Source organism: Mesorhizobium sp. M0816, assembly GCF_040320005.1.
Classification (GTDB): domain Bacteria; phylum Pseudomonadota; class Alphaproteobacteria; order Rhizobiales; family Rhizobiaceae; genus Mesorhizobium.
Genome location: NZ_JAMYOT010000026.1, coordinates 1 through 56730, shown reverse-complemented (window position 1 = coordinate 56730; position 56730 = coordinate 1). Strand labels below are relative to the sequence as shown.

Here is a 56730-nt window from a genome sequence, read left to right as displayed (position 1 = left end):
GCCGGGCACCGCGACAATGCTGCTCGGCTATTCGCCGAAGTCGAAGATCATCGCCGACAAGGCCGTTCGCGATGCCGTCTATGCATCGGTCGACCGGGCGGCGATCGCCAAGGTCCTGTTCGAGGGCTTTGCCGACCCGGCCGCCGATCTGTTCCCGGCGAACGTGCCGTCGTCGGGCAAGCGGCATGACGTGCCGGTGCATGACGTGGCGGCGGCCAAGAAGATACTTGCCGACGGGGGCTGGGCAGAGAGCGGCGGCGCCTGGACCAAGGCTGGCTCTCCTCTGACCATCGACTTTCTGGTTTCCGAAGAGTCCCTGCCGGGATCGCGGCGCATCGCCGAAATGATCCAGGGTCAATTGTCCGAGGTCGGTTTCCAGGTCCAAGTCTCCTCGGTCGACAATGCCACCATGCATGAACGGCGCCCCGCCTTCGACTATGATCTCGCTTTCTTCACCACCTATGGCGCTCCCTATGACCCTCACGGGACCCTTGGCAATGCCTTCGTCTCGACGGCAGACAGCGGGCCTGACGGCAAGATTTATGTCTCGGACGCGCTCGATGGCGTGGTCAAGGCTGCGCTTGACGCGAGTGGCGCCGAACGCGACCTGAAGATGCAGGCCCTCTACGATTGGCTGCACGACAACACCGCCATCTGTCCGCTTGTCGTCAGCCAGCGGCTGTGGGCTCACAATCCGCGCGCAGAGAACTTCTCGCTTCCGGCGACCGACTACGACTTGCCGTTCAAGGCGATCACCCTAAAGGCTTGAAGACTTCGAGTCCGAGTGAGGCCTGACGATGAAACGCACGATCCTGCGACGGATGCTGCTTGCCTGCCTTTTGATCCTGGCGGCATCCGCGCTGACATTCGCCCTGGTTGCGGCGGCTCCGGGCAATGTTGCGGCGCTGATTGCCGAGCGCGCGGCAGGTCCCGGCGCGGACGCCCAAATGATCGCCAAGATCGGCAACGAGCTCGGGCTCTACGACCCGTTGCCGATCCGCTACGGACGCTGGCTTTCCGGCGCGTTGGCCGGCGATTTCGGCATCTCACTACGAACGGGAAAGCCGATCTCGTCGGAGTTTGCCGCCCGCATCCCGATGACGGCGGCTCTGCTTGCCGGCGGCGGCGTTCTCGCCTTCATTTTGTCGATCACGCTTGGCATTGCCGGGGCCGTCAGCAATGGCGGCTTCATGGACAGGTTTCTGCACGCATTTTCGCTGATCGGCGCATCGACCCCCAACTTCTTCGTGGCGGCGCTGCTGGTGATCGTGTTTTCGGTCATGCTCGGCTGGGTGCCCACCTTCGGCACGAGCGGCTTCACCTCATGGCTTCTGCCATGGGTGACGATCGCGCTGTTCCCAGCCTCCGTTCTCAGCCGTGTCGTTCGGGTCAACCTCCAGGAAGCGATGTCGCGGCCGTTTGCGACCACTGGCTTCGCAAAAGGCTATACCAGAACGCAGGTGCTGCTGCGCGAGGCGCTGCCCAACATCGCCGTTCCGTTCCTGACGACATTCGGGGCGCAATTCACGCTGATGATCATCGGATCGATCGTGGTCGAGACGGTATTTGCATTGCGCGGCGTCGGTGCCTTTTTCATCGAGGCGATACGCTTTCGCGACTTCATCGGCATGCAGTCGGTGCTGCTGCTGTTTGTCGTCTTCTTCGTCATGGTCAATTTCATCGTCGACATGATCTGCATCGTCGCGGATCCGCGAATGCGCCGGGCGCGGGGAGCATGAGGCAATGAACATTTCTGCTATCAGGGACATCAAGGACTGGCCGTGGCTGGTGCTGCTCCCCGTAATCGGCTTTGTGCTGATCGGCATCTTCGCTCCTGCGGTCATGCCTTACGATCCGAGTGCGCAGGACTATTCGGCGACACTGGAGGGCATGAGCTGGAGCCACTGGCTCGGCACCGACTATCTCGGCCGAGACGTCTTCAGCCGCATCGTTGGTGGCGCCCGCATTTCCCTGGTGGCGATGGTCATCGTGCTTGTCGCCGCTCTGGCGATCGGCGTGACGATCGGCTCCTTCGCCGGCTATGTCGGCGGCCGTGTCGAACTCGTGCTGATCAGCATCATCGACATCGCGCTGGCGCTTCCGAGCCTGGTGATCGCGCTGGCGCTGATCGGCATTCTGGGCACCGGCTACTGGTCGATGATCACGGCGCTCACCCTGGCGTGGTGGGCGAACTATGCCCGCATGAGCCGCGCCGTCGTCACCGCCGAGCTGCAGCAGCCCTATATCGAGGCGGCCCGCGTGATGGGCGCCGGTCATCTCTGGATTTTTGCCCGCCATATCCTGCCGCATGTGCTTGCTCTCGTCGTCGTCTACGCAAGCGCCGACGCCGGCGCGCTTGTGCTGGCCATCGCGACGCTCAGCTTTCTCGGACTTGGCGTCGCGCCGCCGACACCGGAATGGGGCCAGATGCTGGTCGACGGCATGAGCTACATCGAGGAGGTGCCGCGCCTCGTCGTGCTGCCCGGCCTGGCACTGACGCTGGTCGTGGTCAGCTTCAACCTTCTGGGCGAAGCCTTCGCATTGCAAAAGGTGCCGCGGCCGGTTCGCGGCGCGACATTGCGCAAGCGCCGTAACGCGCGTGCTCGCGAAGAAGCGGAGCGCAACGCCGTCGAAACGGGAACGACTTCAGCATGAGCGACGGTCAGCCGATCTATTCGATCGAAGATTTGGTCATCGACCTCTACGCCACCACCGTTTCGGTGCGGGCGGTGGACGGGGTGTCGTTCAACGTCCGTCCCGGAGAAACGGTCGCGGTCGTCGGCGAAAGCGGTTCGGGAAAGACCGTAATGACGCTCGGTCCGCTCGGCCTGCTGCCCGAGGGCGTGACCGTGGACATGAAGGGATCGGCGCGAGCCGACGGAAGCGAACTGCTCAGCATCGGTTCCCGGCAATTGTCGGACCTGCGCGGGCGCTATTTCGGCGTGATTTTCCAGGACCCGATGAGCGCGTTGAACCCGATGCTGAAAATCGGCCCGCAGCTGGCCCGCCAGGCGCGCCGCTTCGCCGGCCTGTCGCATGAGGCCGCGCGCAAGGAAGCGGTCTCGCTTCTGGCACGCTCCGGCATTCCGGACCCTGAGGATCGCTACAACCGCTATCCGCACGAAATGTCGGGCGGCATGCTGCAGCGGGCGATGATCGCGCTGGCGCTGGCGGCCCGGCCGCGCGTGCTGATCGCAGACGAGCCGACCACGGCGCTGGACGCCACCGTCCAGGCGCAAATCCTGGAGCTCATCCGTCAGATCCAGCGCGAGGATGGCATCGCGGTCGTGCTGATCACGCACGATATCGGCGTGGTCGCTTCCGTCGCCGACCGCGTCATCGTGCTTTACGCCGGCCAAGTGGCGGAGGAGGGGACGGCGATGGATGTGCTGACCCGGCCGGTCCATCCCTATACGCGCGGGCTGCTCGCATCGGTGCCGGATTTTCGCGCCGACGAACGCGCGGCGACCCGCGAGATACCGGGCCTGCCGCCAAACCAGATCCGGCTGGAACCGGGTTGCCGGTTTGCCGAGCGCTGCGAACTGGTCGAAGCCGGTTGCCGGCAGCACCGGCCGCCGTTGCAGACGATATCCGCGTCGACGAGCCCGCACCGTGTGGCTTGCCCGGTCGTGCTGAAACGAGAGGGGATCGCCGTCCATGTCTGATGTCGCGGCGATCGAGGTCAGGGGACTAAAGGTCCATTTCGCCAACCGTTCGGGTGTCGGCGCGGTGCGGGCGGTCGATGGCATAAACCTGACGGTCGCGCGCGGCGCGTTCCACGGCATCGTCGGCGAGTCCGGCTGCGGCAAGACTACGCTGGCGCGCACCATCGTCGGTTTGCAGAAGGAGAGCGAAGGCACCGTCCTGATTGGGGGAAGGGATCGCACCGAATGGCTGAAATCGGACAGGAAGTCGTTCAGCCGCGAAGTCCAGTTCGTCTTCCAGGATCCGTTGGGGTCGATGAGCCGCCGCCAGTCCGTCTACCAGACACTGGAGGAGCCGCTGCAGATTCATCGCTTCGGTTCATCAGTCGAGCGCCGGCGCCGCATCGCCGAGCTTCTGGAACTGGTTGCGCTGCCTGAGACGGTGCTCGATCGGCTTCCACGCTCGCTTTCCGGCGGCCAGCGCCAGCGCGTTTCGATTGCGCGCGCGCTCGCGCTGAAGCCGTCCATACTGGTCTGCGATGAGCCACTTAGCGCGCTCGACGTTTCGATCCGGGCGCAGATCGTCAACCTGTTCACGTCGTTGCAGAAACAGCTTGGCCTGACCATTGTCATTGTCGCGCATGATCTGGCGATCGTGCGCGAGGTCTGCTCGAACGTGACGGTGATGTATCTCGGCCGCATCTCGGAAGCCGGCCTGACCCGCCCGCTGTTTCGCGAGCCGGCCCATCCCTACAGCCAAGCGCTGCTGTCGGCTGTTCCTTCTCCCGATCCTCGCATCGAAGCCGGGCGCCGCCGGATCATTCTCGCCGGCGATCCGCCAAGTCCCAGCGCGCCGCCTCCGGGGTGCCGGTTCAACACGCGCTGTCCGGTGGCGATCGATGTCTGCCGGGTCGAGGAACCGATGCTGCGATCGGTGCCGCATGGCGGCGTGGCAGCCTGTCATCTGGCCGATAGCGGCCGCCGCCCGGTTATCTGAAAGATGGCGTTTCTGCCCCCAACGCGTTTCGCGAGGCTGACTGTCATTGCCGGTGTCCTGCGCGAGCTTTTTTGCTGGTCACTGCCGCCAAGGTCGGCCGTTATCTTGTTCTTGCCGCTGTGACGCTGAGCGTGATCTGACCTCGCGAACCTTTTCGAAGCTGAGCTGGTTAGATCGGCTGGTTCGAAGGAACCAGCCGAAGAGGCCCGTCCGATATAGACGTTTGGGAAGCCTAGCTCTTTTTGACGGCGACCTTGTCGAGGGCTGCGCGCAGGCCTTTTGCCAGCCTCTGCGCGTCGCGGGACCGGCCAACCAAGCTACGGTACAGCGCGCGAAGGGCTCCAGCCAACATCGACATTGTTAAGACATTCCTGTGGCCGCGCGCCAGGCCTGCACAACCAAGCTGTGCTGGTTCCAGATCATCAGCGCTCCACTGACAGCCATGAGCGCGACCACAAGGCCGCGGAACTGTCTTCCACTCAGGCGTTCGAGCCAGGGCTTGGCCAGCAGATTGGCAAGCGCGGCGCCCAAACCCGCGGCTGCGCCGTATATGGCCGCCTGACCACCGAGCGTCCCGAGTCCGGTGAATACCGCGACCTTGACGACATCGGTCACAAACGAGTTCACCGATTTCGTGGCGACCAACGTCTCCTTCTCCGAACCGTAGTTCAGATAGAGCGAATTCAAGACGGGTCCAACCGTACCCATCAGCGCCGACAACAGCGCGACGATCAGGCCGGCCGGGAGGAACCACCAGCGGCGGGCTCGGTAGCTCCGCTCGCGCGCGCCGCCGCGAAATTCCCAGACTGCACTGATCAGATAGATCCCTATGAGTATCTGGAGCCATTCCGCCCGACTGTTGGCGAAGAGCCAGGAGCCCGCAGCGGCACCGGCGATGGCGCCGGGCAGGTACCAACGGACCAGGCTCCAATCGATGTCGCGCCGGAAGGCCAGGGCGCGGATGGGATTGCCGATGAGCTCGGTCAAGGTGATGACCGGCGCAACCGCCGCGCTCCCTGTGATGAAAGTCACGGCGGGGATCAGCAATAGACCTCCGCCTCCGGCCGAGAGGGTGTTCAGTGTCCAGGTGAGGAACCCCGCCAACGCCAGGAGGCCTAGTCTAATCCAGTCCATCCGATCAGAACGAAGCGGACCTTTGATCGTTCCGAACGCGTCGGTTCGCAAAAGCCCGCCCGCCCCTTGAGTCTCGTGTGCGATGGAAATAATCACCCGTTACCGGGCCAAACGCGGGCGCCCGGAAGACCGGACTCCGGCGCACCGTACTAGCTTTGAAAGCTGGTTGAAAGCGTACCGCCTAACCAGCCGGAGTTACGGTGAAGTCATCAAAATACACGTGACTGTCGGCCTTCGACCACAAGCCAACACGCCCGGTCACCGGCTCAGGCAGCGTGTCCTGCAGGTAGAGCTTGCCGTCGACATAGCCTTCGACCTTGGTGCCGGCGATGCGCACCTTCAGGTCGTGCCATTCATGGGTTGAGGTTGGGGTGTTCTTGACCCAGGTCACCGACGAGCGTTTCCCCTTTTCGAACTTCCACAACACAAGGTTGTTCTCCAGAGGGTTGGCGCGAATCGTGAGATAGTCGCCATTGGGCTTAAGGTTGAACAATATCCCTGCACCCTGGTCGATGCGGCCGCTGATGCCCTCGAAACGGACGGCGATCTCTCCATCGCGGAAATCCGGCACGCCCTCAAGAACAGCATAGGGGAAGTATGCATAGGCCTGGACGCGGTCGAGGAACTCGGCGTACCGCTCCCCATAGAGGGCCCGCGCCTTGTCTGCGAGACCAGCGGAAGTCTGTCCCTCCTTCCATTGGCGCCCGTCGACGGCCAACACCTTGTTGTCGCCTTCCGTTTCGATCCGCCAAATGCCTACCACGCCGGGCATCGCCTTCGAATCTGTGCCAACTTCCTCGTCCGAAAAATTGACGATGTCCGGCGAGCCCGCCGAAGCGGGCAGCAGCAAGGCCACCAAGCCGACACCTGCCGCGGCAATTGTCTTGAGGCTATGTAAGATGTTCACGGCTGATCTCCTTCTGGCTTGAAGTGTATTTGATGGCCGGTGCGCGGCGGCTCCGCCACCAAGCAACCCAGACGAGCAGCGGCAGGCCGCCGACGAACCAGGGAAGCGCGATCCACGGAGCCGCGACGAGCGGATAGCCGGGATAATCGCCGGCCCCGGTCGCCGGCACGGGCAGGGGTACATTTGCGAGCCCATAAAGGAGCGGCAGTACCTCCTCGGTGCCGGTCGATCGACTGACGGCCGACCGGCCGCCATAGCTGTACTCGACTTCGCCATACGACTCATCGCTTGCGCTGCCGACAACACTCTGCTGGTCGCCTGCAAAACGGATGACAATCCGTGGAATGACCCGCTCGAGCTTCGATAGGACGCTTGTTCGCAAATCGGCGTACCGGGGGTCTTCGGGCGCCAGGTGAACGGTGACGGTCAACTGATCGCTGAGTTGCGCCAGGGCCTGTTGGTCGGCAAGCGAGAAAGAGTTCCGTCGGTCCTCGGTCGCATCGGCCGACCATCTGATCTGGGTAGCCGCGACCATCACAAGACAGGTCGCCACGAGGCAGATGAGCGAACGGACAAGCTTGATGCGCACGGTAGCACCCATGGGAAGCCAGATGGCAGCGAGTGCGGCAAATCCAAGAATCGCCGCAAGCACCCCGACGACCAGACTGAGCGACAACAATCCGAGCTCAAAGGTGTGCAGCGTTTGCGTGAGCGACAGCCGCGACGACCAGCCAAGGAGGTCGGGTTGGCTGGCCGCCGCGAAGTCGATGACCCACGATCCGAGTGTGAAGCCGAGTGTGACAATCGCCGCGGTTGCCGCGCTCTCGGTAAGCGCAGCCGCGAATAACGCGATGGCGCCGACCAACAGGCCGTAGAGGAGATGTCCGAGAACAAGATTCAGGGTCTCGGCGACGAACAGATGTCCGCCCATGAACTCCCAAATCTCGAGCGCAGAGAGCGCAGGGATACTGGCAATGAGCCAAGCTGCGAAGACGGCGACCAGCTTGGCGCCAATCAAAGTCGGCGGTCGATAGGGCAGCTGGATCAGGAGCCGCAAGGCGCCGGACTCCTTTTCGTTGCCGAGCACGCGTATGGCAACAAAGGGAAACAGCAGCGTAACGGCGACGTAGAAGCCGCCGAACGTCGGAACCAGTACGCCGTCCAGCGGGGATAGTGCGCTCGCGAGCCCAGGCGAGGTGAGGGCAGTAGCGCTCGTTTCGCCGTAGAGCGACACGGCCTGAAAGAAGCTGAAGCCGACGAGAGGGCAGAGCATCAGCAGCATTGTCCAGAGCGGCCGGCCGCTCGCCATTTCCCGCAGCTCCTTGGCCAGCAAGGGGCCGAAGGGAGCGTCGAGCGGTACCGCTGCCTCAGGTGAGCGCAAGGAAAACCTCCTCCAACCCACCGGAGAGGATCCCCGCACGCTCCCGCAAGTCGCCCAAGGTCCCGACGCCGCGCACGTGGCCTTCTGCGAGCAAGACGAAACGGTCGCATATGCGGTCGGCATCGAGCAGCTGGTGTATGGCGAGGACGAGGCTGCGCCCCTGCGCCGCAACCTTGCGCAGCACGTCCATGATCTCGCGGGTCTGTCGCAAGTCGAAGCCGTCGAAGGGCTCGTCCATCAGCAGCAGTGGATGCGGCGTAATCAGGGCAAGCGCCAACATCAGTCGACGGGCATACCCTTTGGACAATGCAAGCACCCGCTTGTTCAGCACCGGTGCAAGTCCGACCGCCCTAACTGTGTCCGCGACGTCGAGGTCCGATGTCCGGTAAACACCGGCGAAGAACGCGAGCACCCGTTCGACATACTGGTCGCGCCACGGCCGGAGGCCGTCGGGGAGGTAGAAGATCGATCTCCGGCGCAATGCGGGTGGCAGAGGGGCGCCGTGCCAGAAAATCGTCCCCGAGTCGGCGGGAAGAACGCCGGCAACTGCTTCGAGCAACGTGGTTTTGCCGGCTCCGTTCGGTCCGATGAGACCGAGAACTTCGCCGGCTTCGACCGTGAAGGCAACGTCCGCCAACGCTGTTTGCGGGCCGTAGCGCTTTGTCAAGGCGTCGACCCGAAGGGCGACTCCGCTCGCTGGCGGTGTTGCGATTTGCGCCTTGTCAGGCATCCGGCTTCGCATCAACATCGGCTGATTCCCTCCCGGCGTGCGATTGGGCATTGCCCGGCCGAACTCCGCCGTTGGACGCGCGCGCGGACGCCCAATCTAGCTCTTTTTGACGGCGACCTTGTCGAGGGCTGCGCGCAGGCCTTTCGCCAGCTTCTGCACATCGTCGTTCGCCCAGAAATGCATGAAGAAGAGCCGCGGCTGCTCATCGAGCATGTGGCTATGCAATGCCGTGATATCGATGCCGTTGCCTTGCAACGCCCTGATAACCGGATTGACCTCCTTGGCAGTCAGCACAAAGTCACCTGTGATCGCCGTTTTGCCGCCGCCAGTCGACTGGAAGTTGATCGCTATGGCGGAGCCCAGGGCGGCCGGCACATCCATGCCATTTTCTTCGACCGGTTCTGCGCGCGGTATAGTGAACTGGTAGACCGCGCCGTTGGCCTTGCCTTTGTAGCCAATAGCTTGGTCGACACCCGCCGTGTCGAACTCGATCTTCGAAGCGGCCGCCGCCTGCGAACCGGCGGATGCAGCCATCGGCGTCTTCGTCAGAGCCAAGCCGGCATGAAGCGCTGTGGCGAGTGCTACGGGATCACCTTGGCCGAAGAGGTGCATGTAGAGCGTCATCGGCTGCGCGCGCAGCAGGTGGTTGTGCACCGCGGTGATCTCGATGCCGCCTTCTTCAAGCTTCTTCATGACCGGGTTCACCTCGTCCTGCGTCAGAACGATGTCGCCCATGACCATTGCCTGATTTCCCATGGGATCGAAGGCGATCCAGCCTCCGAGCGCAAAGCCTGGCTTCAGGGATATGCCGTCGAGCGATACCTTCAGGTCGGTTCGTGGCAAGCCAACTCTATAAACGCCGCCAGGCATTTCCGATCCGGATTTGCCAAGTGTCTGCGCGACAGTTTGCCAATCGGGTGCCGCTGACGCCGGTTGGAGAAGCGCCGACATCGCTATCAGCATTGCGCCGGTGATGAGTTTTGCACGCATGGATTTCTCCTTGTGGTCTGCCCCAATATGCCCAATGACTTTCAATCCGAGACGCTAGTCGCGTGCAGAGGGCTTCTGCAGCACGCCCTCCAGGAAGAACGTCCCATCCGGGTCACGAAGCTGTACTGCGGTATCTGAGATCCATACCTGATAGCAGGTCTCTTCGCCTTCAACGGAAATGCAGAGCTGCCCCTTCTCGACGCGCCACTTGCCGGCGTTCTTCTTGCCCATGTCGTAGCGCACGATCCGTCCGTCGCGGCCGAACGCATCCGCCCAATGAACGTCGTCCGTGAAATCCATGCCGGCGAACTTGGCCTTGATCTCCTTGCCCTTGAGGTGCCGGAACGTGTCCGCCGCGTCCGCGGCATTCACAGCAATCAGGCTGAAGCCAAAGGCGATGGCGGCCATCAGCCGCCGACCAACCGTAGCAGTTCCCGGGCTGTTTCTTTCGAGGGTAATCATCTTTCAGGCCGCCGCCGTAGGCTTCATGGCCGGCGGCCAGCTGTGCGTCTCCGCTTTGCGGCGCGAGGCCCAGGCATAAAGGGCATCGTAGATGACGAAGCCGTGCCTCAGCACCTCATGGTCGTCCGGCGTGACGTCCCGGAGCCCCATGGAGATCGCAAGCAGTCCCGCCGACTGTGGCATGAGATCGTGCCGATCGGTGTCGGCGCCGCGCACGATCGAGGCGATCGTCACGATCGCCGGATCGCGCTCGAGGCCGTATTTCGAGACGAAGGTATCGAAGCTGCAGCCGTCACCCACATGCGTGAACTCGACACCGGGCACGTCATAGGGTGTAGCGCCCGTCTCCTGGGCAACTGGGATCACCCGATCCGGCGGCACGAACAGGAATTCTGGCTCCGTGTCGATGAAGCGGGCGATCAGCCAGGGACAAGCAATACGGTCGATCACCGGACGTTCGCGGGTAACCCATTTCATGGCCTTGTCTCCCTTTTGGTTGGCGCCACTCAGCGCGGCCTACTGCTGCGAGACCGCCAACGCTACGCCTGGTTAAAGAATGATACAAGTGTTACATTTATCTTACCCGTGATACGGTTCACTTATGAGTGAATGGAACAGCCTTGGCTGCTCCTTATCCATCAGCTGCCGAGCAAGCCGGCCTCTCCGGGTGAAGATCTGATGGCGCGCACCGAAATCTTGCGGGCCAAGACGGGACACGTTCTGGACATCGGCGCAGCGCTGGCGGTTATCCTGCTCGGCGTTTGGCCGCTGATCCGGAGATAGGTTTTCGATCTTGGCCCACCCCGCCGCACATCCATGTTTGGGGTCCGCCGTGACATCGACCTGGATCGATGCCAACGGCTGTCCCGAAGAGATGTGCCGTTCGGCCCTGCCAGCATCGACGAATATGGCAACTTCGACGGAACCGCCACCCAGGCCGACCTTCCCACCGCCGTCGCGCCGCCAACCCGAGCGCGCTGCGCCGAAGTTCTTGGCTTTCGATACATTTCCGCTGCCATTATATCGCGAGCGCGCGGCGGTCGCATGACTCCTGTGGCGACAGCGACAGACTATTGCTGCGTGTTGAGCGCCCGCCTCAAGCTCTGCGCCAACGCCTGAGCATTGCCGATGCCCCAGTAGTGCAAGAAGATGATCCGCGGGTCTTCAAAGAACATGTGATTGTGCACCGCCATTACTCCAATCGCTCCAGCTTGCAGTTCACGGATGACCGAACGGACTTCATTTTCCAGCATCGCAAAGTCGCCGCAGACCGCGGCGCGCTCGTCCGTGCCCTGAAAGGCTGCCCATGTGTTGTAGCCCATTGCGGCATCAATATTGAGCTCACCACAGCGTGTGCAGACGACGGGCACGGATGGGCGCGCCAGGACAAACTTGAGCACGCCGTCCTTGCTCTCGCCCTTGTGCTCGACAATCGCCTCAAGCGGCGGCGCGTCCAAGCTACTATTCACTTTCTTGATGGCGGGTTCGACAGGATGCTTCTGGCGCACGATCTTTATTGCTTCAAAAATCCTATGCGCTCCTGTCGCCAACGCAGTTTCATCAGCCGTACCCTCGACATGCATAAACATCACGCGCGGCTGCTCGCGGACGAAATGATTGTGTAGGGCTGTTACGTAAAGGTTCGCCTGGATCGCTGCGGCCATCGCGTCCTGGATTTCATCTTCGAGCACGACGATGTCACCCATCAGCGTGGCATGATGCGCCCCCTGTTTAAAACTAACCCAGGAGGTGAGGCCCATAAACGGAATGATCTCAAAGCCGTCCAGGGTCATTCTCACTTCACTGCGCGGGACCGATAACTTGAGCACGTCACCCGTGGTCTGTCCCTTCAGTCCGGTAAGGGATTCAATAGCTTGGGTATCGAGCATCTTAGACCTCCTCGTTTCATCGAGCACTAACCGAACCAGATTTCCGTTGGCGCCACACAATGAATCGAGTGCCGAACGCCAACGCCAGCGTCACCATTCCAATTATAGGTGCAGGGGTGGTATGAAAAAGAGCAGTACGAAGCAGCCAGCCCACCTGGGATCATTGCCAGCAGAAGGGCGGGACCGGCCCGCTCGGCGGTCGCACCAAGGGCACCGAAAATACCCGTTCCGATGATCATGCCGGCAGTCATGAGCGTAGCTGCGGTGCGTCCGACGGCCCGAGTCGCGGATGATCCTGACTGGCTAGCCCCACCCGAGGCTGTCATTTCGGCACCTCCTGTCAGGCATCAGCGAGACAGTCTGCGAGACGTCAACGCTACGCCTGAATATAATATGATACAAGTGTTGCATTTGCCTTTCTCGGTGATACGGTGTGCTGATGAGCGAAGGGGAACTTGGGACCGAGCAGCGCTGGCTGCTCTTGATCCATCAGCTGCCGACCAAACCAGCCTATTTCCGGGTAAAGATCTGGCGGCGGCTGCAGGGTATCGGCGCAGTTGCGGTCAAAAGCACAGTCTATGCGCTGCCCGCCGATGCAGAAACGCAGGAGGATTTCGAATGGCTCCTGAAGGAAATTATCGACGGTGGCGGTGAGGCGATGGTGTGTGAGGCGCGTCTGATCGACGGCCTGACGGACGCACAGGTTCGGGCGCTGTTCGATGCCGCGCGGGACATCGACTATGCAGAGGTCGCCAAGGCAGCGCGCGATCTAACGGCGGCTATCGACTCCGACAAGACCGAGGATCGGCGCGCGGATGCCCGCGCGCAACTCGGTCGAATGCGCAAGCGGCTTGCCGAAGTCGTGGCGATCGACTTCTTCGGCGCCAGCGGGCGGCTCGCCGCCGAGGGACTGATCGCCGAGCTCGAGGCTCAGCTTATAGAGGACAAGGCCATGACCAAGGAACCGAAGAAGACGGCCGAGCTGGGTGAGGTCAAGGGCCGGACCTGGGTCACGCGGCGGGACGTGCATGTCGACCGCATCGCCTGCAGCTGGCTGATCCATCGCTTCATCGATGCCGATGCAACGATCCGCTTCGTGGCGGGCAAGGGACACGTGCCAAAGGAGGGCGAATTGCGCTTCGACATGTTCGAAGGCGAAATCACCCATGAAGGGGACTGCTGCAGCTTCGAGGTACTGCTCAATCGTAGTGGCATAGTCGACCCGGCGCTGCAGGCCATCGCCGAGATTGTCCACGACATCGACCTCAAGGACGGCAAGTTCAGTCGCGAGGAAACCACCGGCATCGCCAGCCTGATCGCTGGGATCGCCATGGCCAATGCGGGAGACGAGCAACGGATCGCCGAGGGTGCTTCGGTGTTCGACAACCTCTATCGATATTTCCGCCAGAAGCGCGGGTGAGGGGAACCAATGACCAGCGTTCGTGCCGTCCATCCGAATGCGCTCGGTGATAACCCTTCGCATGGCATCCCCTTCGGCGAAGCAGTGCGGGTCTGGGCGCGTGTGGCGGCGTTGAGTTTTGGTGGCCCGGCCGGCCAGATCGCGGTAATGCATCGCATCCTCGTTGAGGAGAAGCGCTGGATCGGCGAGACGCGGTTCCTGCATGCGCTGAACTACTGCATGCTGTTGCCAGGACCGGAGGCCCAGCAGCTCGCCGTCTACATCGGGTGGCTCCTGCATAAAACCCGAGGCGGGCTCGTGGCCGGCACGCTGTTCGTATTGCCGGGCGTGATCGCCATCATGGCGCTGAGCTGGATCTATGCAATCTTTGGCAATGTCGGCGCGGTGCAGGCGCTTTTCTTCGGTCTGAAGGCCGCCGTCCTCGCCATCGTGCTCGAGGCGGTTATCCGGGTCGGCAAGCGGGCGCTCAAGAACAAAGTCATGATAGGCCTCGCCGCCGCCGCCTTCATCGGGCTCTTCCTGTTCCATGTCCCATTCCCGCTCATTGTCCTGACGGCCGGAGTGATCGGGTACGTCGGCGGGCGGGCCGGGCTGGCAGCGTTCATGGCGGGCAACGGCCATGGCAAGGTCGGCGGCAAGCAGGTCGCCGACGCGGAATCGGCGCTCGGCGAAGGCATTCCTGCCCATGCTCGCCCGCCGGTCAGCTGGTCGTTGAAGATCGGAGGCGTGTTTCTGGTGCTATGGCTGGCACCTGTCCTCGGCCTTTTCGTGCTGTTCGGGTCCGGCAATGTCTTCGCCGATATCGCGGTCTTTTTCTCGAAGATGGCGGTCGTGACCTTCGGAGGCGCCTACGCCGTCCTCGCTTACGTGGCGCAGCAGGCTGTCGATACATATGGCTGGCTGAAGCCAGGCGAGATGCTGGACGGCCTCGGCATGGCGGAGACGACGCCTGGCCCCTTGATCATGGTGACCCAGTTCGTCGGGTTCATGGGCGCGTATCGAGCGCCGGGATCGCTTAATCCGCTGCTCGCTGGAACGTTGGGCGGCCTGCTCACCACCTGGGTCACCTTCACACCTTGCTTCCTCTGGATATTTGTCGGTGCGCCGTTCGTGGAAACGTTGCGCAGCAACAAGGCCTTGTCCGCCGCGCTGGCGACCATAACGGCAGCCGTGGTGGGCGTGATCCTGAACCTGGCGGTGTGGTTCGCGCTTCACGTTCTGTTTGGAGCACTGCGCGAGGTCAAAGGGTTCGGCATGACGGTCGATGTGCCCGCATTCAGCTCCGTCAACGTCCCGTCCCTCGTCCTGACATTGGGTGCGCTGCTAGCGGTGTTTCGCTTCAAGATCGGCATGCTCCCGGTGCTCCTCGGCTGTTCGATCCTCGGGCTGCTCTACGGGATGGCAACGGGAGCGATCTAACCCGTGCAGCCAGCGCCGCTTACCAGTGGTGAGGAGGCATCGTTGACGTTACAGTGGCTCGCGCACGGTTTGCGCAAAGCTATTTCGAAGCGGCGCTTCAGGCTGCTTCCTGCCGGTGCTGAGCCGACTGCTGCGAACCTGCTGATATCAAGGGGACTGCGGGCGTTCGGTGACGGTCTGGTCAGCATCCTGCTTCCCGCCTATCTGGCCACGCTCGGCTTCGACGCCTTCGAGATCGGAACCCTGTCGACGGCGACGCTCGCGGGCTCAGCCGTCCTCACCCTGGCTGTTGGGATCGTCGCGCATCGCTTCTCCCGTCGAGCGCTGCTGACCGCAGCGGCTGTCCTCATGATAGCCACGGGGATCGTCTTCGCTGTCGTTCACGACTTCTGGCCGCTGCTTCTCATCGCGTTCGTCGGCACGCTGAACCCATCTTCAGGGGACGTCAGCGTGTTTCTACCGCTCGAACATGCGCAGCTTGCGCAGAGCGTCACCGACCGCGACCGCACGGCGCTCTTTGCGCGCTACAGCCTCATCGGCTCTCTCGCCGGCGCCGTCGGAGCGCTGGCCGCAGGAGCGCCCGACTTTCTCCGCGACGCCATCGGCCTGGAAATGAAGCAGGCCCTCCAGGCAGCTTTTCTATTTTATGCCTCACTTGGGTTGGCGGCACTGCTCCTCTATCGGCGGCTGCCGAGTGACGCGCCTGATGCAGGCAAAGTGTCGGCGCAGCCATTGCGCAGGTCTCGCTCCATCGTTCTGTCACTCGCAGCGCTCTTCAGCCTCGACGCTTTCGCAGGCGGCTTCGTCGTCCAATCGTTGTTGGCCCTCTGGCTCTTTCAACGGTTCGGCCTGTCGCTCGCCGCGACCGGCGCAATCTTCTTCTGGACGGGTGTCCTTTCGGCTGCGTCCTATTTGGTCGCTGTGCGAATTTCCCAGCAGATCGGACTCATAAACACCATGGTGTTTACCCATCTTCCGTCGAGCCTCTGTCTAGTGCTCATCCCCTTCATGCCGAGCCTCGCTCCGGCCATCGCGCTTCTGCTGGTCAGGAGCGCGCTGTCGCAGATGGACGTGCCGACCCGCACCTCGTACGTCATGGCCGTCGTGATGCCCGAAGAGCGGGCTGCCGCGGCGAGCATCACCGCCGTCCCGCGCAGCCTCGCAGCGGCTGCCAGTCCAGTCCTCGCAGGGGCTCTCCTTGCCGTCTCCAGCTTCGGCTGGCCCCTGATCATCGCCGGTGGGCTGAAAATTATTTACGATCTCCTGCTGCTCGCGACGTTCCGCAATGTTCGCCCTCCAGAGGAGCACGGGGGGCGGGGGGAATGACATGTCAGTCGGCCATGATCGAACTGGCAACGACGCGCGGGTTTCGCGGTGGCGCTGAAGGCAGGACCACCAGCCGGACAAATTGCTTACGTCCGCCGGCAACGAGGATGTAGAGACGCGAGAACTCCTCCGTATCGCGATCTTCGGCAATCTTCTCGGCATCCGTATGGATGAAGAAACTCTTCCGAAATGCCTCTTGATCGACATCGGGAAATGCCAGCGTACACGTCTGCACCGGTTTGCCGCTCATCGTTGCCTTGGTGGTGCCGATGATGGTTCCTGCTGGCAATCCTTCCTCCGCTTCGGCCACGAGCCATGCCTCCACTGAGGTTGGATTAGCGATTGGCGCGAGTTCGGCGAAGCCTGCTTCGGCAATAAGTGTCCACCTGCGTTCGTGCGCGGTCTCTATCATGCGCTCGAAATTGGGACCCTCGGCCAGACAGGTACGGTGAAATTGTTCGACGGCCTGATCCGCATCACTGGCGGCCTGCGCCGGCGACATCGTCAGACCCAAGATGGTCCCTGCCAACGTTAGAAATCGGAACATGTCTATCTCGCGTAGCTGATTGTGGACGAACCACTTATCCTGAACGGGCTACGACACTCGTTGTTCCGGACTGTCGGCGCCTGCATGGCCGGTATCTTGATGGAGGCGCGAAGCGCCTGCGCAGTTGATGCAATGTTCAGGCATCTGGCAACTGATGGAACCATGCCGCACTGGGTTTCGATGACGGACCCTGCTACAGACCCACTCACACCGCCGGGCGGGACCATTCGATCTCGTGCTGAGTTCCTGGAGAGATCTCCCGGCGCTCGCCGAGGAACCTGCATGTCGTGCTCGCCGGCAACCAGCCCCGGCGGTTTTTCGGGCACTTGGCCTATGTCCCAGTCCACTGTGGAAACTTGTTAAAATCCCTTACGGCAAAGGTTTTCGAGCTCCGCTTTTGCCATTCCCTCGAAGCCCAACGCGGGAAGAATATCATTATCTCCCTTAAGATCGCGACCGTAAGCCGCCGAGAATATGGCAATTCCAGATTCATGGAGAATCGCTGAATTTCCGCTGATCTTCCCCAACAAAACGGTCGGCAGCAGCCCGAACGGAACGTCCTCGAGAATATAGCGGCTTTCGATGGTTGACGGGCCGAAGCCGCCGCGGCCTTGGCGATCCATCTCCTGGTTCATTTCCGAAACGGTGGCCATGGGGACGTGAAACGACAATGAAAAATGCTCTTCAACTGTGCGCACGGCAATTCCAAAACGGGCGGCGATCGCCAATCGTTCCGCGTCCAGAGCCTCGATAAAACGGCCGACAGCCGGGGTGACGCTTCCGGCCTGGCTCCACTGTTCTCCCTTCTCCATGCGTGTGAGATTAAGAAGAGCGATCCCGAGATGGTTCTGCGGATTGAGGTTGCTGAGCGCGATAGCAAGCATGCCGTCGCGCTTGACGAAACGATCGCCGAACAAGCTCGTGCAAAGCTCGAACCCTTGGTCCTGAGCACTGAAAGGCAGCGTCGCGACATCCAGTTTCTGGCGAACGGTTGCAACATCGATTTCGGCTGGCCCGCGCTGTTGCCCGGTCACGAGCGTGGTACCCCAGACGACGATCGGCAGGCTAACCTTCCGGTCCGCAAGCCGCTTGGAGAGATACAGTGCCCCAAAGGAACTGTGCGAGCTGATGATAACCGGCGTTCCGTCCCTTAGATAAGGAGTGGCAGCGTCCATCACCATCTTGTGCCCGTAAGCCGGCAACGCGATTATGACGACGTCGGCATCGGCAATGGCGTCTTCGCAATCCTTGGCGATGCGCACCTTAGTCGTTGCCTTGATAGCTCCGGTAGCCTTCAGCAATCCACCGGCGGCCAGCGCCTTGGTGCGTTCTCCGGAAGGCGACCAAAGCATAGGGTCATGTCCCGCTTCGGCCAGATAGGCGGCAAGGCCGTAAGCAATCGCTCCGGCGCCAAGAATGCTTACGCGCATAAATTCCCTCCTGTTGCGGGCATTGCAGCCTCCATTTCTCACTAGGAGGTTCCACAAATCGGAGCCGCATCTGCCATCGTCGGCTTCTGGCGATGGGATTCCGGCCTGAGCCCGCGATTGCAACATGCCTCAGCGAATATTCGTTTCCGCTTGACATATATCAAAAATGAATGAGACGATGTCAATCATACGGATTGCGCATGTAGAGAGAACATGGAAACCCGCGACCTTCAGAGCTTCCTTGCGGTTGCTGCCAGCGGCAGCATCACCAAGGCTGCCGAGATGCTCGGGTGTTCCCAGCCTTCGGTGACACGCACCATTCAGGACCTCGAGGCGGAGCTCGGCTTCGAATTGCTGCACCGTGTCGGTCGCCGGGTGCAGTTATCCGAGGAGGGTGTGGCCTTCGAGGAGGAGGCGCGGCGCTTGCTGATGTCCTTCACCGAGCTAGCGGCGCGGGCCAAGATGATTGCCGCCGGCCGAGGTCGGATTCTGCAGATTGTTACGACCTCGGCGATCGGAACTGGCTTGATCCCGACGGCCATGGCCGAGCTCAAAGGTGTCGAACTTCCGCACGAGACGCATCTGGGGCAGTTTCTGCCCTCGATCGTCGCCCAGGAGGTGCGGAGCGGACGTGCCGAGATCGGGTTTTCAAGCCTGCCGCTCGATACGCCTGGGCTGGATGTCCTGCGGCTCTATTCGGCACCTGATGTTGCTGCCGTGCGGGAGGACGATCCGCTGGCTGAACTTGACGTCATACCGCTTTCCGCTTTTGCCGGTCGCCGCGTCGCCACATTGCTCAACCCCCTACGTTTCCAGTTGCATGTCTCCAAGGCCTTGGCGGCCAGGGGCATCGACACCGGGCCAGTGATCCGGACCAATACTGCATATGGCGCGTTGCAGATCGTCCGGCGGACTGGCGTTGCCGCTGTCATTGATCCCCTCACCGCCTATGGCGTGGCCCTGCCTGGTGTCGTCATTCGCCCGATCGACGTGACCGTTCTCTTTTATTGGGGCGTTGTGGCTGCCGAGAAACGCCCCCTTCGTCCAGTTGCGCAGGCGTTGATGGATGCGGTCGAGGCGGTGGCTGAACGGTCGATCGTCGGCTTCAAGAAACTAGATCCGGCCCTCGCTGGCCAATTGGTGAACGATCCTGCATCCGGCACAAATCACGGAACGGGAATATGAAGCATACCCCCGCCGCGCCAACGCCGACAGGTCTTGCTGCGCTCGAAGCACAGCTTGCACAGGATCTCGACTTTCTCGAACTGCCCGCCAAGCCATGGGTTCCCGCGCGTTCGCACGATGGCGTGCCGGTCCGTGATGTCGTGGTGATCGGCGCCGGTATGTGCGGACTTGCTGCCACGGCAAAGCTGGTGCTGACCGGGATAACCAATGTCGTGGCCTATGATGCGGCTCCGGCCGGGCTCGAGGGACCATGGGTCACGTTTGCCCGCATGCAAACGCTTCGGTCGCCAAAAACCCTGCACGGTCCGTCGCTCGGCCTGCCGCAATTGACGTTCCGCGCCTGGTTCACGGCGCAATGGGGCGTTGAGGCCTGGCGGTCGCTGGACAAAATCCCCAAGGGCCAGTGGATGGACTACCTGGTCTGGTACCGCAAGGTTCTTGGCCTGCCGGTGCGCAACAGCGTGCGCATGACCGGACTGGCAGCCGTTGGAGATCTGATTGCGATCGATATCGAAGGCGCGGAAACCGGCCGGGTTCTCACCCGTCGTCTCGTTCTGGCCACTGGTCGGTCCGGGTTGGGCGGTTTTGCCGTGCCCGATTTCCTCAGCGGCATTGATCGGGCCTATTGGGCCCATTCTGCCGACGACATCGACTTCGACACGCTGAAAGGCAAGCGTGTCGCTGTCATCGGTGCTGGCGCCTCTTCCATGGATAATGCCGCAACGGCACTCGAGGCGGGCGCCGGCTCTGTTGACATGTTGATCCGGCGCAAGGAAATGCCGCGCATCAACAAGCTGACCGGCATTGGCAGCCCGGGTGTTGTACTCGGCATGCATCACTTGCCCGACGCCTGGAAGTGGAAATTCTTCGATTATACCGCCTCGACCCAGACACCGCCGCCGCGTTCATCGACACTCCGCGTGTCTCGCCACTCGAATGCTCGGTTCCTTCTCGACTGCGGCATAGCTGCAGTGAAGGAGGAGACAGGGACCCTGCTGGTGGAAACCACGCAGGGGCCGTTGCGCTACGACTTTCTGATCGCGGCAACCGGCTTTTCAAACGACTTCAGCGGCCGCCCGGAATTTGCGGCGATCGCCCCACATATCCGCACCTGGTCGGATGGTCGATATAGGCCGGATATGGGGCCGGCTCGTGCAGGCATGTCGGACGCGCCGGATCTCGGTCCCGCCTTCGAGTTTCGCGAACGCGTCCCCGGCTCCTGCCCGATGCTGGCGCATATCCACTGCTTCAACGACGCCGCCATGCTGACCCACGGCAAGGTCTCCGGCGATATCCCGGCCGTCAGCGCCGGGGCCGACCGTCTCGTCCGCGGCATTGCCGCATCGCTGTTTGCCGAGGTCGAAACCCACTTCGCCAATCTGATCGCCTACGACACGCCCGAACTTCTGGGCGACGAATGGGTCGATTCAACACTCTTGCTACAGAAGGAGGCCGCGTTGTGATCGACGCAATGGACAAGGCCGCCGGTCTTTCACCGAACGATGCGCTTTTCAGAGCGCGTCGGTTTCGGCCTGAATTCGTGCAGGGGGCGGAAGAATGTCGCCTCTCGGTGCTGCAGCCGGCAAACCATCAGGGGCTTGCGCCGAATTTGCGTGTTGCTCTTGCCCGTCGCATGGCCGCCCTGAACGCCGATCCGGCCCTGGTGGCCGAATATGATGTGCAGCTGGCTCAGCTTGGTCCGACCGAGCAGCTTCTGGCCTTGGCCCACGGCCAAACGGATTTGATTGAACCCCTGGCGACCATCGTCCGTCATGTTGACCTGATCACCCTGACGCCGAAAAAGGCGGAAGCGAGCCATATCACTCTCCTGGAGAAGGCTGGATTGAACAATCCTCAGATCGTCGCGCTCTCCGAGCTGATCGCCTTCATCAACTTCCAGACACGGGTGGCGACCGGCTTGCGCCTGATGAGGTCGGCATGATTTCCTCGGTGCGCCTGAAGCCATTGAACTGGCAGCCATATATCGCGCCGGTCGAGCTATCCGAGGCCACGCCGGAACAGCTCGATGCGATGAAGGTTACGCCCTCCGCCAAGAAAGTTTCGGAATATGTACGGACCCTTGTGCATGATCCGGAAAGCTATCTTGCCCGCACCATCTTGTTCAACGCGATCATGTATGTCGAGGGCGGGCTCGCCCGTCCCGATCGCGAACTTGGCGCCTTGGGCGCCTCGATCGTCAATGGCTGCAAATTCTGTGCCGTTGTCCACGCCCGCAGGCATGCAGAGCTGACCAAGAGCGACCAAGTGGTCACCGCACTTTATCTCGATAAACCTGAAGCGCTCGGCCCACGCGATGCGGCAATCTACAGCTTTGCCCGCCGCCTCTCGGCAGCACCGTCGGAAGCGACGACAGACGATATCGCCGCGCTTCGATCAGTCGGCATGGATGACTGCGAGATCATCGACCTGATCCACGCCATATCGATCTTCGGCTGGGCAAACCGGCTGATGCACGTTCTCGGCCATGCGGAGAGCGGGTGATGATGTCGCATGCGGTCAAGGCACTCCGTCCCACACTCTGAAGGGCACCAACCAGAATGCTTGAACTCAAAGACATAAAGCTGTCCTACGGAAGCACGCAGGTCCTGAACGGCGTCAATCTCTCGGTAAAGCGAGGTGACGTTGTGTCAATCATCGGCCCAAGCGGCACCGGCAAGACCACCCTGCTGAAATGCATCAACTACCTGGTTAAGCCTGCATCTGGAACCATCGCGTTCGACCAGATTCGGATGGACTATCAGCGCGCCGACAAGGCAGCCATCCAAGCGATCCGGCTCCGGACAGCGATGGTCTTTCAGCAATTCAATGTCTTCAAGAACATGACCGTCCTCCAGAACGTCATGGATCCGCTGGTGGTCGTGCAGCGCAAGTCCACGGACGAGGCGCGTGAAATCGCGTTGCGAGAGCTCGAAAGGGTCGGCCTCTCAGCGAAGCGGGACAGCTATCCGTCCCAGCTCTCAGGTGGCCAGCTCCAGCGTACAGGCATCGCACGTGCGCTGGCGGTTCGGCCGGATGTGATGCTCTTCGACGAACCGACATCATCGCTGGATCCTGAACTGGTCGGTGAAGTCCTGAAGGTGATCAAGGACGTCACGTCGTCCGGCATCACCTCGCTGCTTGTGACCCACGAGATGCAATTCGCAAAGAACATCTCGAACCGGATCGTCTTCATGGATCGTGGCGTGGTTGCCGCCGACGGCAGTCCGGCTGAGATCTTCGATGCGCCTTCCAGCCCGCGACTTGCTCAATTCCTGCAGTCTGAACTCGCTTTTCAATAATCCAACAAGAAGGGAACCCAAGAAATGTCTGCAATCAAATCCAGTTTTTCGCGTCGTTATGCCCTGGCCGTCGCCGGCGGCATCGCAATTGCCCTTGCGACAGCAGGGATCAGTTACGGTCAGACCGTTCGGACAATCAAGATCGCGACCTCTGCCGAATCCAAGCCATTGGCTTGGGGCGCGCTCGGCGTCGAGCCGCAAGGGTATGAACCCGATCTGCTGAGGGCGATCAACGCAAAGCTGCCGCAATACAAGTTCGAAATGGAAGGTGTCTCCGACATCGCGCAGGAAACCGGCCTGGCCACAGGCAAATACGACATCGCGGTCGGCGGTTACTACAAGTCACCCGAGCGCGCCAAGCAGTTCTTCATTCCGGAAAACCCCATGGGCGCCAGCCTGATGAAGATCTACAGCAAAAAGGGCAGCGGCATCAAAGAAATGAAAGATCTGGTCGGCAAGAGGATCGTTCCGACCACGGCTGGCGGCGGAACCTATAAGTTCATCATGAACTGGCAAAAAGAAAATCCGCAATACAAGCTTGACGTGACGGCGTCGAGCGCCGGAATCCCGTATCCAAACCGTTTGGATGAGGTTCAGAACGCCAAGTTCGACGCGCTGGTCCTGCCTTCAAATCTTGGTGAGCAGACCGTCATTGATGAAAAGAAGCTCGACATCGTGGCGTCCGAACCAGTCTTCAGCAACAACACCTATATGCTTATTCACAGGTCAGATGAAAACAAGGTTCTGGTCGATGACGTGAACAAAGTTCTCAAGGAGTTGAAAGACGATGGCACGATCGAAAAGCTATCGCAGAAGTGGTTTGGCGAAGGCATCGTCAAGTATATGAAGTGATGCGATCTGAGTAGATATCGTCAGCGGCAAGGCTGAATTGCAAGAAGGAGTGTTTCAAAGTGGATGTTTCTGCTATGATTCCCGAGTTGCTCTCGGCATTGCCGCTGACGCTCGCTATCACGTTTACCGCCATGTTGGTCGGCTTTTGCTTGGCGCTCGTTGCGACAACATTGCGGATTCGCAGGATACCAGTGGTCAGCCACCTCACCGACCTCTACGTGTCCTATGCCCGCAGCGTTCCCGTCGTCCTCCAGTTGTTCGTCGCGTTCTACGGGCTCCCCCTATTGGTGGCCCTGTTCGGCTCCGCAGATTTCTTCTCGCCGACGATCGCTGCGATGGTCGGACTGAGCTTTTACCATGGCGGCTATCTGTCGGAAGTCCTGCGGCCCGCATACCTGGCCGTCGATCGCGGCCAGCATGATGCAGCCGACAGTCTCGGATATACCTTTCGCCAGAAGATCACCCGCATCGTCGGCCCGCAAGCGGTGCACTTCGCATTGCCGGGCTATGGAAACTCCATCATTTATCTGATCCACAACGTTGCGCTGGTCATGTACATCGGGGCGGCGGACGTGATGGCGACCGCGCATTTGATCATGGAGCGCGACTATAACCAGTACCAGTTCGAAACATACCTCGTCCTGGCGGTTATCTATGCGCTTATGTGCCTGATTGCCTGGTTCATCGTGCACTTGTTCGAGCTTCGCTCGCCGATGCAGGCGCCTGAGGCCACGACAACAGCTCAGATCAAGAACGCGGCCATCGCCAGCGTCTGACCTAAAGGGTATTAAACCATGTTCGATACCGAAATTTTGCTCCAGGACACCCAGGAAATTCTGGGCGCCGTACCTGTAACGCTTGGAATGGCGCTGACGATTTTCGTCTTGTCGACGCTAGTCGGCAGCATTTTTGCACTCGTCGAATATAGACGAGTCCCGGTGCTGCGAGAGCTCATCATGGCTTACAAGATCGTCTTCAAGGGCGTTCCGATGGTGATCGTGATTTTCCTCGCCTATTTCGGTCTGCCCCCGGCGTTCCAGTTCCTGCTCTCGTTGCTCGGGGTCAACTTCAACGCCCATGAAACACCCAACTCGGTCATCCTTGTTATTGCGGTGACAGGCTGTATCGCTGCGTTCCAATCCGAGATTATCAAGGGAGCCTTGAACGCCTTCGACACCGGTCAGTCAGACGCCGCCCATTCGCTGGGCTATACAAGCGGCCAACTGTTCCGACGGATCCTATTTCCCCAGGTGGCTCTCACGGCAATTCCCGACCTGACAACCTCGATGATGGTCATCATGAAGGCGCTTTCTCTCGGATTCGCCATCGAGGTTGTCGATATCTTCGCCCAGTCCCAGTTGACCGCCGCGCTGAACTACTACTACCTCGAAGCCTTCGTGATTGCCGTCGTGATCTACATGGTGATTGCCTATATCGTCACCCAGATTGCCGACAGGCTGGAGCAAGCCCTTAGGGTACGGACCTGAGCGAAGCGTCATCAGGACCCGCGCAGCAAGGGCGGAGGAACTCAAGGCTCAGTTGAGGCCTGCAAACAGCTGATGGGGCGAACTCGCAGCCAGACCTGCGGGCTCATGTAATCGACACCTCACCCTGGTGGGTGCCACGGTCGACGGCTTGGCGACGATGAAGGCGAAGTGTCCAACAGCAGGCGCCGCATTATCGCAGATTGGTCAGATCCACTGGACGATTGTTGATGATCGCTTCCATGGAAAAGAAGCCTGTCACCGTAGCCAGATCGAAGTTCGTGATCAGTTTCTGGTAGAACGCATCGTAGCCGGACATGCCTTGTGTCACGACCTTGATCAGATAGTCCCAGTCCCCTCCGATCCGATAGAAATCGATCACCTCCGGCAACCGTTCAACATGGGCACGGAACGCCTCACTCCACTCCTTGGAATGGTGGCGAGTGCGGACCATTACGAAAACCGTCAGGTCGAGCCCCAGCGCTCGCAGATCGATATTGCTGTGCGACCCGCGGATAAGACCTAGCGACTGCAGGCGCTGGATCCGCCGCCAGCACGCGTTCTGAGACAGGCCGACCCTCTCCGCCAAATCTCGCTGCGAAAGGCTTGCATCGATCTGCATGGCCGTCAAAATCTTCATATCAAATGCATCGATTTTCGCCAGATTTTCGATCATATGACACGCTCTTTGCAAGAAATTGCAGAAAATAGGTGAATTTTTCGAGCCTGGAGCAGGCTACAATCCGAGTCAATATCCGAGCCGGGAGACTGACCGTGCAAGCAGTTCGCCCAACGACGAGGCAGACCGAGACCCCTCTGTCAAAGTTCCGCCAGGGGTTGAAAAAGGCTGACGTGACCGCCGACCTCCGGGATGGGCTTGTGGGATCGACGGCGAAAATCGAGGGTCCCTACGGGCCAAAGGACCTGGTGTACGCCGACTATGTCGCGTCAGGCCGCGCACTCCGTCAGATCGAGCGCTTTGTGCTTGACGAGGTCCTGCCGTACTACGCCAACAGCCACACGGAAGCCTCGTATTGCGGAGGCTTCATGACCCGCATGCGTCGGGAAGCGCGCGCCCTGATCGGTCAATTCTGCGGGGTCACCGAACGGCATGCTGTGATCTTCACCGGCTCCGGCGCTACGTCGGGGATCAACCGCCTCGTCAAGCTATTCGGCGTCGCTGAAGCCGTGGCAGCGGGCAAGCGCGCTCGGATCATTATCGGTCCCTATGAGCATCACTCCAACATTCTGCCCTGGCGCGAGAGCGGGGCAGAAATCGTGGAAATCGCTGAGCATCCGTCTGGCGGGCCGGACCTGTCTCAGCTCAAGGACGCGGTTGGCGGGGGGTCGTCAGATCTAACGATATGCTCGATGTCCGCGGCCTCGAACGTCACGGGCATCACCAGCGATGTCGCGGCCATCACCGTGATCGTGAAGGCCGCCGGCGCAAAGATGATCTGGGACTATGCGGGCGCAGGTCCTTACCTGCCGATTTCCATGTCGCCCGCCCCAGATGCCGAGATCGACGCAATAGTTGTTTCGCCTCACAAGTTCCTCGGAGGCCCCGGCGCTTCCGGCATCTTGATCGTTCGACGCGACGTATCTTCGACGAAAACGCCGTCGTGGCCAGGTGGCGGGACGGTGAAGTTTGTCTCCCCGAAGACACACGATTACAGCGACAGCCTGGAATCCCGCGAGGAAGCCGGCACGCCGAACGTGATCGGCGACATACGAGCCGCGCTGGCCTTCATCGTCAAAGATGCGATCGGACTCGACGCGATGACAGCGCGCAATCGCGAGCTGGCGCGTCGTGCTTTTCGCGCATGGAAAGACGTGCCGCGGCTGGAGCTCCTCGGCCTGTCGGATCCTGAGCGGCTTCCGATCTTTTCCTTTAGGGTCGAAAACGGAAAGGGTGGCTACGTCCACCAGCAGCTGATCACGCGCATGCTAAGCGACCGGTTCGGGATCCAGGCGCGCGGTGGCTGCGCCTGCGCCGGCCCGTATGTCCACAGACTGCTGTCGATCGACGACGAACGGTCCGAGGAAATCAGGCAAGCCATTCTCTCCGGCGACGAAATGAAAAAGCCTGGGTTCACCCGGTTGAATTTCAGCGTTCTGCTGCCGGACGAGAAGGTGCAGTTCATACTCGATGCTGTAGCGCAGATTGCGTCGGACGCAACGGACTTCGAACATGACTACGACCTCGATCCTGGCCGGGCGATCTTCTTCCCGCGAGCCGCAGTCGAGGGCATTGCCCATGCAGCAGCCTGAAGTCGCCGGGTTCTATGATGCACGGACGGGCAGCATCCAATATGTCGTTGCATGCCCGAGTTCACGAAGATGCGCCATCATCGACCCCGTACTCGATTTCGACGAAAAGTCTGGCTCGACAGCAACGACAAATGCGGACGCGATCCTCCACTACATCAACAGCCGCAATTTGAAGCTCGAGTGGATCCTGGACACCCATCCGCATGCGGATCACTTTTCGGCCGCGCGCTATCTCAAGGCAAAAACCGGCGTGCCGACAGCTATCGGCGAGCACGTGAAGCAAGTGCAGCGGATCTGGCAACGGATCTATAACTTCTCGGATCTCCCGTGTGACGGCTCACAATGGGATCGGCTGTTTTGCGACGGCGAGACCTTCAACATCGGCGAGCTGGAAGCGCGCGTCATGCACTCGCCAGGACACACCTTGGCGTCGATAAGCTATGTCATCGGCGATGCAGCGTTCATTCACGACACACTTTTCATGCCCGATAGCGGCTCCGCCCGTGCAGATTTTCCAGGTGGCAGCGCAGCTGATCTGTGGCAGTCCATCCAGGACATTTTGAGCTTACCCGGCGAGACCCGTCTCTTTACCGGTCACGACTACAAGCCGGGAGGGCGCCAGGCTCTGTGGGAGAGTTCGGTGGCGGAGCAGAAAGAGAAAAACCAGCACGCCGCCGGTCAATCTCGGAGTGCGTTCATCAGGCTTCGAGAGGCGCGAGACAGGGCATTGCCGATGCCAAGGCTCATGTTGCATGCCCTCCAGGTTAATATTCGCGGAGGAGAGCTGCCTCAGGTCGAGGAAAATGGCCTGCGTTATCTGAAAATCCCGCTCAACGCGCTGCCAGGATCGGTCTGGGGTCAGTGACGAGTTGGAAGGGCTCCCTCCAGCAGCTTCAGCTCACGATCGGTTCAGGATTGCGCCGGATACACGCTCGTCCGAATTGGCGCAGGCGGGTCGATCCTCGCCACGTACGTCGTCGGGATGAGCAATCCTCGGAGCGCTCTCGGAGGTGATCGCGGTAAGCAATTGCGGTGGCGCGCCTGCAACACTATTATCGATCATGTTCTGAGGAGGTATCTCGGATGTGGAATAAGATCGCCAAGCTTCGGTTATCGAGCCGCACCTGGGAGGCAATTCTTTTGGGGATGAAAAGCTTGAGGCGGACCTCAAATAGCCGATGTATGTACTGGTGATTTGACGCGATTCCATAGACAGCATCGTTGGCACCACGAGATTTTCGCGTACAGCTTCGGGATTGCGCCCGGCCGCGGGCCATCACGCACCACTTCACGGCACGTCGTTCAGATTTGTGTAGTGCTTCAGTTTAACGAAATCGAAGTTCCATAAGATAGATTATGCGACTTTCACCAGTTATAATTAATATTTCCCAGTTATGCAAAGTACGCATTGTGCGCGCCTCAAATCTTCGTCAGTCACATAGAGGAGCAAGATGAAGTGTCGTTGCAGTTACTCCTGCTCTACATCTCGATACGACAGATCGATATTACTTACCATCACCTCACCGCTCGATAAAATCGGACGGAAGACTCTGAACACTTCTTAAACGCCGGGGTCGGCGCCGGGGTCGGCGCCCCGGTCAGACCACATCGCCCTTGCTCGCCTGTCCTCTCGGCGCACTCACTTGTGCGGCATGCAATAGACTCCCTCGGATTCCATCAGTACCGCGCCACCCTTCAGCTCGCTTAGTGCGCCGACCCACGCTTCCGAATACGTGCGGCTGGCATCCACGGCCGTCAGCCATAGAACGCGGTTGTCGGCCAGTTCGACTTTGACTTCCTGCTGCAAAGGGCTTGCCTGCACGGTCTGTTGATAGTGACGTTTGATCCTGACATTGCTGGCCGGGAACTCAGCCTCGTTGCTGCCGTAGTTCAGCACAAATCCCGTGTGGTCCTCAGCCACCGAGCAACTGCCACCACGCTCACACACGATTTTGGCAGCGGTCCTGCAGTCCCATTTCAGTGAAGCGGGCCACATAGGATTGTCCACACTTGATCGCGGCTTGTCGCTCTGACCAGCCGCCGTCAACACTGCGCCTGTGTTCATAATCATTGTGGATAGCAGAAGCGCCTTGAACACTACAAACCTCCCTGAATTGTGGCCCTCATAGTCCTCGTCCTACGTGATGGCCTGGCTTATGGCATGTTGAGATTGAACCAGCTTTTCTGGCGCACGCCGTTCGCGTCATCATACTCGATGAACCAGGGCTTTCCGCGCATCGGTCGAGGGATGGTGTAGTAGGTCGGGCCATTACCAATGGAATGCCCTCGATCGTTCCCCGCGGTCTGGATTGTTGCCGCAACCGCCTTGCCGTCGATTTCGATTTGGACCTGACGTGATCCGTCTCCATGATGCCCGCCGAGGGCGTTTTTGAAAACGACGGGCAAGGAGAGCCTATCAGCCGCGAGGCGGCAGATGTTCCGTTCTTGACCTAAGCCCGCCCGATCGGATTCGGAGCTGCCAACTGCTTGCCAGCCAGACGGACAATCCTCATACTTCTCAAATCTCGCCGCGCTCGAGTTGGCTTGCGGACAGGTCGGCCAATTGAAACCCGGGGCTTCCATCGCCGCAATCAACTTGTAAGTTGGCGGGTGGCACGAGGGGGTGCCTTGCCAGTCGCCGGAAAGACATAGGAGGACCTGACAGCCCCATTCCGACGCTTTTGATTGGGATGGAAGAGCTGCGGCGCCCGCGATGGCGACGGCACCCCCCAGTAGAAATTTGAGTATGGTCATAGCCTTTTCCTCGCTGCAGATTTGACAGTTTACTATGGATGATCCGCGCGAAAAAGGACAGGTCGAAAAGGCAGGTTTGTGCGACTACATCGATTTATGAAACGAGACGACGGAGGCGTGGTCAACAACCCGTTGCGCGCCAACATTGCCCTGACGCTTGAGCGGGAGAGAGCCAGACGCGGCCTATCCCATATGCACATGGCCGAACTGTTTCGGACCGCCGAGGGCGAAAAACTGGCCTATCGAACCTACATTCAGACTGTGCGTCAGAAAAATAATGTCACATTGACGACGCTGCAGATCATGGCAAATGGCTTGCAAGTGTCTTTTGCAGGACTGCTCGCCGGCGGTAAGAAAGTTCCGGAATGGGCGCATCGGTTGGACGACAATGCGATCCGCAAGCGGCTGGCGCACATCATCGATTTTGAGCGACAACGACGTACTTTGCACCGCTATGAGATGGCTGAACTCATCGGTGTGGCGGAGGCGACATTCACGAAACTGGAACGCGCGAGCGGCAACATCAGCGTGGACACGATTGCGGCGATCGCCAAGGCGTTGAAACTTGATCCAGCGACCTTCCTCTTTTCCGAAAAGATCCCGCCAACAGCTGATCCACCTGTTTCCGATCGGCTGGAAAGGTAGGCTTCCATTCGAGAGCCGATCCAGCATCATTATCCTGCCAGCGGAGAGCGGAATGAGCTGGCAAGCTCCGACGGAGGTCGCGCAGACCGTGTAATTCAGGCCAAGATAGAGCAGAACTGACACCTAGCCGCCCTGCGAGTGTTCCTTCGTTCGCCCGTATTTGCGAAACGATTGCCAAAAACTAGCTGCGGCGGAGGCCAGCGGCGGAATTCTGATCTGCACGGTTGTGCCGATACCTTGAGCGCTTTTGATGATGAGCTTTCCGTTCAGCGTCGAGACCATCTGAGAACATGCGGTCAGGCCAAGCCCGGTATGATTCCCGGCTCGCGTTGAAAAGAAAGGGGTAGTCGCTTTTGCAGCGATCGTAGGCGGCATGCCTGAACCCTTGTCGGCCACCTCAAGCACTAGATAGGTGCGGGGGAGGAATGGCTGTCGCTTGACTGTCGCGGAGACAAGAACTTGGGCGTTATTGACGTCCGACGAAGCGGCAAGAGCGTTTTCGATCAGCTCGTTCACGACCAACCGGAATGGCGCCGAGGGTACGGGGTGCAAGCGCGCTTTGGAGTCGATACGGACTTGCACCAAACCGCTACGCTCTGCCGTTATATCTTCTAGCAGTTGGCCGAGCGGCACAGTGCTGGAATCTTGTGGCGCATAGGCGATCTGGAGCACACTGTTGGTGATCGATTCCAGTTCGCTCGCGGCATTGCGCGCAGCCTCAAGCATCTCGCTGCTTGGCTGCGTATCTGGCTGTGAATGCTCAAGGAACAGTCTGAGGGCTGTAACACGCGATCGAGTCGTATGCGCAAAGAGCGACGCGAACGAGCGCATGTGCTGGTCACGGCGGTTGGCCGAGGAATAGCGCTGATGGATAACGAGATAGAAGGTGGCACCGAGGCCAAGCGCGATGGCGAAGATGAACCAGTGGCCTACGAATGGAGCCGTGGTTTTACACCATCGGCCGTTTTTGCATCGAAAGCGACGGGCACGCCGTGAACGATAGAAGCCGCCGCCAACAGCTCCTCCAACTCACGGTCGGTGGCCCTGCATGTCGGCATGAGCGTCCGGATGGCGCGGATCGCCTGGGCGATGGAGAGGAAGTGGGCCTTGCCTCTGGAGAGAACATAGGCTTCGGCAGCCCTTTCAACCGTGACGGCGTGAAAAGTGTTGGTCATCGAAAATTCCTCCCTGAACCCTGACCAACTCGATTTATGGCACCAATTCGACAGCCTGTGAGGCTCTGTCCGATTCAGGACAATCAGGCGGAGGTTAGGCCGAAGTGACTTTGCTCCTCCTCTCCGTAAGCACCATGTGTGAGCTGGATCATTCCAACGCGGTCGACAATCGTGATCTCGCCGCGCTTGGCGTGAACCAACCCCCGATATTCAAGCATTTGGAGAGCGGTGGTAACGCCAGGGCGCCGGGCGCCAAGCATGGTCGCCAGAAATTCATGCGTCAGGTAAATCTTGTTTCCTTCGGCGCGGTCTTGGACCATCAGCAACCAGCGGGCCAACCGCTCCTCGATTTTCGAATGGCCGTTGACCAGTGCCGTCCGGGACGACTGGACGAGGAACGCGTGGGCATAGCGAAGCAGTGACTCGCGAAGGGACTGGCTTGCCGCAATTGCAGAACGAAGAGCTTCAACCGGGAGGATCCAGCCATTGCCTGCGACCTGGATATAAGTTTCATTGGGAGACCTGTCCTGGCCGAGAATAACGGCAACTCCTGTCATGCCGTCGTGGCCGACGATGCCGACTTCGCTTTGCCGCCCGCCGGTCATCGTGGCGACCACTGAAGCGATGCCCATCTCTGGAAAATACACGCGCTCTATCGGCTGATACGAGACCTCAAGCTGGTCTTTGATGCCCAGTTCGACGTGATGCATTGACGGCTGCAGTAGCGCGAAATCCCCTGGGGAGAGGGTTTTCAATACACGATTGCGAAGAAGGGATTGCGGCATGGCTCTCTCCCTGACGGGCAAGAGCACGTACCTCTTACTGTCGGCTGCGTCCGAAGGATCTGGCGGCCGATGTGGGAAGCATAGGCTTCAAATGCGTGGTTGGCAAAGACTCCGTGCCTGGCGAAAGGCTGGGGAAGGTCGGCTTCCCTCAGTGGACCCCGGTCAGTGATGGGCGCTTCTTATCATGACGCCGGTCACGAATGTCTGAAACGGGGCCGGAAGCGGACATTTAGGCACGCCGCTTTCGTAGTAGTTAACTGACCGAAGCGGTACGGGAGCAGGTCGACTGCCCCACCAAGCCTCAGGCTCCTGTCTCCGGCATCGCAACCAGGACGGAGCCCTCTTCGACCCTTGCAGGATAGGTCCTGAGATTGACACAAGGCGGCAGCCGCTTTGCCGCGCCGGTGCGATAGTCAAAGGCGCCCGCGTGCTTGGGGCATTCGACCTCGTAATCCATGACCAGTCCGTCGGCGATGTGTACCGCTTCGTGCGTGCATAGGCCGTCGGTGCAGAACACTTCATCATCGGGCGAGCGGAAGATGGCGTAGGTACGGCCTTCATGGTCAAAACGGCGGGCACCTTCCTGTTCGATATCGTCGAGGCCGCAGACGGTGATCCAGCTGGACATTTTTTCCTCTATGAGTTGCGGTCGGGCCTCCGGGCGGCATTGCCGTTCCGGAGGCCCCGGTCCTGGGATCAGTTCTTGTTGAGGTAGTCGGCGGCGTTGGCCAGGGTCACCAGTTCGAACGGCACGTAGACGACGCCGTCGACCTTCTCGCCCTTGGCCAGCGCGAGTGCGGCGTCGACGCCGCCGCCACCCTGGCCCTTGGCGTTCTGGAACACGGTGACCGCGAGATCGCCGGCCTTCATCGCCTGCAAGCCGTCCTGCGTGGCGTCGATGCCGCCGACGACGACGTTCTTCATGTCGACGCCGTTGGCCTTGAGCGCCAGGATGGCACCGATGGCGGATTCGTCATTGTTGGCGATGACGGCATCCGGCGCGCCGCCGGCGGTCAGCCAGTTGGTCATCAGGTTCTGGGCATTGTCGCGCGACCATTCGGACGACTGCTTGTCGACGATCTTGATGAAGTTGCACATGTCGGTGCCGAAGATCTGCTCGACATCCTTGGTCCGCTGCAGGGCCGCCTGGTGGACGAGGCTGCCCATGACGATGTAGGCTTTGGCACCTGCCGACTTGCCCTTGGCGCGCAGCATCTTGCACACCTCGAAGGCTTCCAGCGTGCCGGACTCTACCTCGTTGGAGCCGACATAGACCTGTTTCTCCGGCAGGCTCGCCATGTCTGATGGTTCGAGGTTGACGAAGACCAGTGGGATGCCGGCCTTGGCAGCTTCCTCGCTGAGCGTCCTTGACGCATTGGTGTCGACCAGCGTGACGATGATGGCGTCTACGCCGGTGGCGATGAAGTTCTTCACGTGGTCGAGTTGCTTGGCGACGTCATTCTGCGCGTCCTCGACCTGGATGCCGGCGCCCTTCTCCTTGGCGCGGGCCTGCATGCCGTCCCTCAGCAACGTCTGAAAATTGTTGTCGAAGTTGACGATGCTGACGCCAATTTTTGCAGCCATCGCATTGGTCGACATCAAGGCCGCCAACGCGGTCGAAATGAAAAGCTTCTTCACGGTTTTCCTCCCTTATGGATGGAGTGCCGGTTCACCCCTCCTTTGACTTCCGGCCCTTGCGGGATGGCTTGCGCGGACGCCTCGCGTGGCTGTCTGGTCGGGCTGTCAATGGGCGGCGTTGGCGCGCGCCTTCTTCTTCTCGTAGCGGGCCTGCATGCGGGCCTCGCCTTCCTTGCTGCCGTCGTGGAAAGTGCCCAACCATCGGTCGAACGGGATGAGGCCGTCGCCGTAATTCACCTCGAAATATTTGTGATGGAGGTAATGGATGTAGGCGTGGCTATCGATGCTGGTGGCCTCGCCGAGTTCGACCTTGTCGAAGCCGACATGACCGGGAATGGCGCCGAAGCCGGCATAGTGGAGCTGGTAGAGCGCAAGCAGCGGGTTCGACGGGATGACCAGGTGCCAGAGTGCAACGCCGAGATAGCCGAACTGCTCGACGGGGTGCATCGACAGCGACGACCAGGGCGACGGGTTGACGGAGTTGTGGTGCACCGAATGCACCCATTTGTAGAGCGGCGGCCAGTGGATTGCCCGGTGCAGCAAGAAGAAATGCGTCTCGTGGATGATGGGCACCACCAGCGCCAGGCAAACCAGGTAGACGGGATGCTCGGCGACTGTCAGCCACGGCACGTAGCCGTTGGCATAGGCGTAGAGGATCGCGACCTCGATCGCCGTCCAGATCGGCATGCCGGTGCCGAAGGTACGCAGCATGTTGTCAAGGTTCTGGTCCTCGAAGAAGAAAGCCTTGCTCTTCTGCTCGGAGGGCCATTTGCCGTTGTATTTGAAGCGATTGCCCTGGGCTCTCAAAATGTAGAGCCGGAGCTCGAAGACGCCGAAGAAGACAAGCAGCGCCGCGCAGTTGACGAGGAAGAGCCTGAGGATCCATCCGAGGCTCAGCGTTTTCATGACCTCGACGTCGGGCAGCACGTAGTGCCACCACGCGACCGCCGAGAGCGCGAACAGCAGATTGTAGGGCAGGAAATAGTGCGGCAGCCATTTCAGCAGCGCCAGCGGACGCGGCGGAAAGGCGAACAGCGGCGCGGTGCCTGCCGGCTCGCTCGGAGCCCAGTCGCCTCTTTTGTTGCGCGTGCCGTACTTCAGGTCGTCCATGTCATTCTCACAGGGATTGGGAAAGGGTGAGGAAGCGGTCATAGGCGGCATCGTCCATGTCGACCTGGTGCTTCGCTTCGGGATAGGCGCCAGCTGTCACATCGCGGCTGAAGGCGCGGAAGGCGGCGATGCGCTTCTCCTGCAGTTCGGCCTCCAGTGTGACGAAATCGGCATAGCGTTTGGCGTGGCGCGGATAGTGACCGGTGTGGGTGCCGAGCACGTCCCTGGAAAATAGGTACTGCGTGTCGCAGGCGCTGCCGCAGCCCATGCCCATGGTGATGAGTGAGATCGAGCGCGTGATGTGATCGGCAAGCCGCACCGGCACGACCTCGACCTCGATGCAGGCGGCACCGGCATTCTCAAGGTCCTTGGCCGCGCGCAGCACCTTGAAGGCTTCTTCTGCGGTCTTTCCAACGGCGCGAAAATTCGTCCAGGTGGCGCGGTTCGGCACCAGGCCGACATGGCCGGTAACCGGAATGCCCTCCGCCGCCATCGCCTCGATGAAGCGCGGCGAATGCGAGCAATAGACGGCGTCGGCGCCGCGATTGATCATGTCAAAGCCGAGCCGTACCGCCTCGTCGGGCGAGGCGACCGCGCCATGCGGCATGCCGACCGACAAGAAGGCGAAAGGCGCCGCCTCACGGATCAATTCCAGCTTGTGGTCGGGCTCGCTCGAGAGGATTACGATATCGCAGGCGACAGCCGCGGCGGCCTCAGCCGGCGTGTCGACGTGAAGCTGCAGCCATTTGCGGCTGCCCTTGGCGCTCCTCAGATCGTAGGCCGTCAGCCGTCTCGTCACTAGTCGTCCTCCCCTTCGCGGAGCGCCATTGCATGTGGAAGAATGCCCTCTCACCCGGGTTGCCAACCGATTTCTGGCAATCCGACCTTTCCTCGAGGGGAAAGGGAGATCGTCTGCGCTTGGCGCCAGCCTCTTCTCCCAACGGGGAAGGCGGACGCAAAGCGGCTGGATGAGGAGGCGAACTTCATTTGCGATCGCCGTCCGTTAGGAAGGTAGCACCGTGACGGAGGCGAAGCTCGCTCTACCTTGATCAAATCAGATCAAAGGTTCTCGGCAGTGAAGGTGACGAAGCGGATCGGCGGGTTTTCGACTTGCAGGTCGTGCAGGTTCAATGTCGCCAGCACGAGGTCCATGGCTCGCCTCGCCTGCGCCTCGGGGGCCTGGTCGAGCACGACATCCATCGTACCCTCGCGTAGTGCAGCGGCGCTGCGCTCGGTGAGTTCGTGGCCGACGAAGAAGACCTGGCGTCCGAGCGGATCTCGGCGCAAGACATCGTTGAGCGCCGAATTGGCGCCGCCTGCATTATAGAGACCGGCAAGGTCGGGCCAGCGCTTCAAGGCTTCAAGAAGCTGCTCAGCGTTGCGGTCTCCATCGTCATGACCGAACAGCGCCCCGATCGGTTCGAAATGTTCGGTCGCCGTCTGCATCAGGTAGTCGAAGAAGCCGCGCACGCGGTCGCGGTGCACGCGGTAGATCTGGCTGTGGCAGACCGCCACCACCTTGCCTGGCCGCCTTTGCATGCGCGACAACAACAGCCCTGCCATGCGTCCGGCGGCATAATTGTCGATACCGACATAGGCCCCGCTGGTGCCGGAAATCTCAGTGACGATCTGCACGGTCGGGATGTTTTCGGCCTCGAGTTTCCTCAAGGCGGCGCCAACCAGCGGGTGGTCGGGAACTGCGAGGATGAGGCCGGCGCGGCGCATGTCCGGATCAAGAATGCGCCTGGCGATCGCCGCCGGGTCCGCCTCGTCGAGAAAGGTGCGGTGGACGGCGATGGAGCGATCGAGCGTCGCGGCGATGCGCTCGAAAGCGCGAGACAGTCGGGCAAAGAAGGTGGCGTCCGGACGCACCAGGATGACCTCGATCCTGATCACCCCGTGATGAGCTTCCGGCAAGCGCCGAGGATAGTCGAGCGAGCGAGCGGCCGCGACGACCTTCTCGACAGTGGCAGGCGTGACGCCACCCCTGCCGTTCAGCACGCGCTCAACCGTCGCCGTGCCAACCCCGGCGCGGCGGGCAATGTCAAGAAAGGTGGGCTTTGGAATCTGGTCACCTCCCAGTCACGAAGCCGAGGGCCTAGTCAGCCGAGTCCGCTTTTGAAGCCCGGCCACTCTGCGGGGCGCGACAATCGTCGAAGGAGAACATTGAGGTGAACGAGGACACCGTCAGTCCAAGGCCGCTCGCCGAGATAGGGCGCATTTCTGCCATCTGGTCTGATCATCCCGCGACGAATGCTTCGTTTTGATAACCACCGCGCAAGGACGCTGTCGGCCCTTGCTCAACGCTCGTGGTCGTTATCGTTTGAGCGCTGGGTCTTCCGGTCCTGCTCTTCCGACTGTCGCGCCTTCTGCTTGTTCGCGTCCTTCTGCTTGGCTCTCACCTTCTCCTGCTCGGTGCCGGTGCGCGGCTCTTCCGGCTGGCGGGGATCGTCCCGAGTTGGAAGGTCTCGCCCTCGCGCCTCGCGCTCGGGGATCGGGTCGCCGCTGCCACCACGGCGACGCTGCTGCCGCTCGAATTGCAGCCGCGCCAGACGGTCGTGCATCTTGTCGTTGACCTCTTCACGATACTGTTCGAACTGTCCTTGATGCGCCGCCGGCAGCGTCTCGCGCATGTTGTCCAGAGCCTGATTGACGCGGGCCATCTGACGCCGCATTTCCAAGGGGGTTTGCGCCATGTTCAAATCTCCTATCAGTGCATTCAATTCTCTCATACCGGGATGGGACAGAAAAGACTTCTGCCCCGATTGATCAGCTCCGCGACCCGCGGCAGGACCTGGTTGCCCCTCACCTGTCCGATCGCGACGGAACCGCAGAAAATTGCTGCCGATCGACTCCGCTGCCGTGAGAGCCTGACCGACTATGCCCGCGGTCCGCATCGTCGTCACAGTCTTTTGCCATGCGGCAGCGATTGCATCACCGTTCACGACAAGGGATTGCCCATCCAGACGGCGTTGCCGCTTGGCCTCCACTCGCTCGATCGTCCTGGCGCTGACCTGGTAGCGCGGATCGCTCTGGGCGCGGCTATAGGCTCCGGCATGCTCCTTGGTGAATGGCCGCGTCATCGCATGATCCATGCGCCGCGTCGCCACCATCGCAATGCCGTTCTCGCGTGCTTTTTCCGCAAAGGCCTCGCGCCAGGCGACCAGATCTGGCTTGTAGAATTTCAGACGCTCGCCATCGGCTGACCGTGCCTGCACCATTGCATGAATATGGACGTGCTTGGTGTCGTTGTGATGCGCCAGGACGAACTTGTATCCTGGCGCGCGCTCCTCGAGCACGGCGAGCGCCGCGGCCATGACGGCGTTGGCATCGGTGCCGGCCCTTGCCGAGAAAAGTAGGTGATAGGCATTGCGCCGCTCACGCCCCGAAAACTGCGGGCTCCATTGCTCATAGACCGAAGCCGCAGCCTTGGTGGAATTCTTCACCCCGGGCACAACCTCGCCATTTGCGTGGCGGACTTGGCTGTGGGTGCGGATGAACTTCTGCAGGAAATATTTTGCTTTGGGTTCACGGCTCACGGCCGCCGTTACCTCTGCCTTGGCGACCACCCCCGCCGCGCCCATAGCTTCAGACAAACGCGCCTCGATCTTGTCGAGCGCCTTGCTGCGCGAATTTTCTCGACCACCGGCAAGGACCCTCGCAATAGGTCCTGCCCGCTCATCGGTATGCGCGTAAACCTGCACCGTCTTTTCATCCTGCGTATAGACGAACGGTTTTGCACCGAAGGCCTCGTTCAGCGCCTCGCTCAAGGCGGCATCGGTGACCTCGCCGGCGAGCTCGAAACGAACCTCCAGAAAATTGGTGTTTTCCAAGGGCGGTTCGAACGTCTCGCAAAACGTCTCCAGGAACGCCTTTCGTGCGCCGCCTGTCGCAAGCACCTGCCCGTCCTCGTCGAAAATCTCGATGTCGTGTTTCTCGCCTTTTTCGTCCTCGCGCTTTCCGATGTAATTGAGCAGCCGAGCGGCGGCTTCCCTGGTCGACGGCGGATTGGGCATGACCTTGAACACGCCAGGTTGCGCGCCCGCCGCATAGCCTGCCCGTGCCGCCACGGCCCGCGCCTGATAGCCCGCCCGCACCGCTCGTCCTGTACCGCTCGGACGAACAGCTCCACGGCCACGGCCGCCGCCGCCGCGCCGCTTCCAGTCTTCCTCCTCCTCTTCCGGCCGGAAACCGGCGAGCGTGGCGCCGTAGACCATGATCGGCGCGCTAGCGGCCTTGGGCGAGCTCACAGCAGCAGTGGACTTCGGTGCCCTGTTGGACATGGAGCTCCCCGCCAGTCCTGTCCCTCCCACCGACGAACGAGGGGCATTCCTGCCTCCACCTACCGTCGAGCCGGCTTGTCCTTGCCCGAGGCGTCCGCCGCCACCGGTCCCCTCATAACTCTTCATCGCCTGGAATTCACCGGCCGCGCGTCGGGCGCCCGTCACGGACTTGTCGTCGTCCAGCTCCTCACGCTTCACGCCGGACTCGCCTCGAAGATAGCGTTCGATTTCGGCCGCGTAGCCAGCAAGACGATCGCTCATGGCCTGGCCTCCCTCGCCTTGCGGGGTCCGACGGTCATCGCCTTTAGTTCCTCGCGGAACTGCCGCACGAGGTCACCCACGGCGATCAGCGCCTGCTCAAGATCCTCATCATGGGCAACACGGCCGTCATTCATGGCGCGCACCGCCTGATTGAAATTGATGCCGACGCGCCGCAGCTGATCGGTCATCTCCACGATCGTTGGCCGCAACGCCTCTGACGCGATCGGCAGATGCCCGGTCTCTGCCCGCACGAGACGTCGGACCCCCTCGCTGACCGTTACGCCATCGCGCTCCGCAATGGCTTTGAGGCTGGCCATCTCGTCAGCCGAAAACCGGATGTGGGTCACCTCGCCGTAGCGCCGTGACGCGTTCTTTACCGCTGCTTTCTGGACGTCTGCATCCATCTCTCAAGCCCGCTTGCGGGCGCTAAGGCCCGTCAGGGCCGCGCCGCCTATTTTGTGTGTATCACAAAATAGGCTATCCTGCCATCCAATAGGAAAGAGGTGGAATTGTAGGTACGGGCGGGGTTCTCTCTCCAGCGCAGTTGTCAGCGGCAGCAGCGCGGGCGAAATGTTCCCATCGTGATTTGATGCGATGTGTCTATGATGCATTGGCGACTTGTATCCATGTTATCAAGGAACATCGGCCCCTCTGATGCGCAGCCGGGAAAGCTTAGTCGGAAATGCGCACTCGATGGGCCACCGCTTCTTTCCTGAAGACAGCAGCTGCGCAAAAACTGCACCTTTAGCGAGCCCTTATGGATGCGCGCCTGGGTTGCCAAACCAGCCTTCCCCGTCGACAATGTCACCATGTTTCGACCGCGATATTATTCCATGTGTCCATGATGACATGTATCCATGTTAACATGGATACAAGAAGCCCACGCCGGAAGGAGGCCCCCATGATCATCTCCGCTGCGATCCCCAAGGGCGGCACTGGCAAATCGACGATGCTGCGCACCCTCGCATCCGTCGCGCTGCATCGGGGCTATTCGGTCACTCTTATCGACGGGGACCGGCGGCAGAACATGAATCGCTGGTTCCAGATGCTGGGTGAGGCTGGCAATCGTCCCGACAGGCTCCAGCTTGTGAGCGCGATGACGCCGCAGGAAATCCTTGACGCCGCAGCCATTCACAACGGTGAGCGCTCTGTCGTCTTGATCGATACGGAAGGCACCACAAATGACAACCTCATGGCCGGGATCTTCGCGGCCGATATTGTCGTCGTGCCGGTCTATTTTGCCCTCGACGATGTGACCGCCGCCATCCAGGTCACCGACCACTACATCCCGCTGGCGGTCGAGAGCCGGGGTAAACCGCTGCCTGCGATATTCGTGCTCACCAAGCAGACCATCATCGATGGCAGGGCGCGAGCCCTGAACGAACTGCGCGCCATCATCCAGGCCAACGGCACGCCCATTGCAGAACACGTCCTGCACAATCGTGTTGCGTACCGCGATCTTCAGACCGGGCAGACCCTTTACAGCCCCGCGGTGCCTGATGCGAAGGCGGTTGCCGAGAGCGAAGGGGTCTTCGACGACCTTCTGCAAACCTTCATCGAAGCCACAAGGAACGCGGCATGAGTGACGAAACCGCACCGAAACTGGGTGACGACAAGAAAGCTCGCATGATGAAGGCGATTTTCACGCAGCCGCCGGCACTGCCGAGCATGTTCATCCCACCGAAGGCCGAGCCGTCGGGGATCAAGGAGCAAGCTGCGCCACAGATGAAGGAACCGACAAAGCCGTCCCCGGCAGTCAGGCCCGATTTCCGCAAGCTGCTGCGGCAGGGTCAGAAAAAGGACCCCATTGCCGGAAAGAAGATTCGCGAGGAGGAGATGATCCGCTGCGGGTACTATTTGACGGCAGTGGAGCAGCGCCAGTTCAAGTTGCTGGCGATCAGCAACGGGCACAGCATGACCGAACTGCTGCGAAAGGCCGTGCAGGATTATATCCGCGTTCATAAGCACAAACTGCCAAAGGAATAATCGGCGGTATGGAGTCGCTGTCGCATGCTGTGACGGGTGATGTTTGTGACTCTTTGCGACGCGCAAAAAAAGGGCCCGCGACGGAACACTCCGTCGCGGGCCCTGAGATGTGTTTGCCTACTTGGGTTGGTTGAGGTGTTTCAGCACCTGGCCGAGGATTGTGTCTCGCACCGGACGCCCGCTGGCTGCCGCTTTGTCGTCGACCAGCTTTGCGGCCAGTTTGGGCGACAGCGGGATGAAGTCGTAGCCGTGTGAGATGGCTGCGCGGTGAAGATCCTCAAGCGCTTCGAACGCGCGATCGTGGGTGCCGAGCCAAAGACCCGGCTCGTCGGTTTCTTCGTGTGGGAACGCCTGCAGGAAGTAGGTTCGAAGTGGTGGATCGTAGCCGATGACAGCGTCTGGGTCCGAGCGGCCCTGTCCGGTGACGGTGCCAGTGACAGTGATAGTGTAGCGGCTCATTGCAACCTCCTATTGCCGGTGGGGAGCCGGCCCCTTGCGGGGCCGGCCACTGATGCCTCACTGGGGGTTGTTCCAGAGGATGACCTTCTTGTTTTCCTCGCCACCCGGGGCGGGAGCGAGATTGCCGAAGATGACGCCGATCTCGGGGGCTTCCAACTTGACCGAGAGGTACTCCTCGCCCGAACGCTGGGAGATGCGGTGCCAGCCGGCTCCGATCTCGAAGCCCGTGCGCTTGTTGACGATCCGGTAGTCGGGGGCGTCCTCGCGCGATTTGTTGGGGTTCGGGATGAGGGTGATCGGGGCATTGACCCGGAGCGTGGCGAAGACCCCTTCCATCGAGCCGTCGGCCTTGGTGGTGAGGTTTGCGATCGTGGTGGCCATGTTAGTTCTCCTTCGGTTGCATCGGGACCATTCCCGATGGCGCCAAAGGAGAGGGCCGTCCTGCTGCGGTCATCTCGGCGAAAATTCTGGAAAATTCTATTTGCCGAAAAAGCGGGCAGGCCCTTCGCCTGTCCGCAGACAAAAACAGAAATCGAATTTTCCTGAATATTCGCCGAGTGTACCCCCAACGGGGGTTGACCGCACAAAGCAGGCGGTCGTCTACAAAGGCGACATGAAACGGGAATGGTCCCGGATGCGGCAGATGGACAAGAACTCAGGCCGCCATCGCTTGACCGCCGACGCAACGCTGCCGGATCGCAGGAACAGGCTGCAGCCTCTCGGGTCGTGTCGTCGGCATCGCCAACACATCGAACAGCAGCAATGGCGCGTGAACCGCCTTCCGCGTTCGGTATGGCGGCACAGCGGTTTCGAGATCGGGGCCGGCTGGCAGCGGCCTTCACGCCCCTCTGGGGACGATACCGCGCAGCCAGGTTGGATGACCCGGCAAGCCAGTGTTCGGCACGCTTGCACCCGCTTCAGAGGCGAGACGGGTCAAGATGATCATCCGCACACGCCCCGCGGCTCTGCGCGTGGACCGGTTTCGAAAGGGCCGGCTCCGGCCGTTCATAAAAGTGAGTAGGCGGCGCGGAGCCGGATCAAGCATATCGGAGATCGGACCCACCGGGCTATCCGCGGAACCGCGCGTACATCATCCCGGCAACGCCAGACGCTCGTCCGGCATCATGCGGGCTTCGGCTTGGCGGCGAATGTCCGGACCGGCATGGCGGAGCATGGCGCACCAGTCTTCCACATTGTAGGTCGTCGCCATGCTGCCCCTTGCCAGATCGTAAATGACGCACGGCTTGTTCGCGATGGCGAGCCGAAGCACGTTGACGGTCGTGCCGGGTGATGCGCCATCCCAGACCATCATGCCAAAGTCGGCGCGCCGCGCCATCTCCCGGTCCTTGGCGGCGTGGAACCAGTATCCTTCGGCGCCCTCAGGAGAAGGAACATGGTAGGCGGCCCAGTCGCCCAAATTGTTGCGGGGTTCCTTGCCCGCATGGAAGACCCCGACATGGTCGTAGCCGTAGCCCGCGAGCAGGCCCTGCGCCTCGGCATCGACTCCGGGCGCGTCGCCAACCAGCACGCCGTGCTCGGCAGCAACGATTGCGCCGATGCGAGTGATGGCAGGTTCCGGCAGCTCGAATATCTCGCGTGATCCACCTATGAATATCATCGACATCGTGACTTTCCCTTCTCTCCAGCGTCCCCCGCCCCGCGCCGGCCGCCCTCTCCCTCCGGCCCTGCGCGAGGGATCGTCACCCGAAGGCCGAGACGGCGAAGCCGGAGCGGGGAGAGGCGGGACGCCGCGACGAGAGCCCGGCGGGCCGCAGGCCCGCGCGCCCGGACCCTGCCGCTTCCGGAGGCGCTACGCGGATCTGGCTACTGGCGCTACGCGCTTGGAGCTAGTGGCCTTTGTCGGCCAGCCAGAGGCTCACGTCCTGGATCGAGCGCATGAGCACCGACGGATTGTCCCGCGCGGGAATGAAGCCCCAGCTCTGCCAGTAGCGCTCGGCCTCGGCGTCGATCGCCCGCACCACCACTGCGCGGCCGCCGACGATGTCGGCGCCGGCGACACAGCGATGCAGCGCGTCCTTGACCAGGCCGCTGCCGATGCCTTGTCCGGCGTAGCGATGGTCGACGGCGAGTTGTCCAATCAGCAGACAGGGGATCGGATCGGGCGGCCGTCCGGTGCGTATGGCGCGCGGTGCGCTGTTTGGCTGGATCACGCCCGGCGCGAGGCCGTAATAGCCCACGACTGTTCCCTCGTCGTGAACGACCAGGACGCGGGTAAACCCGCGGGCCTGGTTCGTTCGCGCGAAGCCGGCCAGCCAGGCGTTGAGCGCGGGCTTGCCGCAATCGAAGCTGTCGAGGCGGTGCATGTCGTCGAGGAGTTCGATGCCTGAAAGCGCCACCTAGCGGTCCCAGGGGGGGGACCGACGCAGCCGCTCGGCCGCCTTCGGCGGGGGCGCGGCGGCCGGGGCTGAGATCGCCTGCATGAAGGCGTCATAGGCTTGCGGGGACACGCGGATGACGGTTTCGTTGAGGATGGCCGCCTGCGCCTCGTGGAGTGCTGCGCGCCGCATGAACTCCGTGCGCGACAGGCCGAGCAACTGCGCGCCGCGGTCGATGATGGTGAGATCATCGTCGCGAAACCGCATTGAGACGGGTGTTTCCTTCCTCGTGGCTGTGGTGGCCATGGCGCGCTCCTGTGCTGCGGACGTATATACGTTAGTGTAACGCGGACCGCAATACCACGTTGCGTGGCGGCACGCCCCACGGCGACGATAAGATCTGTGGAGGGGGTGCAGTGCTTCGCGCGCTGGCTTCGGTGCGCTTCGCGCGGTCGGGTTCGATGGTGCGGATGCGAGGAAACCGACGCTCACGCGCCGCCCTCCGCGAACCGCCACACGGGGATGCCGAGCCGACGGGCCTTGTCGGCAAGGTTGTCGGTGATGCCGGAGCCGGGAAAGACGATCAGGCCGTAGGGCACCACGGAGAGAAGCTGGTCGTTGCGGCGGAACGGAGCCGCCTTGGCGTGCCGGTTCCAGTCCGGCTTGAAGGCGATCTGGGTGACCTTCCGGTTCTCGGCCCAGCAGGCGGCGATGCGCTCGGCGCCGCGCGGGCTGCCACCATGGATCAGAACCATGTCGGGATGCTTCTCGCGGGCCTTGTCGAGCGCGTCCCAGATCCGGTCGTGATCGTTGCAGTCGAGGCCGCCGGCGAAGGCAATCTTGGTGCCGGCCGGGATGAGCACCTCGGTTTCGGCGTGGCGGCGGGCGGCGAGGAAGTCGCGGCTGTCGATCACCGCCGCGGTCATCGCCTGGTGGCTGACCTTGGAGCCAGTGCGCGGCCGCCATGCCGATCCGGTCTGCGCCTCGTAGAGGTCGGCGGCCTCATCGCGCATGATTTCGAGCACGTTGCGGCGCTCGATATAGGTGATGCCTTCCGCGGTCAGCCGCTCCAGCTCGACCGACTTCACCTCCGAGCCGTCCTGCTCCTGCTGACTCGAGCGCTGCGCCTCCTCGTTGCGGTCGAGGCTGCGGGCGACACGCTCGGCGGCACGGTGGAAGACGTTTGCGAACGACCAGAGCAGGTCGTCGAGATCGGGTTCGAGCCTGGTGTCGCCAAGCATACCGGCAAAGGTATCGACGATGCCGGCGAGTCCTGCCCGGATCACTTCGTCGTCGGGAAGCGGCCGAGAATCAGGTTCGTCCTGATGCGGGCGATGGCCGTACATCTGCAGTTCGAGGATGACGCGGTCGGTCGGCGAGGAGGCGTGGTAGGGCTCGTAGGCGTCGTCGAAAGCAGGCTCGTAGGTCATGGCGTGTCTCCGTCGGTTATGGCCGCGCCTATCGCGGCCTGACAGCGCATCCCGGCCGCGCCCCGGACGCGGCCGCACCGAAGGCCGGAGCGCGAGCGGAGGACGGCGCAGCCGTTGCGGCCGTGTACGGGGGGTGGCAGGGGTGGCCTCTCGGGCAGGCCGCGGGCGCGGCCTCTCCGGCGGACCGCCGCCATGCCTGCAAGGCTTCCGCTGACGCCACCCCTGCCCGCCCGCCAGCTCGGGCCGTTCATCCGGGCGGCAGGAAGCGACGGGCATCTTCCGGGACGAGCTGATCGCTGAGCCATGCCGCGAGATGGGCGGGGCCGAGATGGCGCAGATCGTCGTTGAAGTCGCCGAGCTGCGGCCGAAACACCAGGGCGAGGATCCCGGCCTCGCCTGCGCGCTGGCTGAGACGCTCGATGCCGTGCCGGCCGGCGGCGTCGGCATCGGCTGCGATGTAGAGGCGGCGGCAGCCGGGGGGCAAGATCAGGCCGGCGAGGTGATTGGCCGAGGTCGCCGCAGCCACCGGCAGCGCCGGCATCACCGTGCGGAGCGAGGCCATCGTCTCGAAACCCTCGCCGGCGGCCATGACCGGAACGGGCGTGTCGGGATCGAGGCCGAGCCAGATGCCATTTCCCAGGAGATGACCGAGCGAGCGTCGAGGATCGGCGATCTGCGCCTTGCCGTTGCCGTCCGGAGCGAGCCAGGTGCGCTGGAGGCCGGTAATGCGCCCGTCGATGCCGGTGACCGAAGCGATCAGCGCGGGCAGGGTCTGCGTCTCGCCGGTCACGAGATCGCGATAGTAGCAGCCGGGGTGGAAGCGCAGGGCGCGTTCGCGGGCGGCAAGCAGAATGCCGCGGCCGGTGAGGTAGCGTTCGGCCAGCGTGCCGGCGATCGGCTGCGACATGGCGAACAGGCGGCGGGCCGCGTCAGGGGAGCCGCGTGCCGCGGCAGGCTGGCGCTGGATATCGGATGGGCGGAACTGGGGTTCTGGCCGTGGCATGGCGAGGAAGCGACGCGCTTCATCGGCGACCTCGCGGAATCCGACCAGGCCGCAGCTCGCCTCGATGACGTCGACCAGGTCGCCATATTCGGCCGTCGCCTCGTCGACCCACTTGCCGGCAGGGCCTTTGGCATTGGCTTTCAGCCGCACATGCATGGAGCGGCCGCGCGCGTTGCGGACATCACCGACGATCCAGTGATTGCCGGAGCGATGGCCGTTGGGGAGATATTCGCGGCACACCGCCTCGGCATGATCGCCAAGGCGGCGTGCCAGCTCGGAGGCCGAGCCGGTCATGATCGCCTCCCCTCAAACCACTGCCGTACGGTCGGTGACGCCAACGAGCGTATGGCGGTCGAGGAGCGCGGCGAGGATGGCAGACCCTTGCGCGGCCGTCGGGATGAACAGCCGGAGCTTCCAGGAAATGATCTCGGAGATCAGCCGCAGCGCCTTCAGCCGGGGGACCATCGCGTCGGTGAAGCCAATCAATTCGACACGGTAGTCGTTCATGACGCGGCTGCGGCGCAGAATCAGGCCGTCGGCAAGTTGCAGTCCGAGCCTGCCTTCCACGAGCCCGGTCCAGGCATCTTCCGGCGCGAGCGTCGGCGGATGATCGAGCCCCAGATTGCGCAACATGGTCGCGACAAGGGTGGGCGCGATGTGGCGGCCGATGATGCGTTCGCCGGCATCGGTCTGGATTCGATAGACTCGACAGTCGTCGTCCGGCAGCCGACGCCAGATCGGCAACAGCAGCCCCGTCACGATGTGAAAGGTGCTGGTGATGAACTCCGGGACGGCGGCGACTTCCGACTCCCACAGCTCGCAGAACAATTTCCGGTCGGCCGGCTGCCAGTGTGTTTCGGCAAGGGCGTCGAGACCGAAGCGCAGCTCGTCGGTCGGCCGCAGCAAGCGCACGCGGTGCTCTATCGCGCCGTCGTCGAGCATCAGGCTCGCCGTCGGCAGCCGGATCGCCGCGCGGCTCGAACGGGCGTTGACCAGCAGAGCCGATTGCGGCTCCGCACGGGCAATGGCCAGCGCATCGACCAGGCCGAGCGGCCGGATACGGTCCTTGCGCGCGACTGTCAGCACATGCGACTGCACGCCCGAGACCGGGTGCGCGTAGACGGTGCGGCGATCGGTGACTACGATGCTCTCCGCCGTGATCGTCTCCAGTCCCTTGTCATAGTTTCCCGCGGCGATGGCGCCTTCTATTCTTCCCGCCATCAGCTGCTCGAACACCTCGAACAGCAGGTTCTGGGTTTCGATGCGCAACGCCAGCAGGCGATTGAGCCAGGTCGTGATTGGCGGCAGCTCGTCCCGCAAACCACCTTCATCCGTCGTCAGCGACAGCCCAGTCACCGTCTCGAAGGTCGTGAGCGAGCAGCCCTCGATCTTGCCCTGGTGCAGCAGATGATAGAACTGCCGCAGCGCCACGCGGGCATAGGCGCTTTCGAGATTGTCTTCGGCACGGAACAACCCTGCCCCGCCGGTCTGGCGCTGACCGCGCGTGATCGCGCCCAGCGTGTCGAGCCGTCGCGCGATCGTCGACAGGAAGCGCTTGCCGGCTTTCACGTTGGCGGCCATGGGCCGGAACAGCGGCGGTTGCGCCTGATTTGTGCGATGGGTCCGTCCGAGACCCTGGATGGCGTTGTCGGCGCGCCAGCCGGCCTCGAGCAGATAGTGCTTGCGCAGCCTCTGGTTCCTGACCCCAAGATCGGCGTGATAGGACCGGCCGGTGCCGCCCGCGTCGGAAAAGATCAGCACGCTCTTGTCGTCGTCCATGAAGCTCTGGGTCTCGGCGAGATTGGCCGAGCCAGGGCGGTTTTCCACGGCCAGCCGGTCGATGCCGTCGCGGCCGGTCTTCTTCACGATGCGCCGCGAGCGGCCGGTCACCTCGGCGACGGTGTCGGTCCCAAAGTGATGGATGATCTGGTCGAGCGCGCTGCCGACCGGCGGAAGCGACGCGAGCCTCTCGATCATCTCGTCGCGCATGCGAACGGCCTCGCGGCATTGAACCGGGTTGCCATCTTCGTCGTGGACAGGCCGCGAAAGGACGTTGCCCTCCGCGTCCGAATATTCCTCGAACAACTGGGTGGGGAAGGAATGCATCAAGTATCCGCCTACATACTCGCGCGGCGTCACATCGACATGCAGGTCCGACCATTCCTCGGTCGGGATCTCGGCAAGCCGCCGTTCCATCAGCGCTTCGCCGGTCGAGACGATCTGCACGACCGCCGAATGACCGTCGGCGAGGTCCTGCTCGATCGCGCCGATCAGCGTCGGCGTCATCATCGAGGTGATGAGATGACTAAAGAAGCGCTGCTTGGTGCTCTCGAAGGCCGAGCGCGCCGCCGACTTGGCGTTGCGGTTCAGCGTACTGGTTTCGCTAGTAATGTTGGCTGCCTCAAGGGCGGCAGTCAGGTTGTTGTGGATGACCTGGAACGCATCCGCATAGGCATTGTAGATGCGGGTCTGTTCGTCGCTCAGCTCATGCTCGAGCAAGTCGTATTCGACCCCTTCATAGGAGAGCGAACGGGCCACATAGAGACCGAGCGACTTGAGATCGCGGGCGAGCACTTCCATCGCCGCGACACCGCCGTCCTCGATCGCGGCGACGAACTCGGCGCGGTTGGCGAATGGAAAATCCTCGCTGCCCCAGATGCCGAGGCGCTGCGCATAGGCGAGGTTCTCGACGGCGGTCGCGCCGGTGGCCGAGACATAGACGACGCGGGCGTCAGGCAGTGCATGCTGGAGCCGCAGGCCTGCCTTGCCTTGTTGCGAGGGCGCGACGTCGCCGCGCTCGCTTTTGCCGCCAGCGGCATTGGCCATGGCATGGGCCTCGTCGAAGACGATGACGCCATCGAAAGATTTTTTCGCCCCCGACGGGTTTCCTCCAATCCCTGTCTGGCTTTCTTTAATCCCCGTCGGGCCTTCGGCCCTTCCCGCGTCTTGTCCAACCCAGTCGAGGATCTGGGCGATCCGGGATTTCTTGCCCTCCCGTTCCTGCGAGCGCAGGGTGGCGTAGGTCGTGAACAGGATGCCCTCGGCAAGGCGGATCGGTGTGCCCTGCCGATAGCGGGACAAAGGTTGGACGAGAAGTTTTTCCTGGCCAAGTGCAGCCCAATCGCGCTGGGCGTCTTCCAGCAATTTGTCCGACTTGGAAATCCAGATCGCGCGTCGGCGACCCTGCAGCCAGTTATCCAGGATGACACCGGCGACCTGCCGCCCCTTGCCGCAACCGGTCCCGTCACCCAGAAACCATCCACGGCGGAAGCGAACCGCGTTTTCGGCGCCTTCATGCGCGGCGGACACAACATCGCAGGTCTCGTCAACCGTCCAGGCGCCGGTGAGATGGCCGCAATGGGCTTCGCCGGCATAGATGACGCTTTCGAGCTGGGCGTCCGATAGCAGGCCCTCGTCGATGATGGCATCAGGAAGAAGCGGTCGATAGGAAGGTTTGGGCGGCGCGACGGCGGCCATTGCGGCCGACTGTACGAGCGGCGTCGGATGCGGTTTGGCGCGGGTAATGTCGATCGACTGGAGCGCGTAGGGTTCGTAGATGGTGTCGGTCAGCCGGCCGCTCTCCTCCGGCATCCAGTCGCGCAGCTCATAGGCGAGAGGGACAGCCGGCGTGCTGTTTGCCATGACCTGGCGGGCGGGCTTCGCCCGCGCAATCGGACGGACCGATTGGATGGCCTTTGGAGCAGCCGTTGAGACAGCGAGGGGTGCGGCTCTCGCCTTCGATCGGGCACCCATATGCATGGCGGCATTGCGCAGCATGCCGCTGGACAATGCACCGATCGAGTCCGGAAAGCCGCCCGGTGTCCGGGGTGGCAGGGCGGAGATCCAGGAGAGCAGAGTCCCGACATCCATGGCCTTGCGCGGCGAGCCGGAGAAGCTGGTTGGGTCGTTAGCAGCAACTTTGTCGATGATGGTCAAGCGGATCTCGGCCGTCGTCCCATGGCGCGCGTAGACACGGCCGTCGATCGCTGCGGTGAAGATGACGGTGCCCTGCTGCTGCAGGCGTTCGAAGGCCGGCCGCCATTTGGGTTTTTCCGGAGACAGCCCGGCGCCGGTGATGGCGACAAGACGACCGCCCGAACGCAGGCGCGCGAATGCGGAGGAGAGGTGTCGCCATGCCGCATCGGCGACATGTCCATCGACATAGGCGCCGACCGTGAAAGGCGGGTTCATCAGCACGACGGATGGCTCCATGGCCGCGTCGAGATGATCGTCGATATGGGCGCCGTCGTGCCGCGAGACCGGGCACCTTGGAAACAGCAGGCCGACGAGATCGGCCCGCGTCGCGGCAAGCTCGTTGAGGGCGATCGAGGCGCGCGCCATCTCGGCATGGACGGCGAGCAGACCGGTGCCGGCCGAGGGTTCGAGAACGAGGTCGCAAGATGCGATCGCCGCGGCGTACGCCGTGACGAAGGCCAGCGGCAAGGGCGTGGAGAGCTGCTGCATGGCCTGGCTCTCGTCGGAGCGTCGCGTATGGGTGGGAAGAAGTTCGGCGATGCGCTTCATCATCGCCAGCGTTGCCTGCGGCGTGGTGGACCGGGACAGGATCGCAGGGCCGAACTGGCGCAGAAACAGCACCTGGGCGACTTCGAGCGCCTCATAGGCGTCCTTCCAGACCCAGAACCCTTGCGCATCGCTGCCGCCAAAACTTGTCGTCATGGCGGTGCGCAGTGCGGCGGTGCTGACAGGCTTGCCCTGCTCGAGGAAAGGCAGAAGCCGCATTGCCGCCTGATAGATCGCCTGGGCGTTGTTGATGGGAGCGGGCGTCGGCGCGCCGAGGGGAGCGGCCGTCCGGGCAACGGCCGATGTGGTCGAAACAATGTTCATGGAAATGTCCTTTGCGAGAGAGGAGTGGCGCCCGCGCCGGCACTCTCTCCGCACCAGCCGGGCCGCACTCCTCCCGGCTCCCCTCTGGCTCTGGCGCCGATGCACCAAACGGGTTGCGCTCTGCGCAAAGTCGTGACTCAATGCGCTGACAGGGATGCGGCGGCGACCTGGAGCTGCGAGGTGATGCGACGGTTCAGAATTGGCAGTGCGGTTTACGAGGAAGGGGCGCCTGACCTGCAGACAGCGCTGGCGAACGCCTATGCTCGCACCGAGCGTCCGCTATGCCTGTGCCGCGAGCCGGGCTGCCCGATGTACATCGCCCGCATCGGCGACCTTCATCTGATCAAGCGCATGCCGCTGAGCGGCGGCGGGCATGACCCGTCCTGCGATTCCTACGAGTCCCCATACGAACTCTCCGGTCTGGGCGCCTTGATGGGCAGCGCCATCCAGCTTGATCCGCAAAGCGGCATGGCGGCTTTGAAACTCGATTTCAGCCTGTCGAAGACGGGGAGCCGGGCAGCGTCGGTGCCCGCTGGCGAGAGCTCCGCCAGTGTAACCGGAGGCCCCAGGAGGATGTCGCTGCGTGGCCTCCTTCATTATCTCTGGCACGAGGCGGAACTGACGGTCTGGACTTCCATATGGGCTGGCAAGCGACATTGGTGGAATGTCCGCTGGCATCTGCTCGAAGCTGCCGCGCAAATGACGGTGAGGAGCGGACCGCTCTCGGATATCCTGTTTGTGCCCGAGCCGTTTCGCGCGGAGAACAGGCAAGCGATCGAACAGCGTCGCAACGCGGTTCTCGCGCCTGCGCTCCCGCCAAAATCCGGCCCCCGAAAGTTGCTGGTCCTGGTCGGCGAGGTGAAGGAAATCATGCCCACCCGATCGGGTCAGAAACTCGTCATCAGGCACCTGCCCGGTTTTCCCTTTATCATCGACGATGCATTGCATCGGCGTTTGCAGGCACGTTTCGAGAAAGAATTGTCGCTGTGGGAAGCGGATTCCAGCTCACATCTCATGGCCATCGCGATCTTCGGACTGAACCCGGCCGGCCTCGCCATTGTCGAGGAGGTCGCGTTGATGGTGGTATCCGAGAACTGGATTCCTTACGAGACGATCCAGGAGAAGAGGCTCGTTGACGCGCTTGCGCGTCTTGGCGAGAAAAGCGTAAAGGGATTGCGCTACGACCTGCAAACCGCCCAGCCGATCGCCAACGCTTTGCTTCAGAACAGGGATGAGCCGGTCGCGCTCTTTGTCGTCCCGCCCCGTGCGGACGAAGCGTTCGAGGCTTCGCTCGACGAAATGATCGCCGCGCGTCCGGAGATCGGCTCCTGGGTGTGGCGGGCCGGCGAAGGCGATATGCCGCCGTTACCGCTCTGAGCGTCGGCGGAATTTCCAACGAGGCTCAGTATGTCTTACGCAAGGCCCAGCTTCTTCTTGAGCTCGGCATTTTCCTTGCGCAGACGGTCAGCAAGCAGGTTCTTAAGGCGCTTGTTTTCTTCTTCGAGCGCGACAAGATCACGGAGATCGCCGCTATCTGAAGAAGGCGCCACAGCCCTCTTCCACTGATAGTAGGTCTGCTCCGAAATGCCGGCTTGGCCGACCGCACTCTTGCTGGTCGCCCCTCCAGCGATCGACTTTTCGATCTGGGCAAGCTTCTGGGCGCGTTCCTTCTCAGAGTAAGTCTTCCGGGCGGTCCGCACTGCCATCGCAGGTTCAGCCGCCTGGGCCCCTGGTCTCGCCCCGTTCTTGCGGGTCGGCTTGGCGAGCTCTGCCTTCGCTTTCTTTGCTCGCGGAGCTTTCTTCTTCGCTTCAGAGGCTTCCACTTTGGCTGGTGCCACTGTTGTCTGCACAGTTTGAGCTTCCTGAGAATCGGCCATGATATGCTCCGCTTGTGGTTTGTCCCGTATTTCAGCATCGATGGGTCTTATACTGGAGTCAATGAGCTCAGAACCTGGCAACTGAGCACCATCAGACAGCTGCGTCATCTCGGTGACAATTTTGGACAGGTCGAGACCACCCCAGATCGAATGGCTTGGCTTTTGCTTGCCGCGCTTCTGTTTGACTTCCACGATAAATGGCCGGATCTGGCGCTTCATAGTCCCTTCCTTGATGTGAGGACGACTTGCAAGCCAAGTCGCTGTTTCGCGTCAGCGAGTATTCTGCGCCTAGGCATCTTATCGCTCTTGCCGAGCTTTATCGGAGAAGGCCAGCGACGAGCAAGCGAGGTTTCCCTGATCTCGGGGACTGGCTCGATCAACGGGATGCAAACAGTCTATTGCGAGCCGAGGTCTAATTTAACGAGATCTTCAGAGCCTATCCATGCCCGCCATCCACAGGCGCCACTTCGCTCGATCCACCGGCAGCTGACAAATTTCGACATGCTGACGAGGCTCGCATGCTCCAGGTTCGGTAAAGAACCCCTCCCTGCATCGAGCGCCGCCTACGCCGTCATTCGTTGCCGCCGGGCAAACATACAAGGGACTCACAGCCGTCCGCATCCGATGACTGTGCACAACCGACTGCATCGATTGCAATCCTGATTTTCTTGGGAGCAAATCTTCTCATGGCTGCGGATGAGCTGGACGCGATTGTTTTCGGGATGGCGGTCGAAAGCGTCCGTGCGCTTCCTCTTGGATTCACGGAAAAAGTCGCAGAAATTGCCATCAGAAGCCACGGCGTACTGCTTTTTGATTTGCGCATCGATGGCGACTTGGAAATGCAGCGGATCGCCGCCGTCCGATATCCAAGCAACCAGACAGGCATTCTGGCGCTGGACAAGCAGGGCTCGGCGATCAGCCATTGGATGGTCAATGGCACTTTCTCCTGCTTTATCACTCCCTTGGAAGACTGGAACACTCTGCCGCTACCTATGCAGGCCAGGACGAGTATCGCCGGCCCGGCCAGCCTCTTCATCGGCGCCCTACGCAATGCCGGATACATCCCGCGCGGCAGGTCCTGATCCGAAGTTTTGTTCGGCGACTGGTCGATCATATCGTCGAACCAGTCGGCCACACGGCCTCGCTGTGGGCGATTACCCACGGTGATCAGGTGACCAGGATCATCCGAGTTGAAGTCTGACCCTGATACGTGGCTCGCTGGACTACGAGCACCTGGTCAGTGCTGGCCTCAAATACCGTGAAAATGCGCCGGCCGGCGGCGACGCACTGATCGAGCAATGTCGGTCGCCGTCACGGTATCTTGGAAAGCGATAGGGCTGCGTGCAAGCGATCGTAATGTGCGAGAGCGTCTCGCCCGTCGGCGTCCGATAGAACGCCTCCTCGATAGACATCGCGCCGCATAGCCTATCCGACGCGCCCATTTCAGCGGAGTAGGCGGACCATGCTAATAGGGACGTTTCGCTTCCGAGCGGCAGCTCTCAGGGATAACCTTTATCGTCGCCTCCCTTCTTTGAGTTCCGGCTTGATCGGGCGGAGGACAGGAGTTCGTCAATCTCGAGATCCGACAGATCATCAAGCAGCTTGAAGACAGCATCATGCTTTCCGGCGTTAATGAGAATCGTGCATTTGCCGCGATGTTCGGCCCACCCGGTCCCGGGATTTGCATTGCGGGCGATGCCCCTGAGTTCGACGGGGGGTCATATTCCAGATCGCCTCGAGCTTCTCCGCGCGGGTCATGCTGTCGCTCGCGCCGGTCTCGTGGGCGATGATGGCGGCGCGCATCTTGTCCGGGGATTGCCGATCCGTGAGGTCGCAAAAGCCATGAATACAGCGTTCGCGGCCCCGGATCCGGATCGCGAAGAATACGCTGGTCACGTTGCCGGTCTTGAACTCCGAGATGCCGAACATGCCGGTGCGCATGAAGAGCGGCGGCAGCAAATCGAGCATGAAGTGATATTCTGACGCGGTGATCTGAAACCACTCGCCTGAATAGGGAGTGCCGGAAAGCGGATCGATGCCGGGAGTATCTTTGTGTCGGCTGAACAGTTGGAACATCTGCTCGCGGGTGGCGACGCCGTCGAGCACCTTCCTGAAGGGTGGATGTGCGGTCATGGGGTTCTCCTGAACGCGGGTCGGCCACGCGCGGCATGAACCGCGTCGTCGCAACTGTTTGGTGTTGTGGCTGTCGACTGGCCGAGCCCGCGGCCGGCGCGTGCACCGGCGATGATGGGGTTTGCAGGGTTCAGGCGGCACGTCGCTCGGAGGAACGCGAATCGTCTCGACCAACCCCAGTGATGGCGCGCACGGCGGCGGCGAGCGCCGGGATGTCGTCGAGCATGCCGAGCGCGACGAAGTGGTTGGCCCCGCCGACATAATCCTTGCGGCCCTTGCAGGTGCGGATCAGGATGCCGTGACCTGAGGACAAACCGAACTGGCTGACCTGGATGTAGGCGCAGTCATGGTGCAGAGTATAATTTCACCGGAAACGGCTATGCCCGCCTTGTTTGAGCGCGGGTCAAAGCTTCCGTGCGGCAGGGCAAGTTCGGCGGCGAGTTTCTTCAGCCGTGAACGGGCTGTCGCGTGGAAACGTCTCTTGTGCTGCTCGTCATAGGAGCAGCTTCTGTTCCGGTCGAACATGTCGATCTCCATGGAATGGAGCCCGGGGGGGGGGGGGCCGGGGCCGGGCCCGGGGGGGGGGGGGGTTGATGGTGGGGGGGGGGCGCGGGGCCGGGGCCCCCCCACCCGGGGGCCCCCC

57 protein-coding genes (1 of these 57 only partly in view) are annotated in these 56730 nt (G+C 61.7%); 23 read left to right on the top strand and 34 right to left on the bottom strand.

The genetic code is table 11. The features are described 5' to 3' along the window. The 5 genes in view from NKI17_RS28905 to NKI17_RS28885 are tightly spaced (at most 28 nt apart) and all read left to right on the top strand, a layout consistent with a single transcriptional unit that may run on beyond the window. A protein-coding gene (locus tag NKI17_RS28905; protein ID WP_352797725.1) for an ABC transporter substrate-binding protein crosses the window boundary here: on the top strand, positions 1 to 769 show its final stretch. It extends 794 nt beyond the left edge of the window; 769 of the gene's 1563 nt are visible here — the last part of the coding sequence; the start codon falls outside the window, past its left edge; the stop codon is at positions 767 to 769. Between the two features lie 28 nt (positions 770 to 797). Next, positions 798 to 1739 (top strand): ABC transporter permease, encoded by a 942-nt coding sequence (locus NKI17_RS28900; protein ID WP_352454977.1) that lies wholly within the window; start codon positions 798 to 800, stop codon positions 1737 to 1739. A gap of 4 nt (positions 1740 to 1743) precedes the next feature. Continuing rightward, positions 1744 to 2655 (top strand): ABC transporter permease, encoded by a 912-nt coding sequence (locus NKI17_RS28895; protein WP_352797722.1) that lies wholly within the window; start codon positions 1744 to 1746, stop codon positions 2653 to 2655. Further along, a complete protein-coding gene (locus NKI17_RS28890; RefSeq protein WP_352663507.1) occupies positions 2652 to 3665 on the top strand; it encodes an ABC transporter ATP-binding protein in 1014 nt (337 codons plus the stop codon). Before NKI17_RS28895 ends, NKI17_RS28890 begins: the two co-directional genes overlap by 4 nt. Beyond that, positions 3658 to 4641: an oligopeptide/dipeptide ABC transporter ATP-binding protein gene (locus tag NKI17_RS28885; protein WP_352907125.1), complete on the top strand. Its 984-nt coding sequence runs from the start codon at positions 3658 to 3660 to the stop codon at positions 4639 to 4641. The genes NKI17_RS28890 and NKI17_RS28885 overlap by 8 nt, the downstream gene beginning before the upstream one ends. A 360-nt stretch (positions 4642 to 5001) precedes the next feature. On the opposite strand, the gene NKI17_RS28880 is transcribed toward NKI17_RS28885, so the two are convergent. The 8 genes from NKI17_RS28880 to NKI17_RS28845 all read right to left on the bottom strand — a co-directional run bounded on the left by NKI17_RS28880 (position 5002) and on the right by NKI17_RS28845 (position 12134). After that, the gene (locus NKI17_RS28880) at positions 5002 to 5775 is read right to left on the bottom strand and encodes a sulfite exporter TauE/SafE family protein (RefSeq protein ID WP_352907131.1); all 774 of its coding nucleotides are present in this window, start codon (positions 5773 to 5775) and stop codon (positions 5002 to 5004) included. A gap of 181 nt (positions 5776 to 5956) precedes the next feature. Then, on the bottom strand, positions 5957 to 6631 hold the full coding sequence (locus NKI17_RS28875; RefSeq protein WP_352577924.1) for a LamG domain-containing protein: 675 nt from the start codon (positions 6629 to 6631) through the stop codon (positions 5957 to 5959). 34 nt (positions 6632 to 6665) lie between these two features. Further along, positions 6666 to 8063, bottom strand: a complete 1398-nt coding sequence (locus NKI17_RS28870) for an ABC transporter permease subunit (protein WP_352797718.1) — start codon at positions 8061 to 8063, stop codon at positions 6666 to 6668. Further along, a complete protein-coding gene (locus NKI17_RS28865; protein WP_352517438.1) occupies positions 8050 to 8844 on the bottom strand; it encodes an ABC transporter ATP-binding protein in 795 nt (264 codons plus the stop codon). Before NKI17_RS28865 ends, NKI17_RS28870 begins: the two co-directional genes overlap by 14 nt. A gap of 45 nt (positions 8845 to 8889) precedes the next feature. Next, entirely contained in the window at positions 8890 to 9783 is an 894-nt protein-coding gene (locus tag NKI17_RS28860; RefSeq protein ID WP_352797717.1) for a DUF1259 domain-containing protein, read from the bottom strand. A gap of 54 nt (positions 9784 to 9837) precedes the next feature. After that, entirely contained in the window at positions 9838 to 10191 is a 354-nt protein-coding gene (locus NKI17_RS28855; protein WP_023802351.1) for a hypothetical protein, read from the bottom strand. Positions 10192 to 10248: 57 nt separating this feature from the next. Then, positions 10249 to 10722, bottom strand: a complete 474-nt coding sequence (locus tag NKI17_RS28850; RefSeq protein ID WP_352517436.1) for a chromate resistance protein ChrB domain-containing protein — start codon at positions 10720 to 10722, stop codon at positions 10249 to 10251. Positions 10723 to 11315: 593 nt separating this feature from the next. Further along, a complete protein-coding gene (locus NKI17_RS28845) occupies positions 11316 to 12134 on the bottom strand; it encodes a DUF1259 domain-containing protein (protein WP_352797715.1) in 819 nt (272 codons plus the stop codon). A 439-nt stretch (positions 12135 to 12573) separates the two neighbouring features. Here NKI17_RS28845 and NKI17_RS28840 point away from each other — a divergent pair, with 439 nt between their 5' ends. From NKI17_RS28840 to NKI17_RS28830, 3 genes are all read left to right on the top strand, one after another. Continuing rightward, complete coding sequence (locus NKI17_RS28840; protein ID WP_352797712.1) at positions 12574 to 13554, top strand: chromate resistance protein ChrB domain-containing protein; 981 nt, start codon at positions 12574 to 12576, stop codon at positions 13552 to 13554. Positions 13555 to 13563: 9 nt separating this feature from the next. Then, entirely contained in the window at positions 13564 to 14973 is a 1410-nt protein-coding gene (gene chrA / locus NKI17_RS28835; protein WP_352907124.1) for a chromate efflux transporter, read from the top strand. Positions 14974 to 15075: 102 nt separating this feature from the next. Next, positions 15076 to 16299 carry an MFS transporter gene (locus tag NKI17_RS28830; protein ID WP_352907130.1) on the top strand — a complete coding sequence of 408 codons (1224 nt, stop codon included), beginning with the start codon at positions 15076 to 15078 and terminating at the stop codon, positions 16297 to 16299. A gap of 4 nt (positions 16300 to 16303) precedes the next feature. Here the strand turns inward: NKI17_RS28830 and NKI17_RS28825 are convergent, their stop codons facing one another. Next, complete coding sequence (locus NKI17_RS28825) at positions 16304 to 16846, bottom strand: hypothetical protein (RefSeq protein WP_352907123.1); 543 nt, start codon at positions 16844 to 16846, stop codon at positions 16304 to 16306. A 359-nt stretch (positions 16847 to 17205) separates the two neighbouring features. After that, positions 17206 to 18276: an NAD/NADP octopine/nopaline dehydrogenase family protein gene (locus NKI17_RS28820; protein ID WP_352797707.1), complete on the bottom strand. Its 1071-nt coding sequence runs from the start codon at positions 18274 to 18276 to the stop codon at positions 17206 to 17208. A gap of 213 nt (positions 18277 to 18489) precedes the next feature. Between NKI17_RS28820 and NKI17_RS28815 the strand changes: the two genes are divergently transcribed. Genes NKI17_RS28815 through NKI17_RS28780 form a run of 8 tightly spaced genes read left to right on the top strand, consistent with a single transcriptional unit; the run spans position 18490 to position 25099 of the window. Next, positions 18490 to 19461: a LysR family transcriptional regulator gene (locus NKI17_RS28815; protein WP_352797705.1), complete on the top strand. Its 972-nt coding sequence runs from the start codon at positions 18490 to 18492 to the stop codon at positions 19459 to 19461. Further along, complete coding sequence (locus NKI17_RS28810) at positions 19458 to 20924, top strand: NAD(P)-binding domain-containing protein (RefSeq protein WP_352907122.1); 1467 nt, start codon at positions 19458 to 19460, stop codon at positions 20922 to 20924. The genes NKI17_RS28815 and NKI17_RS28810 overlap by 4 nt, the downstream gene beginning before the upstream one ends. Next, the gene (locus NKI17_RS28805; RefSeq protein WP_352907121.1) at positions 20921 to 21403 is read left to right on the top strand and encodes a CMD domain-containing protein; all 483 of its coding nucleotides are present in this window, start codon (positions 20921 to 20923) and stop codon (positions 21401 to 21403) included. The genes NKI17_RS28810 and NKI17_RS28805 overlap by 4 nt, the downstream gene beginning before the upstream one ends. Next, a complete protein-coding gene (locus tag NKI17_RS28800) occupies positions 21400 to 21963 on the top strand; it encodes a peroxidase-related enzyme (protein WP_352907120.1) in 564 nt (187 codons plus the stop codon). Before NKI17_RS28805 ends, NKI17_RS28800 begins: the two co-directional genes overlap by 4 nt. A 56-nt stretch (positions 21964 to 22019) precedes the next feature. Next, the gene (locus NKI17_RS28795; RefSeq protein ID WP_352454991.1) at positions 22020 to 22760 is read left to right on the top strand and encodes an amino acid ABC transporter ATP-binding protein; all 741 of its coding nucleotides are present in this window, start codon (positions 22020 to 22022) and stop codon (positions 22758 to 22760) included. A 24-nt stretch (positions 22761 to 22784) separates the two neighbouring features. Next, complete coding sequence (locus NKI17_RS28790) at positions 22785 to 23612, top strand: transporter substrate-binding domain-containing protein (RefSeq protein WP_352907119.1); 828 nt, start codon at positions 22785 to 22787, stop codon at positions 23610 to 23612. 59 nt (positions 23613 to 23671) lie between these two features. Continuing rightward, on the top strand, positions 23672 to 24388 hold the full coding sequence (locus NKI17_RS28785) for an amino acid ABC transporter permease (protein WP_031194726.1): 717 nt from the start codon (positions 23672 to 23674) through the stop codon (positions 24386 to 24388). A gap of 18 nt (positions 24389 to 24406) precedes the next feature. Then, entirely contained in the window at positions 24407 to 25099 is a 693-nt protein-coding gene (locus tag NKI17_RS28780) for an amino acid ABC transporter permease (protein ID WP_352907118.1), read from the top strand. A gap of 190 nt (positions 25100 to 25289) precedes the next feature. Here NKI17_RS28780 and NKI17_RS28775 read toward each other — a convergent pair whose 3' ends face one another. Further along, the gene (locus NKI17_RS28775) at positions 25290 to 25772 is read right to left on the bottom strand and encodes an Lrp/AsnC family transcriptional regulator (RefSeq protein ID WP_352797690.1); all 483 of its coding nucleotides are present in this window, start codon (positions 25770 to 25772) and stop codon (positions 25290 to 25292) included. 98 nt (positions 25773 to 25870) lie between these two features. Here NKI17_RS28775 and NKI17_RS28770 point away from each other — a divergent pair, with 98 nt between their 5' ends. Both NKI17_RS28770 and NKI17_RS28765 read left to right on the top strand, forming a co-directional pair. Continuing rightward, positions 25871 to 27367 (top strand): aminotransferase class V-fold PLP-dependent enzyme, encoded by a 1497-nt coding sequence (locus tag NKI17_RS28770; protein ID WP_502894643.1) that lies wholly within the window; start codon positions 25871 to 25873, stop codon positions 27365 to 27367. Further along, positions 27354 to 28232 carry an MBL fold metallo-hydrolase gene (locus tag NKI17_RS28765; RefSeq protein WP_352907116.1) on the top strand — a complete coding sequence of 293 codons (879 nt, stop codon included), beginning with the start codon at positions 27354 to 27356 and terminating at the stop codon, positions 28230 to 28232. The genes NKI17_RS28770 and NKI17_RS28765 overlap by 14 nt, the downstream gene beginning before the upstream one ends. Before the next feature lie 774 nt (positions 28233 to 29006). Here the strand turns inward: NKI17_RS28765 and NKI17_RS28760 are convergent. Both NKI17_RS28760 and NKI17_RS28755 read right to left on the bottom strand, forming a co-directional pair. Further along, complete coding sequence (locus NKI17_RS28760; protein WP_352442704.1) at positions 29007 to 29465, bottom strand: hypothetical protein; 459 nt, start codon at positions 29463 to 29465, stop codon at positions 29007 to 29009. Positions 29466 to 29521: 56 nt separating this feature from the next. Next, positions 29522 to 30121: a hypothetical protein gene (locus NKI17_RS28755; RefSeq protein ID WP_352797681.1), complete on the bottom strand. Its 600-nt coding sequence runs from the start codon at positions 30119 to 30121 to the stop codon at positions 29522 to 29524. A 117-nt stretch (positions 30122 to 30238) separates the two neighbouring features. On the opposite strand from NKI17_RS28755, the gene NKI17_RS28750 reads away from it, so the two are divergent. Continuing rightward, complete coding sequence (locus NKI17_RS28750) at positions 30239 to 30766, top strand: helix-turn-helix domain-containing protein (protein ID WP_352907115.1); 528 nt, start codon at positions 30239 to 30241, stop codon at positions 30764 to 30766. 123 nt (positions 30767 to 30889) lie between these two features. Here the strand turns inward: NKI17_RS28750 and NKI17_RS28745 are convergent, their stop codons facing one another. From NKI17_RS28745 to NKI17_RS28700, 10 genes are all read right to left on the bottom strand, one after another. Beyond that, on the bottom strand, positions 30890 to 31597 hold the full coding sequence (locus NKI17_RS28745) for a sensor histidine kinase (protein WP_352907114.1): 708 nt from the start codon (positions 31595 to 31597) through the stop codon (positions 30890 to 30892). A 98-nt stretch (positions 31598 to 31695) separates the two neighbouring features. Then, entirely contained in the window at positions 31696 to 31941 is a 246-nt protein-coding gene (locus tag NKI17_RS28740) for a hypothetical protein (protein ID WP_352797634.1), read from the bottom strand. Between the two features lie 83 nt (positions 31942 to 32024). Continuing rightward, positions 32025 to 32726 carry a Crp/Fnr family transcriptional regulator gene (locus NKI17_RS28735; RefSeq protein WP_352907113.1) on the bottom strand — a complete coding sequence of 234 codons (702 nt, stop codon included), beginning with the start codon at positions 32724 to 32726 and terminating at the stop codon, positions 32025 to 32027. A gap of 301 nt (positions 32727 to 33027) precedes the next feature. Continuing rightward, positions 33028 to 33354, bottom strand: coding sequence for a MocE family 2Fe-2S type ferredoxin (locus tag NKI17_RS28730; RefSeq protein WP_352797628.1), 327 nt, complete (start codon positions 33352 to 33354; stop codon positions 33028 to 33030). 68 nt (positions 33355 to 33422) lie between these two features. Next, positions 33423 to 34364 carry a substrate-binding domain-containing protein gene (locus NKI17_RS28725; RefSeq protein WP_352907112.1) on the bottom strand — a complete coding sequence of 314 codons (942 nt, stop codon included), beginning with the start codon at positions 34362 to 34364 and terminating at the stop codon, positions 33423 to 33425. A gap of 105 nt (positions 34365 to 34469) precedes the next feature. Further along, positions 34470 to 35474: a sterol desaturase family protein gene (locus NKI17_RS28720; protein WP_352797623.1), complete on the bottom strand. Its 1005-nt coding sequence runs from the start codon at positions 35472 to 35474 to the stop codon at positions 34470 to 34472. A gap of 7 nt (positions 35475 to 35481) precedes the next feature. Continuing rightward, positions 35482 to 36273: a 3-methyl-2-oxobutanoate hydroxymethyltransferase gene (locus NKI17_RS28715; protein ID WP_352797620.1), complete on the bottom strand. Its 792-nt coding sequence runs from the start codon at positions 36271 to 36273 to the stop codon at positions 35482 to 35484. Positions 36274 to 36533: 260 nt separating this feature from the next. After that, complete coding sequence (locus NKI17_RS28710) at positions 36534 to 37541, bottom strand: LacI family DNA-binding transcriptional regulator (RefSeq protein ID WP_352797764.1); 1008 nt, start codon at positions 37539 to 37541, stop codon at positions 36534 to 36536. Positions 37542 to 37774: 233 nt separating this feature from the next. Beyond that, a complete protein-coding gene (locus NKI17_RS28705; RefSeq protein ID WP_352907111.1) occupies positions 37775 to 40018 on the bottom strand; it encodes a relaxase/mobilization nuclease domain-containing protein in 2244 nt (747 codons plus the stop codon). Then, a complete protein-coding gene (locus tag NKI17_RS28700) occupies positions 40015 to 40422 on the bottom strand; it encodes a plasmid mobilization protein (protein ID WP_352778189.1) in 408 nt (135 codons plus the stop codon). Before NKI17_RS28700 ends, NKI17_RS28705 begins: the two co-directional genes overlap by 4 nt. 497 nt (positions 40423 to 40919) lie before the next feature. Between NKI17_RS28700 and NKI17_RS28695 the strand changes: the two genes are divergently transcribed. Next, entirely contained in the window at positions 40920 to 41600 is a 681-nt protein-coding gene (locus NKI17_RS28695; RefSeq protein ID WP_352797616.1) for a nucleotide-binding protein, read from the top strand. Next, on the top strand, positions 41597 to 42004 hold the full coding sequence (locus NKI17_RS28690; protein ID WP_352797614.1) for a hypothetical protein: 408 nt from the start codon (positions 41597 to 41599) through the stop codon (positions 42002 to 42004). The genes NKI17_RS28695 and NKI17_RS28690 overlap by 4 nt, the downstream gene beginning before the upstream one ends. A 117-nt stretch (positions 42005 to 42121) precedes the next feature. On the opposite strand, the gene NKI17_RS28685 is transcribed toward NKI17_RS28690, so the two are convergent. From NKI17_RS28685 to NKI17_RS28650, 8 genes are all read right to left on the bottom strand, one after another. Then, positions 42122 to 42463, bottom strand: coding sequence for a hypothetical protein (locus tag NKI17_RS28685; protein ID WP_352797612.1), 342 nt, complete (start codon positions 42461 to 42463; stop codon positions 42122 to 42124). A 57-nt stretch (positions 42464 to 42520) separates the two neighbouring features. Further along, the gene (locus tag NKI17_RS28680; protein WP_352778180.1) at positions 42521 to 42844 is read right to left on the bottom strand and encodes a DUF736 domain-containing protein; all 324 of its coding nucleotides are present in this window, start codon (positions 42842 to 42844) and stop codon (positions 42521 to 42523) included. Between the two features lie 709 nt (positions 42845 to 43553). Continuing rightward, positions 43554 to 44087 carry a hypothetical protein gene (locus NKI17_RS28675; RefSeq protein WP_352797609.1) on the bottom strand — a complete coding sequence of 178 codons (534 nt, stop codon included), beginning with the start codon at positions 44085 to 44087 and terminating at the stop codon, positions 43554 to 43556. A 223-nt stretch (positions 44088 to 44310) separates the two neighbouring features. Further along, positions 44311 to 44820: a GNAT family N-acetyltransferase gene (locus tag NKI17_RS28670; RefSeq protein ID WP_502894642.1), complete on the bottom strand. Its 510-nt coding sequence runs from the start codon at positions 44818 to 44820 to the stop codon at positions 44311 to 44313. Then, positions 44821 to 45105, bottom strand: coding sequence for a type II toxin-antitoxin system TacA family antitoxin (locus NKI17_RS28665; protein ID WP_352797607.1), 285 nt, complete (start codon positions 45103 to 45105; stop codon positions 44821 to 44823). Positions 45106 to 45287: 182 nt separating this feature from the next. After that, entirely contained in the window at positions 45288 to 46229 is a 942-nt protein-coding gene (locus NKI17_RS28660) for a DUF2493 domain-containing protein (RefSeq protein WP_352907110.1), read from the bottom strand. Between the two features lie 247 nt (positions 46230 to 46476). After that, a complete protein-coding gene (locus NKI17_RS28655; RefSeq protein WP_352797603.1) occupies positions 46477 to 47526 on the bottom strand; it encodes a DUF7146 domain-containing protein in 1050 nt (349 codons plus the stop codon). Positions 47527 to 47538: 12 nt separating this feature from the next. Continuing rightward, complete coding sequence (locus NKI17_RS28650) at positions 47539 to 52077, bottom strand: strawberry notch-like NTP hydrolase domain-containing protein (protein WP_352797601.1); 4539 nt, start codon at positions 52075 to 52077, stop codon at positions 47539 to 47541. Between the two features lie 183 nt (positions 52078 to 52260). Between NKI17_RS28650 and NKI17_RS28645 the strand changes: the two genes are divergently transcribed. Then, positions 52261 to 53454 (top strand): DUF1173 domain-containing protein, encoded by a 1194-nt coding sequence (locus tag NKI17_RS28645; RefSeq protein ID WP_352797760.1) that lies wholly within the window; start codon positions 52261 to 52263, stop codon positions 53452 to 53454. A 35-nt stretch (positions 53455 to 53489) separates the two neighbouring features. Here NKI17_RS28645 and NKI17_RS28640 read toward each other — a convergent pair whose 3' ends face one another. After that, positions 53490 to 54173: a transposase gene (locus NKI17_RS28640; RefSeq protein WP_352797599.1), complete on the bottom strand. Its 684-nt coding sequence runs from the start codon at positions 54171 to 54173 to the stop codon at positions 53490 to 53492. Between the two features lie 467 nt (positions 54174 to 54640). Here NKI17_RS28640 and NKI17_RS28635 point away from each other — a divergent pair, with 467 nt between their 5' ends. Further along, positions 54641 to 55036: a hypothetical protein gene (locus NKI17_RS28635; RefSeq protein ID WP_352797598.1), complete on the top strand. Its 396-nt coding sequence runs from the start codon at positions 54641 to 54643 to the stop codon at positions 55034 to 55036. A gap of 547 nt (positions 55037 to 55583) precedes the next feature. On the opposite strand, the gene NKI17_RS28630 is transcribed toward NKI17_RS28635, so the two are convergent. Both NKI17_RS28630 and NKI17_RS28625 read right to left on the bottom strand, forming a co-directional pair. After that, positions 55584 to 56087 (bottom strand): DUF1419 domain-containing protein, encoded by a 504-nt coding sequence (locus NKI17_RS28630; protein WP_352797595.1) that lies wholly within the window; start codon positions 56085 to 56087, stop codon positions 55584 to 55586. A 130-nt stretch (positions 56088 to 56217) separates the two neighbouring features. Further along, positions 56218 to 56400: a hypothetical protein gene (locus tag NKI17_RS28625; protein WP_352797593.1), complete on the bottom strand. Its 183-nt coding sequence runs from the start codon at positions 56398 to 56400 to the stop codon at positions 56218 to 56220. Positions 56401 to 56730: the final 330 nt, after the last annotated feature.

Bases quoted from the DNA above. Each gene is read 5' to 3' on its own strand.
- NKI17_RS28900 (WP_352454977.1), top strand. From the start codon at position 798: ATGAAACGCACGATCCTGCGACGGATGCTGCTTGCCTGCCTTTTGATC.
- NKI17_RS28895 (WP_352797722.1), top strand. From the start codon at position 1,744: ATGAACATTTCTGCTATCAGGGACATCAAGGACTGGCCGTGGCTGGTG.
- NKI17_RS28890 (WP_352663507.1), top strand. From the start codon at position 2,652: ATGAGCGACGGTCAGCCGATCTATTCGATCGAAGATTTGGTCATCGAC.
- NKI17_RS28885 (WP_352907125.1), top strand. From the start codon at position 3,658: ATGTCTGATGTCGCGGCGATCGAGGTCAGGGGACTAAAGGTCCATTTC.
- NKI17_RS28880 (WP_352907131.1), bottom strand. From the start codon at position 5,775: ATGGACTGGATTAGACTAGGCCTCCTGGCGTTGGCGGGGTTCCTCACC.
- NKI17_RS28865 (WP_352517438.1), bottom strand. From the start codon at position 8,844: ATGCCCAATCGCACGCCGGGAGGGAATCAGCCGATGTTGATGCGAAGC.
- NKI17_RS28860 (WP_352797717.1), bottom strand. From the start codon at position 9,783: ATGCGTGCAAAACTCATCACCGGCGCAATGCTGATAGCGATGTCGGCG.
- NKI17_RS28855 (WP_023802351.1), bottom strand. From the start codon at position 10,191: ATGGCCGCCATCGCCTTTGGCTTCAGCCTGATTGCTGTGAATGCCGCG.
- NKI17_RS28850 (WP_352517436.1), bottom strand. From the start codon at position 10,722: ATGAAATGGGTTACCCGCGAACGTCCGGTGATCGACCGTATTGCTTGT.
- NKI17_RS28845 (WP_352797715.1), bottom strand. From the start codon at position 12,134: ATGCTCGATACCCAAGCTATTGAATCCCTTACCGGACTGAAGGGACAG.
- NKI17_RS28840 (WP_352797712.1), top strand. From the start codon at position 12,574: ATGAGCGAAGGGGAACTTGGGACCGAGCAGCGCTGGCTGCTCTTGATC.
- chrA (WP_352907124.1), top strand. From the start codon at position 13,564: ATGACCAGCGTTCGTGCCGTCCATCCGAATGCGCTCGGTGATAACCCT.
- NKI17_RS28825 (WP_352907123.1), bottom strand. From the start codon at position 16,846: ATGTTCCGATTTCTAACGTTGGCAGGGACCATCTTGGGTCTGACGATG.
- NKI17_RS28820 (WP_352797707.1), bottom strand. From the start codon at position 18,276: ATGCGCGTAAGCATTCTTGGCGCCGGAGCGATTGCTTACGGCCTTGCC.
- NKI17_RS28815 (WP_352797705.1), top strand. From the start codon at position 18,490: ATGGAAACCCGCGACCTTCAGAGCTTCCTTGCGGTTGCTGCCAGCGGC.
- NKI17_RS28810 (WP_352907122.1), top strand. From the start codon at position 19,458: ATGAAGCATACCCCCGCCGCGCCAACGCCGACAGGTCTTGCTGCGCTC.
- NKI17_RS28800 (WP_352907120.1), top strand. From the start codon at position 21,400: ATGATTTCCTCGGTGCGCCTGAAGCCATTGAACTGGCAGCCATATATC.
- NKI17_RS28795 (WP_352454991.1), top strand. From the start codon at position 22,020: ATGCTTGAACTCAAAGACATAAAGCTGTCCTACGGAAGCACGCAGGTC.
- NKI17_RS28790 (WP_352907119.1), top strand. From the start codon at position 22,785: ATGTCTGCAATCAAATCCAGTTTTTCGCGTCGTTATGCCCTGGCCGTC.
- NKI17_RS28780 (WP_352907118.1), top strand. From the start codon at position 24,407: ATGTTCGATACCGAAATTTTGCTCCAGGACACCCAGGAAATTCTGGGC.
- NKI17_RS28775 (WP_352797690.1), bottom strand. From the start codon at position 25,772: ATGATCGAAAATCTGGCGAAAATCGATGCATTTGATATGAAGATTTTG.
- NKI17_RS28765 (WP_352907116.1), top strand. From the start codon at position 27,354: ATGCAGCAGCCTGAAGTCGCCGGGTTCTATGATGCACGGACGGGCAGC.
- NKI17_RS28755 (WP_352797681.1), bottom strand. From the start codon at position 30,121: ATGACCATACTCAAATTTCTACTGGGGGGTGCCGTCGCCATCGCGGGC.
- NKI17_RS28745 (WP_352907114.1), bottom strand. From the start codon at position 31,597: ATGCGCTCGTTCGCGTCGCTCTTTGCGCATACGACTCGATCGCGTGTT.
- NKI17_RS28740 (WP_352797634.1), bottom strand. From the start codon at position 31,941: ATGACCAACACTTTTCACGCCGTCACGGTTGAAAGGGCTGCCGAAGCC.
- NKI17_RS28735 (WP_352907113.1), bottom strand. From the start codon at position 32,726: ATGCCGCAATCCCTTCTTCGCAATCGTGTATTGAAAACCCTCTCCCCA.
- NKI17_RS28730 (WP_352797628.1), bottom strand. From the start codon at position 33,354: ATGTCCAGCTGGATCACCGTCTGCGGCCTCGACGATATCGAACAGGAA.
- NKI17_RS28720 (WP_352797623.1), bottom strand. From the start codon at position 35,474: ATGGACGACCTGAAGTACGGCACGCGCAACAAAAGAGGCGACTGGGCT.
- NKI17_RS28705 (WP_352907111.1), bottom strand. From the start codon at position 40,018: ATGAGCGATCGTCTTGCTGGCTACGCGGCCGAAATCGAACGCTATCTT.
- NKI17_RS28700 (WP_352778189.1), bottom strand. From the start codon at position 40,422: ATGGATGCAGACGTCCAGAAAGCAGCGGTAAAGAACGCGTCACGGCGC.
- NKI17_RS28695 (WP_352797616.1), top strand. From the start codon at position 40,920: ATGATCATCTCCGCTGCGATCCCCAAGGGCGGCACTGGCAAATCGACG.
- NKI17_RS28690 (WP_352797614.1), top strand. From the start codon at position 41,597: ATGAGTGACGAAACCGCACCGAAACTGGGTGACGACAAGAAAGCTCGC.
- NKI17_RS28685 (WP_352797612.1), bottom strand. From the start codon at position 42,463: ATGAGCCGCTACACTATCACTGTCACTGGCACCGTCACCGGACAGGGC.
- NKI17_RS28680 (WP_352778180.1), bottom strand. From the start codon at position 42,844: ATGGCCACCACGATCGCAAACCTCACCACCAAGGCCGACGGCTCGATG.
- NKI17_RS28675 (WP_352797609.1), bottom strand. From the start codon at position 44,087: ATGTCGATGATATTCATAGGTGGATCACGCGAGATATTCGAGCTGCCG.
- NKI17_RS28665 (WP_352797607.1), bottom strand. From the start codon at position 45,105: ATGGCCACCACAGCCACGAGGAAGGAAACACCCGTCTCAATGCGGTTT.
- NKI17_RS28660 (WP_352907110.1), bottom strand. From the start codon at position 46,229: ATGACCTACGAGCCTGCTTTCGACGACGCCTACGAGCCCTACCACGCC.
- NKI17_RS28655 (WP_352797603.1), bottom strand. From the start codon at position 47,526: ATGACCGGCTCGGCCTCCGAGCTGGCACGCCGCCTTGGCGATCATGCC.
- NKI17_RS28650 (WP_352797601.1), bottom strand. From the start codon at position 52,077: ATGAACATTGTTTCGACCACATCGGCCGTTGCCCGGACGGCCGCTCCC.
- NKI17_RS28645 (WP_352797760.1), top strand. From the start codon at position 52,261: ATGCGACGGTTCAGAATTGGCAGTGCGGTTTACGAGGAAGGGGCGCCT.
- NKI17_RS28640 (WP_352797599.1), bottom strand. From the start codon at position 54,173: ATGAAGCGCCAGATCCGGCCATTTATCGTGGAAGTCAAACAGAAGCGC.
- NKI17_RS28635 (WP_352797598.1), top strand. From the start codon at position 54,641: ATGGCTGCGGATGAGCTGGACGCGATTGTTTTCGGGATGGCGGTCGAA.
- NKI17_RS28630 (WP_352797595.1), bottom strand. From the start codon at position 56,087: ATGACCGCACATCCACCCTTCAGGAAGGTGCTCGACGGCGTCGCCACC.